This window comes from Nocardia sputorum (assembly GCF_027924405.1).
GTDB lineage: Bacteria > Actinomycetota > Actinomycetes > Mycobacteriales > Mycobacteriaceae > Nocardia > Nocardia sputorum.
Map to the genome: position 1 here is coordinate 5,261,391 of NZ_AP026978.1, position 57,671 is coordinate 5,319,061.

The 57,671-nt window shown below is 70.6% G+C and carries 51 protein-coding genes (2 of these 51 cut by a window edge); 21 read left to right on the top strand and 30 right to left on the bottom strand.

The window, feature by feature from the left end:
• On the bottom strand, window positions 1-746 hold the 5' portion of the coding sequence (locus tag QMG86_RS23850; RefSeq protein ID WP_281874905.1) for a helix-turn-helix transcriptional regulator. The gene continues 67 nt to the left of window position 1, outside the view; only the first 746 of its 813 coding nucleotides appear in the window; it begins with the start codon at window positions 744-746; the stop codon falls past the left edge of the window.
• 376 nt (window positions 747-1,122) lie between these two features.
• On the opposite strand from QMG86_RS23850, the gene QMG86_RS23855 reads away from it, so the two are divergent.
• Window positions 1,123-2,193 carry an aldo/keto reductase gene (locus QMG86_RS23855; RefSeq protein WP_281874906.1) on the top strand — a complete coding sequence of 357 codons (1,071 nt, stop codon included), beginning with the start codon at window positions 1,123-1,125 and terminating at the stop codon, window positions 2,191-2,193.
• A gap of 93 nt (window positions 2,194-2,286) precedes the next feature.
• Window positions 2,287-2,919, top strand: coding sequence for a maleylpyruvate isomerase family mycothiol-dependent enzyme (locus QMG86_RS23860; RefSeq protein WP_281874907.1), 633 nt, complete (start codon window positions 2,287-2,289; stop codon window positions 2,917-2,919).
• Window positions 2,920-3,205: 286 nt separating this feature from the next.
• Here the strand turns inward: QMG86_RS23860 and holA are convergent, their stop codons facing one another.
• The 15 genes from holA to QMG86_RS23935 all read right to left on the bottom strand — a co-directional run bounded on the left by holA (window position 3,206) and on the right by QMG86_RS23935 (window position 21,622).
• Window positions 3,206-4,177 carry a DNA polymerase III subunit delta gene (gene holA / locus QMG86_RS23865; RefSeq protein ID WP_281874908.1) on the bottom strand — a complete coding sequence of 324 codons (972 nt, stop codon included), beginning with the start codon at window positions 4,175-4,177 and terminating at the stop codon, window positions 3,206-3,208.
• Between the two features lie 432 nt (window positions 4,178-4,609).
• Window positions 4,610-7,372 (bottom strand): ComEC/Rec2 family competence protein, encoded by a 2,763-nt coding sequence (locus QMG86_RS23870; RefSeq protein WP_281874909.1) that lies wholly within the window; start codon window positions 7,370-7,372, stop codon window positions 4,610-4,612.
• Window positions 7,369-8,736, bottom strand: coding sequence for a ComEA family DNA-binding protein (locus QMG86_RS33630; RefSeq protein ID WP_350356344.1), 1,368 nt, complete (start codon window positions 8,734-8,736; stop codon window positions 7,369-7,371). The genes QMG86_RS23870 and QMG86_RS33630 overlap by 4 nt, the downstream gene beginning before the upstream one ends.
• Window positions 8,737-9,098: 362 nt before the next feature.
• Window positions 9,099-9,572: a GNAT family N-acetyltransferase gene (locus QMG86_RS23880; RefSeq protein ID WP_281874910.1), complete on the bottom strand. Its 474-nt coding sequence runs from the start codon at window positions 9,570-9,572 to the stop codon at window positions 9,099-9,101.
• A gap of 82 nt (window positions 9,573-9,654) precedes the next feature.
• Window positions 9,655-10,497: a DegV family protein gene (locus tag QMG86_RS23885; RefSeq protein WP_281874911.1), complete on the bottom strand. Its 843-nt coding sequence runs from the start codon at window positions 10,495-10,497 to the stop codon at window positions 9,655-9,657.
• Window positions 10,498-10,500: 3 nt separating this feature from the next.
• A complete protein-coding gene (gene octT / locus QMG86_RS33635; RefSeq protein ID WP_350356416.1) occupies window positions 10,501-11,196 on the bottom strand; it encodes a diglucosylglycerate octanoyltransferase in 696 nt (231 codons plus the stop codon).
• Window positions 11,197-11,806: 610 nt separating this feature from the next.
• Complete coding sequence (locus tag QMG86_RS23895) at window positions 11,807-12,466, bottom strand: histidine phosphatase family protein (RefSeq protein WP_281874913.1); 660 nt, start codon at window positions 12,464-12,466, stop codon at window positions 11,807-11,809.
• Window positions 12,463-12,876 (bottom strand): ribosome silencing factor, encoded by a 414-nt coding sequence (gene rsfS, locus QMG86_RS23900; RefSeq protein ID WP_281874914.1) that lies wholly within the window; start codon window positions 12,874-12,876, stop codon window positions 12,463-12,465. Before rsfS ends, QMG86_RS23895 begins: the two co-directional genes overlap by 4 nt.
• Window positions 12,877-12,976: 100 nt before the next feature.
• Window positions 12,977-13,618 carry a nicotinate-nucleotide adenylyltransferase gene (nadD, locus tag QMG86_RS23905; RefSeq protein WP_084489301.1) on the bottom strand — a complete coding sequence of 214 codons (642 nt, stop codon included), beginning with the start codon at window positions 13,616-13,618 and terminating at the stop codon, window positions 12,977-12,979.
• Window positions 13,619-13,733: 115 nt separating this feature from the next.
• Window positions 13,734-15,695, bottom strand: coding sequence for a hypothetical protein (locus tag QMG86_RS23910; protein ID WP_281874915.1), 1,962 nt, complete (start codon window positions 15,693-15,695; stop codon window positions 13,734-13,736).
• Window positions 15,696-15,697: 2 nt separating this feature from the next.
• Window positions 15,698-17,548: an HSP90 family protein gene (locus QMG86_RS23915; protein ID WP_281874916.1), complete on the bottom strand. Its 1,851-nt coding sequence runs from the start codon at window positions 17,546-17,548 to the stop codon at window positions 15,698-15,700.
• Window positions 17,549-17,602: 54 nt separating this feature from the next.
• Entirely contained in the window at window positions 17,603-17,944 is a 342-nt protein-coding gene (locus QMG86_RS23920; RefSeq protein WP_281874917.1) for an MmcQ/YjbR family DNA-binding protein, read from the bottom strand.
• Between the two features lie 10 nt (window positions 17,945-17,954).
• Window positions 17,955-19,382, bottom strand: coding sequence for a vWA domain-containing protein (locus QMG86_RS23925; protein WP_281874918.1), 1,428 nt, complete (start codon window positions 19,380-19,382; stop codon window positions 17,955-17,957).
• Window positions 19,383-19,385: 3 nt separating this feature from the next.
• Complete coding sequence (locus QMG86_RS23930) at window positions 19,386-20,291, bottom strand: AAA family ATPase (RefSeq protein ID WP_281874919.1); 906 nt, start codon at window positions 20,289-20,291, stop codon at window positions 19,386-19,388.
• 65 nt (window positions 20,292-20,356) lie between these two features.
• On the bottom strand, window positions 20,357-21,622 hold the full coding sequence (locus QMG86_RS23935) for a glutamate-5-semialdehyde dehydrogenase (RefSeq protein ID WP_281874920.1): 1,266 nt from the start codon (window positions 21,620-21,622) through the stop codon (window positions 20,357-20,359).
• A 102-nt stretch (window positions 21,623-21,724) separates the two neighbouring features.
• Here QMG86_RS23935 and QMG86_RS23940 point away from each other — a divergent pair, with 102 nt between their 5' ends.
• The 8 genes from QMG86_RS23940 (at window position 21,725) to QMG86_RS23975 (ending at window position 31,000) form a co-directional block, all read left to right on the top strand.
• Entirely contained in the window at window positions 21,725-22,603 is an 879-nt protein-coding gene (locus QMG86_RS23940; RefSeq protein ID WP_281874921.1) for a ribokinase, read from the top strand.
• Between the two features lie 19 nt (window positions 22,604-22,622).
• The gene (locus QMG86_RS23945; RefSeq protein WP_281874922.1) at window positions 22,623-23,990 is read left to right on the top strand and encodes a type I glutamate--ammonia ligase; all 1,368 of its coding nucleotides are present in this window, start codon (window positions 22,623-22,625) and stop codon (window positions 23,988-23,990) included.
• Between the two features lies 1 nt (window position 23,991).
• Entirely contained in the window at window positions 23,992-25,071 is a 1,080-nt protein-coding gene (locus QMG86_RS23950) for an amidohydrolase family protein (protein ID WP_281874923.1), read from the top strand.
• Between the two features lie 89 nt (window positions 25,072-25,160).
• Window positions 25,161-26,384 carry an RtcB family protein gene (locus QMG86_RS23955; RefSeq protein WP_281874924.1) on the top strand — a complete coding sequence of 408 codons (1,224 nt, stop codon included), beginning with the start codon at window positions 25,161-25,163 and terminating at the stop codon, window positions 26,382-26,384.
• A 242-nt stretch (window positions 26,385-26,626) separates the two neighbouring features.
• Window positions 26,627-27,559 (top strand): alpha/beta fold hydrolase, encoded by a 933-nt coding sequence (locus QMG86_RS23960; RefSeq protein ID WP_281874925.1) that lies wholly within the window; start codon window positions 26,627-26,629, stop codon window positions 27,557-27,559.
• A 132-nt stretch (window positions 27,560-27,691) separates the two neighbouring features.
• Window positions 27,692-28,171 carry a hypothetical protein gene (locus tag QMG86_RS23965; protein WP_281874926.1) on the top strand — a complete coding sequence of 160 codons (480 nt, stop codon included), beginning with the start codon at window positions 27,692-27,694 and terminating at the stop codon, window positions 28,169-28,171.
• Window positions 28,172-28,232: 61 nt separating this feature from the next.
• Complete coding sequence (locus tag QMG86_RS23970) at window positions 28,233-30,356, top strand: RecQ family ATP-dependent DNA helicase (protein ID WP_281874927.1); 2,124 nt, start codon at window positions 28,233-28,235, stop codon at window positions 30,354-30,356.
• Window positions 30,357-30,784: 428 nt separating this feature from the next.
• Complete coding sequence (locus tag QMG86_RS23975) at window positions 30,785-31,000, top strand: hypothetical protein (protein WP_281874928.1); 216 nt, start codon at window positions 30,785-30,787, stop codon at window positions 30,998-31,000.
• Between the two features lie 271 nt (window positions 31,001-31,271).
• On the opposite strand, the gene QMG86_RS23980 is transcribed toward QMG86_RS23975, so the two are convergent.
• Together QMG86_RS23980 and QMG86_RS23985 are read right to left on the bottom strand one after the other, a co-directional pair.
• A complete protein-coding gene (locus tag QMG86_RS23980) occupies window positions 31,272-31,580 on the bottom strand; it encodes a hypothetical protein (protein WP_281874929.1) in 309 nt (102 codons plus the stop codon).
• Window positions 31,577-31,807 carry a hypothetical protein gene (locus QMG86_RS23985; RefSeq protein WP_281874930.1) on the bottom strand — a complete coding sequence of 77 codons (231 nt, stop codon included), beginning with the start codon at window positions 31,805-31,807 and terminating at the stop codon, window positions 31,577-31,579. Before QMG86_RS23985 ends, QMG86_RS23980 begins: the two co-directional genes overlap by 4 nt.
• 112 nt (window positions 31,808-31,919) lie before the next feature.
• Here QMG86_RS23985 and ligD point away from each other — a divergent pair, with 112 nt between their 5' ends.
• Both ligD and QMG86_RS23995 read left to right on the top strand, forming a co-directional pair.
• Window positions 31,920-32,888 carry a non-homologous end-joining DNA ligase gene (ligD, locus tag QMG86_RS23990; RefSeq protein WP_281874931.1) on the top strand — a complete coding sequence of 323 codons (969 nt, stop codon included), beginning with the start codon at window positions 31,920-31,922 and terminating at the stop codon, window positions 32,886-32,888.
• A gap of 110 nt (window positions 32,889-32,998) precedes the next feature.
• Window positions 32,999-33,949, top strand: a complete 951-nt coding sequence (locus tag QMG86_RS23995) for a D-isomer specific 2-hydroxyacid dehydrogenase family protein (protein WP_281874932.1) — start codon at window positions 32,999-33,001, stop codon at window positions 33,947-33,949.
• Window positions 33,950-34,125: 176 nt separating this feature from the next.
• Here QMG86_RS23995 and QMG86_RS24000 read toward each other — a convergent pair whose 3' ends face one another.
• On the bottom strand, window positions 34,126-34,707 hold the full coding sequence (locus QMG86_RS24000) for a GrpB family protein (protein ID WP_281874933.1): 582 nt from the start codon (window positions 34,705-34,707) through the stop codon (window positions 34,126-34,128).
• A gap of 82 nt (window positions 34,708-34,789) precedes the next feature.
• On the opposite strand from QMG86_RS24000, the gene QMG86_RS24005 reads away from it, so the two are divergent.
• The 6 genes from QMG86_RS24005 (at window position 34,790) to QMG86_RS24030 (ending at window position 41,140) form a co-directional block, all read left to right on the top strand.
• Window positions 34,790-35,770, top strand: coding sequence for an alpha/beta hydrolase (locus QMG86_RS24005; protein ID WP_350356345.1), 981 nt, complete (start codon window positions 34,790-34,792; stop codon window positions 35,768-35,770).
• Window positions 35,771-35,776: 6 nt separating this feature from the next.
• Complete coding sequence (locus QMG86_RS24010; protein ID WP_281874934.1) at window positions 35,777-36,679, top strand: SDR family NAD(P)-dependent oxidoreductase; 903 nt, start codon at window positions 35,777-35,779, stop codon at window positions 36,677-36,679.
• A 1-nt stretch (window position 36,680) separates the two neighbouring features.
• Window positions 36,681-37,610 (top strand): ferritin family protein, encoded by a 930-nt coding sequence (locus QMG86_RS24015; RefSeq protein WP_281874935.1) that lies wholly within the window; start codon window positions 36,681-36,683, stop codon window positions 37,608-37,610.
• A gap of 11 nt (window positions 37,611-37,621) precedes the next feature.
• Window positions 37,622-39,127, top strand: a complete 1,506-nt coding sequence (locus tag QMG86_RS24020; RefSeq protein WP_281874936.1) for a flavin-containing monooxygenase — start codon at window positions 37,622-37,624, stop codon at window positions 39,125-39,127.
• 95 nt (window positions 39,128-39,222) lie between these two features.
• Window positions 39,223-40,005, top strand: a complete 783-nt coding sequence (locus QMG86_RS24025) for a MerR family transcriptional regulator (protein ID WP_062977487.1) — start codon at window positions 39,223-39,225, stop codon at window positions 40,003-40,005.
• A gap of 40 nt (window positions 40,006-40,045) precedes the next feature.
• Window positions 40,046-41,140 carry a methyltransferase gene (locus QMG86_RS24030; RefSeq protein WP_281874937.1) on the top strand — a complete coding sequence of 365 codons (1,095 nt, stop codon included), beginning with the start codon at window positions 40,046-40,048 and terminating at the stop codon, window positions 41,138-41,140.
• Between the two features lie 48 nt (window positions 41,141-41,188).
• Here QMG86_RS24030 and QMG86_RS24035 read toward each other — a convergent pair whose 3' ends face one another.
• On the bottom strand, window positions 41,189-41,512 hold the full coding sequence (locus tag QMG86_RS24035) for a hypothetical protein (protein ID WP_281874938.1): 324 nt from the start codon (window positions 41,510-41,512) through the stop codon (window positions 41,189-41,191).
• A 295-nt stretch (window positions 41,513-41,807) separates the two neighbouring features.
• On the opposite strand from QMG86_RS24035, the gene QMG86_RS24040 reads away from it, so the two are divergent.
• The 3 genes from QMG86_RS24040 to QMG86_RS24050 all read left to right on the top strand — a co-directional run bounded on the left by QMG86_RS24040 (window position 41,808) and on the right by QMG86_RS24050 (window position 44,176).
• Window positions 41,808-42,512, top strand: coding sequence for an ESX secretion-associated protein EspG (locus QMG86_RS24040; protein ID WP_281874939.1), 705 nt, complete (start codon window positions 41,808-41,810; stop codon window positions 42,510-42,512).
• 93 nt (window positions 42,513-42,605) lie between these two features.
• Complete coding sequence (locus QMG86_RS24045) at window positions 42,606-42,980, top strand: hypothetical protein (RefSeq protein WP_281874940.1); 375 nt, start codon at window positions 42,606-42,608, stop codon at window positions 42,978-42,980.
• Window positions 42,977-44,176 carry a hypothetical protein gene (locus QMG86_RS24050; RefSeq protein ID WP_281874941.1) on the top strand — a complete coding sequence of 400 codons (1,200 nt, stop codon included), beginning with the start codon at window positions 42,977-42,979 and terminating at the stop codon, window positions 44,174-44,176. The genes QMG86_RS24045 and QMG86_RS24050 overlap by 4 nt, the downstream gene beginning before the upstream one ends.
• A 146-nt stretch (window positions 44,177-44,322) precedes the next feature.
• Here QMG86_RS24050 and proB read toward each other — a convergent pair whose 3' ends face one another.
• The 10 genes from proB to QMG86_RS24100 all read right to left on the bottom strand — a co-directional run.
• Window positions 44,323-45,465 carry a glutamate 5-kinase gene (gene proB / locus QMG86_RS24055; RefSeq protein ID WP_416382571.1) on the bottom strand — a complete coding sequence of 381 codons (1,143 nt, stop codon included), beginning with the start codon at window positions 45,463-45,465 and terminating at the stop codon, window positions 44,323-44,325.
• Between the two features lie 58 nt (window positions 45,466-45,523).
• Window positions 45,524-46,978: a GTPase ObgE gene (obgE, locus tag QMG86_RS24060; RefSeq protein ID WP_281874942.1), complete on the bottom strand. Its 1,455-nt coding sequence runs from the start codon at window positions 46,976-46,978 to the stop codon at window positions 45,524-45,526.
• Window positions 46,979-47,100: 122 nt separating this feature from the next.
• Window positions 47,101-47,367, bottom strand: coding sequence for a 50S ribosomal protein L27 (gene rpmA / locus QMG86_RS24065; RefSeq protein WP_040775807.1), 267 nt, complete (start codon window positions 47,365-47,367; stop codon window positions 47,101-47,103).
• A gap of 22 nt (window positions 47,368-47,389) precedes the next feature.
• Complete coding sequence (rplU, locus tag QMG86_RS24070) at window positions 47,390-47,701, bottom strand: 50S ribosomal protein L21 (RefSeq protein WP_039796660.1); 312 nt, start codon at window positions 47,699-47,701, stop codon at window positions 47,390-47,392.
• Between the two features lie 330 nt (window positions 47,702-48,031).
• The gene (locus QMG86_RS24075; RefSeq protein ID WP_281874943.1) at window positions 48,032-51,184 is read right to left on the bottom strand and encodes a translation initiation factor IF-2 N-terminal domain-containing protein; all 3,153 of its coding nucleotides are present in this window, start codon (window positions 51,182-51,184) and stop codon (window positions 48,032-48,034) included.
• 470 nt (window positions 51,185-51,654) lie between these two features.
• Window positions 51,655-52,071: a nucleoside-diphosphate kinase gene (gene ndk / locus QMG86_RS24080; RefSeq protein ID WP_281874944.1), complete on the bottom strand. Its 417-nt coding sequence runs from the start codon at window positions 52,069-52,071 to the stop codon at window positions 51,655-51,657.
• Between the two features lie 118 nt (window positions 52,072-52,189).
• Complete coding sequence (locus QMG86_RS24085) at window positions 52,190-52,606, bottom strand: DUF4233 domain-containing protein (RefSeq protein ID WP_281881106.1); 417 nt, start codon at window positions 52,604-52,606, stop codon at window positions 52,190-52,192.
• 190 nt (window positions 52,607-52,796) lie between these two features.
• On the bottom strand, window positions 52,797-54,167 hold the full coding sequence (folC, locus tag QMG86_RS24090; RefSeq protein ID WP_281881108.1) for a bifunctional tetrahydrofolate synthase/dihydrofolate synthase: 1,371 nt from the start codon (window positions 54,165-54,167) through the stop codon (window positions 52,797-52,799).
• An 89-nt stretch (window positions 54,168-54,256) separates the two neighbouring features.
• On the bottom strand, window positions 54,257-56,935 hold the full coding sequence (locus tag QMG86_RS24095; protein ID WP_281874945.1) for a valine--tRNA ligase: 2,679 nt from the start codon (window positions 56,933-56,935) through the stop codon (window positions 54,257-54,259).
• Between the two features lie 289 nt (window positions 56,936-57,224).
• A protein-coding gene (locus tag QMG86_RS24100; RefSeq protein WP_281874946.1) for an NAD(P)/FAD-dependent oxidoreductase crosses the window boundary here: on the bottom strand, window positions 57,225-57,671 show its final stretch. Its footprint extends 480 nt past the window's final position; 447 of the gene's 927 nt are visible here — the last part of the coding sequence; its start codon lies off the right edge, out of view; its stop codon occupies window positions 57,225-57,227.

The window sequence follows — 57,671 nt, forward strand, 5'->3', positions numbered from 1 at the left end:
TAGATGATGATCCGCTGGTCGGGATCCTGCACGGGCATCAGCACCTCGTAGCTGACGACCAGCGGACCCACCAGCGGATGCCGCAACGGCTTGTTGCCTCGCCCCTGCACGCGCACGTCGTGGCGGGCCCACGCCTGCTCGAACTCCGCGCTGTACTCGGTGAACTCGGCGATCAAATCGGCCAGCGCCCGGTCGTCCGGGTGCGCGGCCCACGCCGCGCGCAGATCCGCGATGCCCTCCCGGATGATGCGTTCCCGCTCGACATAGAAATCCCGCATGCTCGGGTCGAGCAGGCACAGCCACATGGAGTTGCGCTGCCGCTCCGGCAGCGCGCCGAAATCCGTGATCAAGGCTGCCATCTCCCGGTTCCAGGCCAGGATGTCGTATCGGTGGTTGACCAGCATCGCGGGCAACGGCGACAGGTCACACACCAGCATGGCCAGCGCGGGCGGGGGCACCGTGCTCGGCTTGCCGTGGTCGGGCTGCCGCTGTAGCGCCAGATCGAACAGGTAGGCGCGCTCGTCGTCGTTCAGGCGCAATGCCCGCGCCAGCGCGTTGAGCACCTCCACCGACGGTCGCAGGCCCCGCCCTTGCTCCAGCCGCACGATGTAATCGGTGCTCACGCCCGCCAGCTCGGCGACCTCTTCCCGCCGCAGTCCCGGGGTCCGGCGCGTCTGCCTGCGCTGCGGCAAGCCGAGATCGGCCGGTGTCAGCCGCTCCCTGCGGGCACGGAGGAACGCTGCCATCTCTTGAACACGATCCGCGCCGCTGCCGGACACCCCGTGGGTGCGCGGACTCCCACCACCCGGGCCGCGATCGGGACGCCGCGCCGGGTCCGCACCATCAGCGGGCCCACTGTGGTTCCGTGGGCCTCCGCCGGCCCTGGCATCGTGGCGCTGCGCAGACTCCGCGTCACCTCCGGGCTCACCATGGTTGCGGGAGCTGCCGCGGCCGGGCCTGAGGTCGCGGCGCGGTATGGGGTTCACCGTGCCAGTCATCACCGTCGATCCTACGGTTGCCTAGGACTGGACTTCCCAGGATGAAGCTTCCCTTACTGAGCCGCGCGCGCCGTTGAAAACTGTCTTCGGACCACATGGCATCGCGAAACACAAGGAGCTGGACATGTCCGGAGCCCGCACCCTCGACACCTACCGGCTGCTCGGCCGCTCTGGCCTTCGGGTGTCTCCCCTGTCCCTGGGAACCATGACCTTCGGCGCCGACTGGGGCTGGGGCGCGGACCGGGACGAAGCCCGCAAGATCTTCGACACCTACGTCGAGCGAGGTGGCAACTTCATCGACACGGCCAACCAGTACACCAACGGCACCTCAGAGCAACTGCTCGGCGAATTCACCGCGGACAATCGCGAAAGCCTCGTACTGGCGACCAAATACACCATGCTGCGCCGCCCAGGCGACCCGAATTCCGGCGGCAACCACCGCAAGAGCCTGGTCGGCTCGGTGGAGGCCAGCTTGCGCAGGCTGAACACCGATTACATCGACCTGCTCTACCTGCACGCCTGGGATTTCCTGACCCCCGTCGAGGAAATCCTGCGCGGTATGGACGATTTGGTGCGCTCGGGCAAAGTGCTCTACGTCGGCATCTCCGACGCACCGGCCTGGCAGATCGCGCGGATGCAGACCATCGCCGACCTGCGCGGCTGGTCACCCCTGATCGCGCTGCAGATCGAGTACAGCCTGATCGAGCGGACCGTCGAGCGTGATCTCATCCCGATGGCACGCGAGCTGGGCCTCGGCGTGATCCCGTGGTCGCCGCTGGCCAGCGGCGTGCTCACCGGCAAGTACAGCCGCGCGGATCTGGACCACGAAGTGGACGGTTCGCCCGAGGGCAGCCGCAAGAACGTGGCCGCCGCCAACGGCTCGCTCACCGAACGCGGGCTCGCCATCGCCGACGTGGTGAAGCAGGTCGCGAGCGAGATCGGCAGGACTCCGTCGCAAGTGGCGCTGGCCTGGACGCTGCTCGATCCCGCGGTCACGTCGCCGATCATCGGCGCGCGCACCGCCGCGCAACTCGAGGACAACCTCGGCGCGCTCGACGTGGAGTTCGACGCCACTCAGCTCGCCCGGCTCGAACAAGCCAGCGCGGTGGAACTCGGGTTCCCGCACGAATTCCTGAACCGCCCGATGACCCAGAGCGTCACCTTCGGCGATCTGAAGATCGAAGGGCGCGGCTGATTCATCGCTCCGCGTCCGGCACAGCACACTTCGATCAGTTCGGGACCGCCGCACCGTCCACATCGGTGACAACACCGACCGCGGAGGATGACGATGGACTTGGACATGATCACGATGTGGACGCGCGCCGAACGTCTCGGGCTCGCCGACTTCCTCGACGACCTGGACGACCACGAGTGGACGGCCGAGTCCCTGTGCCCGGGCTGGACCGTGCACGATGTCTTGGCCCACCTGACCCTGTCCAATCGGGTCACCCTCGGTGCGACGATCGCTGGAATCGTCCGCGCGCGTGGTGACTGGAACCGGATGACGGAGCGGATGGCACGCGAGCGCGCCCGTCGGTACTCACCCACCGAACTGATCGGGCAATTGCGGGAAGGCGCCGCGTGGACCCGGCGGGCGCCAGGGGCGGGGGCACTGGATCCGCTGGTGGACACCATGATTCACGGACAGGACATCGCCCGTCCGCTCGGCCGGCGGTACGTCATGCCCGTCGAGCAAGCCGTCGTAGGGCTGGAACACGTGCTGCGCAGCAGGTTCTACGGCAGCCAGAAGCGTCTGCGCGGGATCCGTCTCGTGGCCACCGACGCGGAGTGGTCGTCGGGTACCGGGACAACGGAGATCAGCGGACCGCTGAGCGATCTGCTGCTCGTCGCGACCGGTCGCGCGGCGGGGCTCGCCGGGTTGACGGGCACAGGGGTAGAACGGCTCACCAGCGCGTTATAGGGCCGCCCCGTTGCCCCTCGACTCCCCATCGACGCCCGCCGCGACGTCCCCGATCGGGTCGGATGGCACCGGCTCTGCCGGGTCCAGGTCCGGGTCCGGGTCGGTCCTCTGCCGGCTGCCCGCCACCACGTCTTTCGCGGCCGCGGCGTTGGACGTCGAGGTGTAGGGCTGCGCCTGGGGCAGACCCCAGCCCGACCTGCCAGATCGGAGCGCCTGCGTGGCACTGATCGTGTGAGCTGATCATTCGAACTGGTCGATGTCGGCTGGCTGATCGGATCAGGCGCGATCAGCCCGCCCCGTGCAGATCGAGGATGCGGGTGAGGGCGTGTTCCAGCGCGTAGCCCGTATCGGCGGCACCGCCCTTCACGTCGGCGTTGAGGGTGGCGACGACTTGGAGGGCGGAGCCGATCGTCGCGGGGGTCCAGTTGCGGGCCTGGGCTTGCGCTTTCTTCACCTTCCACGGCGGCATGCCGAGTTGCTGGGCCAGTTTGAACGGATCACCGCGGCCCGCCGAGCCGACACGCGCGATGGTGTGCACCGAGTCGGCGAGCGCGTCGGCGAGCAGGACGTGCGGCACGCCACGGTCGTTCGCCCAGCGCAGCGCCTCCATCGCACCGGGGCGATCGCCTGCCACCGCGAGCTCGGCCACGTCGAATCCGGAGACCTCGGCCTTGCCCGAGTAGTAGCGGCGCACGGCCGCCACATCGATCTTCCCGCCGGTGTCCGCAGCCAACTGCCCGCACGCCGCCGCCAGCTCACGCAGGTCCGAACCCACCGACTCCAGTACCACTTGGACGACTTCGCCGGACACCCGCACGCCGGCGGTGCGGAACTCACCCCGCACGAACTCGACGCGCTCGGCGGCCTTGGTCAGCTTCGCGCAGTCATGAGTAACGGCCCCGGCTTTCTGCAAGGCGGGTGCGAGCGCCTTGGCCCGGCCGCCCCCGGAGTGCAGAACGACGAGCACCACACCCTCGGGCGGACTCTGCGCCGCCTCGGTGATGACCGCGACCGCGTCTTTCCCCGCCTCGGCCGCGGACTCCAGGATGATCACCCGGTCCTCGGCGAACAGCGACGGACTCAGCAGTTCCGCCAGCTCCGCGGTGCTGGCATCCCCCGCGCGCAGACGATCGACGGGCACGGCGTCCGGATCCGGAGCCAACGCCCGGACCTGCGCGGTCACCGTACTCAACGCCCGCTCGATCAGCAGCTCTTCTTCGCCGAGTACCAGGTGCACCGGCGCTGGTCGCTCGCTCACGACAGCGTTTCCCCGAGACCGGAAGGCACCGTGCTCGACGGCATTGCCGGATTGCTCTGTTCGCCGCGCGCGTCCACAGCCCGATCCTACGATCCGTGGCCGACACCTCCCCTCACCCAGCCCACCGGATCTCGGGCCCCGCCATCCGGCAGACCGCGATGCTCGGCTTCCGCCGACCCCATCGGACCGGGCCACGGCTCGCACTGACGCCCGAACTTCGGGCCGCCACGGCTCACAGGGATTCCGCGCGGATCCGGCCCATCGAATGGCATCCGAACCGCATCGCGTCCCTGCGCCCGACGGGCTCGCAGCATCCGGACCCCCTGTACCCCAGGGGGGCAGCATCCGGTCGCTCGGCGGCGCCGCTACATCGGTATAGGCCCGATCGCGTGAGCTTCGAGTCGACCCGGTCATTCCCATGCCCGCTGGTCGTCATCGCGAACTCGTCACGCGAAGGTTCCCGTCGCTGCCGGAGACCACGAGGTCGCCTTGCCGATCGGTGCGGACCACCGTCGCGCCGAGGGCGGACAAATCCGCCAGGACCGCGGGATTGGGATGTCCGAAAGTGTTGTCGGCGCCGACGCTGACCAGCACCAACCGGGGACGCACCGCGTCGAGGAATTCTCGTGTGGTGGTGCGTGATCCATGGTGCGGTAGTTTGAGCACGTCCGCCTGAATGGGTATCCCGGCCTGCATCAGCGCGCGCTGGGCGGACGCCTCGATGTCCCCGGTGAGCAGGATTCGCCCGGCGGGCGTGCGGGCGATGACGACCACCGAGCGGTCGTTGGCATCCTCGGTTTCGTCACCCTGGACCGGTCGCGGGCCGTTTCTGGACGGCGCGAGCACCTCGAGCTCGATCGACCCGAAACTCAGCAGGTGTCCCGCCGATAATTCCAGTAGCGGCACTCCCGCGCCTCTGGCGAGGGTCACGACCTGGGTCAGACCCGAGACAGGGACACCCACGTCACCCGACGGAAGCACCGCATCATTACTCGCGAATTCACCTGGGCTACAAGAAAGTCGCGTGGGCCACTCCGTATGAGCAATGCGATGACGATCGACGGGCGGCAAGCTTCGCGTCCCGCTCCGACCGACGAGACGGCTTCGGTCGTCCTCCCCATCGGCTTTCCCGGATCCGGGACGGCCGTATCCGTCCGCAGCAGGTGTCGGCGGGGAACCGCATCCGAGGCCGCCGTCCGGAGGCACCCGACGGGATCCGCCGGGTGGCGCAGGCGGCGCAAGCCCGTCGAGTTCGTGCATGCCGACGGCTATCGCGTCGACCGCGCGACCGTGCAATGCGCCGGCGAGCCCGTCGATGTGGTCGGCGTGCGGATGGGTGAGGATCAGCAGGGGGATGCGCGAGATGCGCAACCGGTCCAGGCAGGTACGAATCGGGCGCGGGTCCGGCCCCGCGTCGATGACGACCGCGGCGCCGGGGCCCACCGACAGAGCGAGACCGTCTCCTTGTCCGACATCGCAGGCCGCGAGCACCCAGCCGCTCGGCGGCCAGCCCGGGTGCCAGATCCGCACCGGCACCAAGACCACCGCGACACCGAGCGCCATCGCGGCGGCGACTCGACGCACGGCTCGGGCGCGCGAGGCCGCGACCACGACCGCCACCACGACGCCCGCGATCAGTCCCCCCGCCGCTCCACCCGGCACCGCGACGGATGCGCCGGGCAACGCGGCGGCGTGGCGGGCCACCCACAGCAACCACCACAGCGGCGGCGCCGCGCAGCGCAGGACCAGGTCGGCGAGGGGTGACCACAGGCTCGCCAGCACCGCTCCACCCGCCCCGGCGACGGTGACCGGTGCGATGACCGGGGTGACCAGCACATTGGCCAGCACCGCGACCAGGCTGAGCCGCCCGGTGAGCGCGATCAGAATCGGCGTCGTCACCACGAACGCCGCGGCGGACACGGCGACCGTTTCGGCAGCCACCCGCCACCATCCCCGGGCGCGCAGCCAGTCGGCCCAGCTCGGCGCCAGCAGGATCAGGCCGCCCGTCGCGACGACCGACAGCGCGAACCCCGCGTTGACGGCGAGCGCAGGCCACAGGGCGAGCAGCGCGATGAGCGCGGCGCACAGCGCGGGCAGCGCCTGCTTGCGGCGACCGGTGAGCACGGCCAGCAGGGTGATCGCGCCCATCGCACCGGCGCGCAGCACGCTCGGGTCCGGCCGCACGACGACCACGAACATGAGCAGGGCCGAGGCGGCGACGGCCGCCGCGGCGCGCGGGCCGAGGGTCAGCAGGCGCACGACGAACAACACGACGGAAAGCAAGATGGTGAAATTCGCCCCGCTCACCACCGTCAGGTGCTGCAGCCCGGCGATCTCGAAGTCCTCGCGCACCTGCTCGGACAACCCCGAGGTGTCCCCGACGACCAGCGCGGGCAGCAGCCCCGCCGAGTCGGACGGCAGTGCGCGCACGGCCGATGCGGCGAAGGCGGCGCGCACGGCATCGGCGCCGCGCTGCCACCAGGGCAGCGGCCCGGCGGCGGGTGATCCTTGCACGTGAAGGGTCACGACGGTGAGGTCGGCCCGGCGCGGCTGTTCCACCCGGGCGCGGAACTCGACCGGCCCGCCCGGCGACAAGCCGGCCCACTCCGGGCCGGAGGCCAGGACGACCACCGCGCCGCCGGCATGGACGGTCACACCGCCGCGCCGGTACTCTCGCAGATCCGCGCGGAGCACCCATTGCCGATCCGCACCGGAGACTTTGCCACGCACCGGCTTCGGGTCGTCCGTCGGTGTGACCACCACATGCACGGACTGTCCCACCGCCGCCCGCAGCGGGTGGGTCGCCACGCGATGTTCCCGCCATGCCGCCGCGGCCGCGAACCCCGCCCCTAGCAGAACCGCCGCGAGCGCCACCACCGCTACCGCCCGCCGACGTTCGCCGCGGTGCGCGAGGGCCCACAGCAGCAGCACCCACAATCCGATGGCCGCGACCGCCAGCGCGACCGCCAGCGCAACCCCCGCCCGCCACCCCGCCGTCACCGCGACAATGGTCGCGCCCCAACAGCACAACGCGGCGGGTACCAGACGAGCGTCCAGCACCTGTACGGCGCCGGACTCCTTCGCCGAAGCGTCCTCCTGCTGGTCTCGGATGCCTTCGGCGCTCGGACCGGCCGGCGACTCCAGGCGAGAGCCGAGCCGTCGGCGAACCGATTCCGTCGAGCCCCCGGCGGTCATACCCGCACCAGATCGCGCAATCGGGCCAGGCGGGCCGGGCCGATGCCGTCCACTTCGCCGAGTTGCTCGACCGACGTGAAGCGGCCGTTGGTCGTCCGCCAGCCGACGATGGCGCGAGCGGTGACCGGCCCGACGCCGGGAAGCGCGTCGAGCTCGGATTCGGAGGCCGTATTCAGGTCGATCCGGCCCGCCGGGCTCGACGGACGGCTCGGTGCGGCGGCGGACCCGGAGGACGGACGCCCGCCCGCGCCGATCGTGCTGCTGCCCTGCTGCGCCGCGCCGGAGCTCGGCGCGACCGGCCCCACCAGCACCTGATCGCCATCCGACAACCGCTGCGCCAGATTCAGGCCGGTGGTGTCCGCACCCGCGCTCGGACCGCCCGCCGCGGCCAGCGCATCCGCGACACGGGACCCTTCGGGCAGGCGGACCAAACCGGTGCGCTGGACCAAACCGACGACACTGACGACCAGTTCGGCCGTCGGCGGGCTGGGCTCGGCACGCCTTGGTGATTCCCTGACGGCGCTCACCGGTACGGGAGCGCCGGGTGTTGCCGAGGCGGCGGCTTGCCCGAACGCAAGCGGCGGCACCGGGCGGGCGATCGGGCGCTCGCGGAAAACGATCACCCCGGCGACGACCATCGCCGCGATCCCGACCAGCGCGAGTGCGCGCACCCCGCGAGTGCCCGGATCCAGCCGGAGGCCCCGGAACCGTTCGGGCACAAGGCGACGCCGCCAGTGCGGTCCGCCCGTCGGCTCCTCCAGCCAGCCGGGAGACCGAATGCGACCGACATCGTCTTCGGTTTCCCGATCGGGCGCCGGAGCGCCGGACAGCCGCAGCAGATCCCACTTCCCGGCATCGCCCGAACTCTCGTCCGGCTGTAGGTCGCGGTCGCGCGCAGCGCCATCGGCGACGCCACTGTCGTGTGCCGAGCCGAGCTCGTCTTCGCCCTGCTGGGACCCGGTCGCGCGGGAAGCCACCACCGCACCGACGTCGCGGGCTACCGGCCGTCCCTTTACGGCCACCGGACCGGAGCCGTCGACCCGCGCCGCGCGACTCGTCTTCGATCCGTGATCCGCAGCAGGCGAGGGACTTTCGGTAGCGAGTGGTGGTAGCACCGCCATGCCCGATCGTCCCCCGCGGTGGGTGGCGGCCGCTGCGCGGGCAGGATTCGCGCTGCCCGACTGCCCGGTGTTTCGCGAGGGCTCTGCGCGCGGGGATCGCGCCGTCTCCCAGCCGGACGGTCCGCGCTCGGCGTCCGGCCCGGCCGTACCGGTACCCGCACCGGCCGTTCTGCTCGCGCCGACCCGGGCGGTCAGCTCTCCCAATCGCCGTCGTACCCGCTCGCGTTCGTCCTGTCGTGACATGGCGGTGACGGTAATGCCGCCGACCGGCGAGAAAATCGGTCCGACCAGCTGATTCGACGCACCTGTTGATAACCCCCGGACTGTGCACAACTCGCCGTCGACCGGTCGGAGTCTTCATCCCCACACGCCGTGGACTACGCATACGAGCCTTCCCCTCGAGGCCCGCCCGAACGGTCCGCCCCCGACCGAACCGCAATGACCGGAACCGATTTCCGACCGGCCACGACGACCCGACGAAACATCTGGACAGCGAGACCCCTCCGCGCCCCAGCGGCGGCACGGCAACGCTCATCCCCTGGCCGCGTAAGTAACCCGAACGACGATGCCGCGACCGAACAGCAGGCCGAAGGAAGAAATGCGGTTCAGCCCAGATGCTTGGCGAAGCAATTCGACAAAGGGAGCACCTCGTACGGCGAGAAAATCGGGATCCGATGGTAGCCACTACGTTCGTAGAAGCGTACGGCTTCCGGTTGCAGGTGACCGGTCTGCAGGATCAACCGGGGGCGCCCGGCCGCCCGGGCGGCGTCCTCGGCCGCGGTGAGCAACAACGTCGCGGCGCCGGAACCGCGATGCGCCGGGCGGACGAACATCCGCTTGACCTCGAGATCCTCCGCATTCCATCGCAAGGCGGCGTGGCCGACCGGACCGTCGGAGTACGCCACGAAGGTACTGTGCACGGTGGCCGGGTCGACCGTATTCGGGTTCGTGGGCAACTCCCTCGCCAGATGGGCGTAGCGCGGCCCGACCTCGGCGGCCATCTCGTCGCGCAACGTCACCGCGTCCGGATGCGCCCAGTCCACCGTGGTCACGGTGAGTGGCGGCCGCACAGAACTCATGCCCCGACGCTAGCCGCACCGCGGGTGACGCACGAGCAATCGGATCACCGAGATTGTTGTCTGACCCGGAGCCCGCAAACGCTCAGTGGCACCCGCCCGGGACGACCAGCACGCCCAGCGCTCCCACCCCGAGGTGCACCGCCAGCGCGGGCCCGAACTCGGCGACGATGAGTTCTCGGATGCCAGGAACGAGTTCGCGCAGCCGGCCCGCGATGGTGTGTGCGGCGTCCTCGGCGCCGAGGTGTTGCACCGCCACCGCGGCGCCGTCCTCGCCCGCCGCCTCGACCGCCGCGGCGACGAGTTTCGCGTACGCCTTGGAGCGCGTCCTGACCTTCTCGCGCAGTTCCAGCCGTCCCTCCACGATGTGCAGCAGCGGCTTGGTGACCAGCTCGCTGCCGAAGAACGTCGCCGCCGAGGACAGCCTCCCGCCGCGGCGCAGCTGCTCGGTGCGGTTGACCAGGATGAACGTGCGAGCTCGCGCGGCAGCGGCGACCGCCGCGTCGTAGACCACGTCCAGCGGCGCCCCGGCCTTGGCCCGGCGCGCCGCGGCCAGCGTGGGCAGCCCGGTGGCCAGCCCGGCGCCCAGCGAGTCGACCAGGCGGACCCGGTCGGCGGCGTCCATGTCGCGCACGGCCTGCCGACCGGCCTCCCACGTCCCGGACAGCCGGCGGGAAAGGTGCACCGCGACAACGCCGTCGCCGCCGCTGCGTTCCCAAGCCCGCTCGTACACTTCGCGCAGCTCGCCGGGGGAGGCGGCCGAGGTGGTCACGGTGTCGGACGCATAGTCGATCTCGACCGGGTCGACGCCTTCCCGCATCGCCCGGTCACCGACCAGGACGTGCAGCGGGACGACGGCGATATCCAGCGAGTCGAGGTGTTCGGCAGGGAGGCTGGCGGACGAATCGGTGACGACCACGACTGCCACGGACTACCGAACCTCCTGCAGGGTCTTGACCATCGCGTTGGCCACCGCCGTGTGACCGTCCCAGCCCCAGTGGATGCCGTCCGGGTTCGCCTCGCCGGAGAAGATGTTGTCGCGCACCGCTTCGCCCAGGTCGACCAGCGGCACCGAGGTCCGGCCCGACCAGGCGCGCAGCGCCTCGACCGCCCGTGGCCGCCCGGAGTGCACGCGACCGTAGGCCGCGCAGTCGTGCACCGAGGGCAGCACCGCGACGACCGGCAGGTCGGGGCGCAACTGCGCCAGCGCGGTGCGGCACTGTTCCAGGTAGTCGACGCTCACTTTCGGTGGAAGCGCAACGGGTCTGCCGAGTTTCGACAACTTGGGCTGCAGCCAGTTGTAGGTGGCGCGGACGACGCGGCGCAGCGCGGGCGGGCGCACATAGCGGATGAGTTCGCGCAGCGCGGTCGGCAGCGGGGAGGGCAGCGTGTCCATGCCGCCGACGGCGAAGACCACCGCACCGGCGCGCGGCACCGCCGCCCACACCCGGGGGTCGCCGATCAGCGCCCAATAGGCATCGCGGCAGGTCCAGCCGATCCGGGCGACCAATTCGACGTCCCAATCCAACTCGGCCGCAACAAGATTCGGCCAGATGCGCGGATGGTCGGCGGGCAGCCCGCCCTTGGGTCCGAAGTAGGACAGGGAGTCGGCGATCACCAGCAGCACCGGGCGCGCGGCTTCCCGCGTTTCGGCGGGCTCGTCGGCGGTCGCGGATTCCGAAACAGTAGTGGCGGACTCGGCCGGAGCAGGTTCGGGTTCCCCGGACCCGGCGGGCTCGGTCGTCGCTGCGCTGGACTCGGTCGCGGCGGCGGCCGGTGCGGGCGCTGCGAAGATCGCGGCGCCCCCGGACCCGTCCACCGCCGGTTCATCGAGCACCGGCGCGAACTCTTCCGCCGCTGTAGCAACCGATTCGGCGATCACGTCGACCGCAGACTCGTCCACTGCTGAGGCAACCGATGCACCGAACGCTTCCGCCGAGTCGGCGATCGGTGCGGAGGCGTCGTTACCGGTGCCGCGGGACGAGGTGTCGCCGCCGACGTTCGCCTGTGGCTGCGCCCCGGTGACGATGTCGCCGGATCCGTCGCCCTCCGCGTCGGATTCGTCGGCGGACTCGGACCCGCCGCCGTTTTCCACGGCCGTGCCCGAAGCCCCGTCGGACGTAGCCTCGGGTTCGCGGGGAGCCGGTGGCGGGCCGAACAACGCGTCCGGCAACTGCCGTTCGGGCTTCGCCGACACCTTACGGAACAATTCGTCCGGGACCGATCTGATCGGCTCTTCAGAGGACATCCGGTGCTACCTTCGCCGCTGCGTTCCACACATCCAGACGCCAGCCGGGCTGTTCGATGCTCGGGCCGTGACTGCTCAGCTGCACCCAGCTGGTGTTGGCCAGTCCTCCGAGGATGGGCCAGTTCTGTGGCGGCAGGTCGAGCAGCGCGGCCGTGAGGGCGGCGATCAGCCCGCCGTGCGCCACCAGGATGATAGTCCGGCCCGGCCAGTCCTGTCGCTCGACCAGCAACTCCCGCACCACCGGCAGTGACCGCGCCCCGACCTCGAGTTTGCTCTCGCCGTTGGGCGGGGTGTAGCGCGCGTCCAGCCGCCACGCCATGCGCGCGCCCGGATAGTCGGCGTCGACTTCCAGATGGGTCAATCCCTCCCAGTCACCGAGATTGGTCTCCCGCAACCGGACGTCGGGCACGACGGTGAGCCCGGTGTGCTCGGCCAGCGCCGTCGCGGTGTCGAAGGCCCGCCGCAGGTCCGAGGAATGGATCGCGATGGCATTGCGCGAAACCAGTTCCCGCGCCGCCTCTTTGGCCTGCCGGCGACCGAGTTCGGTGAGATCGGTGTCGATCTGGCCTTGCATCCGGTCGGCGGCGTTCCATTCGGTTTGCCCGTGGCGCAACAGGATCAGGGTGCGCACGCCGGCATGTCTGCTCACGATCGCGCCTCGTCCTCCGTCGCCGCGGCGCGCGTCTCCGGCGCGGCCCCGGTGAGGCCGGCGACCGGCACGACGGGGCAGTCCTTCCACAACCGTTCCAGCGCATAGAAATTGCGCTCGTCGCTGTGCTGGATGTGCACGACCACGTCGACGTAGTCCAGCAGCGCCCAGCGGCCTTCGCGGGTGCCTTCCCGCCGGACCGGCTTGTGCCCGGCAGCGCGGAGCTTCTCCTCCACGTTGTCGACGATGGCGTTGACCTGACGCTCGTTGGGTGCCGACGCGATCACGAAGCAGTCGGTGATCACCAGTTGCTCGGACACGTCGAGCACCACCACGTCGGACGCCAGCTTCTCGTCCGCGGCCAGCGCGGCGACCTGCGCGATCTCCACCGACTCCGTCGACGCGGTCATGCCCGCACCCCCGTGGCGCTCGACTCCGGCTGGACCGCACTCGCGGCCTTGTCGAGGGTTCGCTCGCTCATCCCCGCACCTTCGCTGCGCTCGCTCACGCTCAGCTACCTTCCGCTGCTCCGGGCACATACAGGTGCCGCTTCGATATGTACTGCACCACGCCGTCGGGGACGAGGTACCACACCGGCCGGTTCTCGGCGGCGCGGCGACGGCATTCGCTCGACGAGATCGCCAGCGCGGGGACCTCGACCATGGTCACGGCATCCGCCGGGAGATCCCGTAGATGCTCCTCGAGATGGTCGATGTTCAGCTCGTACCCCGGACGGCTCACCCCGACGAACTTCGCCAAGTCGAACAGTTCCGCCCAATCCTGCCATGTCAGGATGCTGGCCAGCGCGTCCGCACCGGTGATGAAGTACAGCTCGGCGTCGGGATACGTCGATTGCATCTCGCGCAGGGTGTCGACGGTGTAGGTCACCTTGCCGCGGTCGATGTCCGCGCGGCTCACCGAGAACCGGGGATTGGACGCGGTCGCGATGACGGTCATCAGGTACCGGTCCTCGGCCGGGCTGACCCGCTTGTGCGATTTCTGCCACGGCTGCCCGGTCGGGACGAAGATCACTTCGTCCAGGTCGAACCGGTGCGCGACCTCGCTGGCGGCGACCAGATGCCCGTGGTGGATGGGGTCGAACGTGCCGCCCATCACTCCGAGCTTGCGGCCGCGCCGACCTGTCTCGTGCATGACTGCCGAGCTTAACGGGTCGCGCGCGGCCCGCACGGGCCGGTCAGCGGGGGCGGGCACTCAACTGGAGACACCCGCCCGCACTCCGGCCCGCCGCGGATCCGGCGGTGGCGCCTCAGGCGCTGGTTTCGGTGACCTGGCCGATCCTCAGCATCCGGGCCAGTTGCTCACGGGTGTGCGCGAGCTCCTCCGCCGCCTCGTCCGACTGCCCGGTCAGCGCGGCCAGGTCGGCGGTCAGCGTCCGCATCGAAGTGAGCCAGGGTTCGGGATCGCCTCCGGGAGATACCTGGAGCCAGGCCGCCGCGCGCACGCAACGCGCCCGCGCCGCCACCGCGCCCAGCGCGGCCCACAGTTCGGCGGCGCGGTGGTAGGCCGACACCGCCTCGTCGTCCTGCCCGCAGCGCTCGAGCGCGCCTGCGGCCGACCACGCCAGCTCGGCGTGCAGCCGCGTCCGCTCCGGGTCGCGCTCGACCAGCCGTGCCGCCTCGAGGAACTGCCGGGCGGCCTCGCGGTGCCGGTCCAGGGCGTTCAAGGACCGGCCGAACTGCGCGCGCACCACCGCCAGCTCGCCGGGCGGATACGGTATGGCCCCGCTGACCAGCGCCTGTTCGAACAGGGCGACGGCCTCGCCGTGGCGCTCGGCGCGGTGGAACGCGCGCGCGGCCACCACGGTGTGATGCAGCACGTCCGATTCGGACAACCCTTCCCAGCGTGCGGCGGCGCGCACCGCGGCGTCGGCCAGATCGAGGGCGCGGTCCGGCTGGCTCGCGATGGCGATGACCAGCTGCGCACCCAATCGGGCAGCCTCCTCCCGATCCAGCACCGGTGTACCGAGCGCCAGCGCTTCCCGCAGACGCGCTTCCGCCTCCTCCGGCGCATCGGCGAGCCGGGCGGCGCCGAGTTCGGCGAGTCTGCGTACCTCCGCGGCCCGGTCGCCGGAGAAGTCGTCGGCGACCGGAGCGTCGTCCGGCACCGTCCCGGCGCGGGGCAGCGTGCTACGCACACCGAGGGGTAGCCGGTCGAGCAGCGGTTCGGCGGCGAGCCGGGCAGCCGTGCGCAGGCTGACCGCGCTGTTGCCGTTGCGGGCGTCGTAGCGGGCGCACAGCGCGCCGATCTCGGTTTCCAGTTCCGCGCGTACCGATTCCACCGTGCCGTCCGCCAGCGGAAGATCGCCCAGGCGCAGCGCGACCAGCCGGCGCAGCAGCACGCACACGCCGGTCGCGAACGCCAGGCGCGCACCGGCGTCGGCGCCGGAATCGGCCAGCCAGCTCGCGTGCTCGGCGAGGATCTCCAGCCCGCGCGCCTCGTTGCCGGTCAGCGCGCAGAACTCCACGTGCAACGCCACCGACGGGCGCAGGTCCTCGGTATGCCGGACCAGCGGATACCCGGTCAGGTGCGCGCCGCGCGCCGCCGCGACGCGACCGGTGCGCACCAGCGGCAGCAATGCCTCGGCCAGCACGCGGTGCGGTTCCTCGGCGCAGGTCCGGTCGCCGTCGAGCACGGGTTTCCAGTGTGCGAGCGCGGCCTCGTCATCGCCGAGATACGCGCTGGTCACGCCCCATTCGCTGCGCTCACAGGCGTCGCAGTCGGACATACTGTCACGCGCGGCGGCCCGCGCCTGCTCCAGCCATGCGGCGGCCGCCGCGGTGTCGCCGATCTCGCGAGCGAGTTCGGCGCGCAGGGCCAGCACCGGCCGGAGACTGTAGCCGCGCTGCCGGTACCGCTTGTCCAGTTCGCCGAACCAGCGGTCGATCGTGGACAACGGTATCGCCGGATTGTCGATCATTCCCCACGTCACCCATTTCAGGTACCAGTGCACCGAATGCGTCATCGATCCCAGTTCGGCCGGGTGGTCGTCGTAGATGCGCAGCAATCGGCCGTAGGCCACGGGCACCAGGTCGCGTTCCCCGGCGTAGGTGTACGACTGCGCCAGCTCCAGCAGCACCCGGCCTTCGAGCACGCGATCCGATCCGCTTCTCGCGGCCGCGGCCAAGGTCTCCAGTCGCTCGGTCCGCGTCCGGCCGTGTGGCAGGGCGTAGACCTGCGCCAGTGCCGTGGTGATCTCGGCGGCGTCCATGCTCACTCCGTCTCTTCGCCGCGCCCGGCGGCGCGTTGGGTGGCCCAGCCCAGGAATTCGCCGAAGGCGCGGTTGAGCAATGCGGTGTCGGCCGCGCTCAGCGGCCGGTGGGTCATCAGCAGGGCCTGGCCGTAGAGCGATTCCACCGCCGTCTTCAGGAAGGCCGGGTCGCCGATGCGGGTCAGCCTGCGCACGATCGGGCTGTGGTGGTTGAGCACGAGCTGCGCTCGCGGCGTCGCGACCGCCAGTGCGCCCAGGATCTCGCTCCACAGTTCGTCGGCGTCCTCGGCGGTCTGCGCCCGCGCGCGTTCGTTGCGCGCGGCACGGCCGTCGAGGTAGAGCGCGGGCACGGTGACCGGGTGGAAGGCGCGCACGATCACATCGCATGCGAGCGGATCGAGCACGGTCCGCGCCAGCGCGAGCACCGGAGCCAGTGCCAGTTCCTCGCCCGGGTCGACCGGGTCGAGCGCCGCGGTGATCGCGTCGGTGTCCAGGTCCACCACCTCGACGCCGGGCAGCAGCCGAGGCAGCAGCGCGACGAGCTCGCGGTCGTAGGCGTAGCCGCCGTTGACGACGCCGATCCCCTGCGCGGCGGCGGTGGCCGCCACCTGGCGGAACTCCTCGACCGTCGCGGTCACCCGCACGGTGCGGTGGTTGCGGGCGAACTCGGTGAGCGGCACGCGCCCGTCGGTGGTCTCGAAATGCAGATGCGGCAGCATGATCCGCAGCAGGTCGGTCGAATGCCTGGCCAGGGCCTTCACCCCGAGCGCGTGCACGGACAGGAACGCCGCCAGCCGCTGCGGCTGCGCGGCGGCGATCTCGGTGAGCCAGTCCCGGATCCGATCGCCGAGCACCTCACGGACGACGGCGAGCCGCTCGTCCTCGTAGAGCCCCTCGCGCGACGCCGTGGGCCGCAGCGTGTCGGTGTCGATCACACAGCGCACGAAGAACGCCCAGTCCGGCAGCACGCCACGGACGGTGTCCCCGAGCAGCATCCCCTTCAAATACACCCGATGCGCACTGCTGTCGGACGGGTTCCCCGGTTGGGACAGCACATAGGCCACCCCGCTGACCCCCGCCGCACCGGCATCGAGGTCTATCACGTCGAGCGGGGCGAAGCCCAGCGTCCGGTGACCGTACTCGAGCAGGGCGACCCTGCGCTGTTCCACCGACGGGTACGCACGCCGCCAGACCGGCACGCCCTCGGTGATCGTCGTCACGGCACCGCCGGACGCCACCGTCACCTCGTAGGGCAGCAGCGACCCGAACTCGCGGGCCAGATCGGTCACCCGCTCCGGCCCGAACCACTCCCGCGCTCCCCCGCGCGGGCTGAGCCACACCGTCGTGCCAAGCTCGGCGTGGTCGCCCGGATCCAGCGAGCGCACCGCGTACGTGCCGTCGGCGCGGGCCAGCCACTCGACGGGCGGCGCGGCCGGATCGGTGGCCGAGCGGGTGACCACCCGGATGCTCTCGGCCACCGTGAAACAGGCCAGGAGCCCGATCCCGAACTGTCCGAGGAACTCTCGTCGCGCGTCTTCGATGTCGTCCCGCTTCGACGAGCGGCCGATGGTGGCGAGGAACCGGTGGACGTCACTCTCGGTCAGGCCGATGCCGGGATCGCTGATCCGCAGGCCCGCCTCGTCCACGGTGAGGCGAATGGCGGTGGGAGCCCGGGAATCGAGCCGGGTGCGCGCGGTGACCGCGTCGACGGCGTTCTGCAACAGCTCGCGCAGGTAGACCCGAGGACTCGAATAGAGATGATGAGAAAGCAGATCGACTATTCCGCGAAGGTCGACCTGGAACGAATAATTGTCGTGCACCGCCGCCCGACCCTGGGGCGTTGTGTTCACCATGGCCGCCGATCTTGTCGGCGCGCGCCAAAGATTCGCTTAACGAACCCTTTTCGATCACACGGTCGGACGTTTGCTCTTCGGTAGCTTGCGCACGACGGCCTCGTACGAGAGGTCGACCAGCTCGCGGACTTCGTCGTCCGGGACGGCGCCGCCGAGCTGCACGACGTTCCAGCCGTACCGCCCGATGTAGGCCGAGGCCGCCACGTCGTCCGGATACACCCGGACCAGTTCGTCGGCCTCCTCGCGGGTGCGTCCGCACTTCAGGCCGACCGACGTCGCGCCGAGGAAGGCGAAGATCTTGTCCCCCACCTTGGCGACGACGTCACCTTCCCACGGCTCGTCCTGCCAGGCGCCCGGCTTGGACAGGCAATAGTTCAGCAACGCGGCGTCGTCCATGCTCGTCTTCCTACACCGGCAACAGCCGGGACACGACGGCGGTGAGCTGTTTGGCCGAGCGGCATTCGTGCATCTCGATCACGTCGCGATATCTCTCCGCGGCGGAATCGCCGGAACCCCATTGGTTGCGTGGTTCCGGGTTGAGCCAGTGCGCGTGTTTGGCGACCTCGACCAGCGACCGCAACGTGTTCAGTTCGGGATCGCGGTAGTTCGTGCGGGCGTCGCCGAGGATCAGCAGCGAGCTGCGGCTGGTGACGGCGTCCGGATAGTTCCGCGCGAATCCGGCCAGCGCGTTGCCGTAGTCGGAGTGCCCGTCCAGGCCGACGACGCTCGCCTCGCCGAAGATCCGGGCCATCGCCCGGTCCAGCTGGGTGTGCGGATCGAAGAACCTGGTCACCTCGTCGATCTGGTCGACGAACGCGAAGATGCGCACCCGGGAGAACTGCTCGCGCAGCGCGCTCACCAGCAACAGCGTGAAGTTGCTGAAGCCGGCCACCGACCCGGAGACGTCGCACAGCAGCACCAACTCGGGTCGCCCCGGCCGCGGCTTGCGGTGCACCAGATCGATGGGCACCCCGCCGGTGGACATGGACGCGCGCAAGGTGCGGCGCAGGTCGATGGCGCCGCGGCGGGCGTGCCTGCGGCGCGCCGCCAAGCGCGCGGCGAGGATCCGGGCCAACCGTTGCGTACTGCGCTTGAGTTCGGCGAGTTCGGCTTCGGAGGCGCGCAGGAAGTCGACCTCCTCGGCTTGGCGGGCTACGCCGTAGCTCGCGACGCGTTCCCGGCCGATCCGCTCGGCGACCCGCCGCCTGGTCTCGGCCTCGACGGTCGCGCGGAAACCGGTGATGCGCTGCCGCGCGGCGCGGCGGGCGATCTCGGCGTCGAACTCGCTCGCGTCCGGTCCGAGGGCCATACCCGCGAGGATGCGCGCCAGCAGCGTCTGCGGCTGGACCTCCTTCAGCGCCTGATAGGACGAGAAGGACGGGCCCCGGGCGGACTGGTACTGGCCGAGCTGTTCGACCAGCTGCGCGGCCAGCGCCTCCAGCTGTGGCGTCGCCGACTCCTGCGCCAGCAGTTGCGCGAGCAGTTCGCGCAGCGCCGGGATGTCCACGTCGCCCGACGGCGTGTGCGGAATCTCGATCTCGTCCTGGGCGGCGGCGCGTTCCCCGACGGCGACCGGGAACCACAGGTCGAACAGCCCGTCGAAAGTGGCGCGATGGGTGGTGCGCCGCAGCAGCGCGCAGGCCAGCCCTTCGCGCAGGACCTCACGGTCCATCAGGTCGAGCACGGTCATCACGCGGCCCGCGTCCACCGTCTCCGACGGCCCTACCGGTATGCCGCGCGCCCGCAGCGCTTCGACGAATCCGACCAGATGCCCGGGGATACCGTGCGGCGCGCTCAGGGACGCGATCTCCGCGGGGACCGACCCGGTCGCCATGGCTCAGGCCAGCTTCAGTTCGGCCAGCGCGCGCTGGTGGTCGCTCTGGTGTTTGAGGACGACGCCGAGGGTGGCGCGCACGGTCGTGTCGTCCAGATCCCGCAGGCCCAGCGCCAGCAGGGTGCGACCCCAGTCGATCGATTCCGCGACCGAGGGCAGCTTCTTCAGCTGCATGCCGCGCAGCACGTGCACGATCCGCACCAGCTGCGCGGCGACCGCCGCCGACAGCTCGGGCACCCGGCTGGCCAGGATGCGCCGCTCCAGCTCCTCGTCCGGGAAGTCCAGGTGCAGGTACAGGCAGCGGCGCTTGAGCGCCTCGGACAGCTCGCGGGTGGCGTTCGAGGTGAGCACCACGAACGGTTTGCGGCTGGCGGTGATCGTGCCCAGCTCCGGCACCGTCACCGCGAAATCGCTGAGCACCTCGAGCAGCAGGCCCTCGATCTCGACGTCGGCCTTGTCGGTCTCATCGATCAGCAGCACCGTGGGATCGGCGCGCCGGATCGCGGTCAGCAGCGGGCGCGACAGCAGGAACTCCTCGGTGAAGACGTCGGCCTTCGTCTCCTCCCAGTCGTTCTCGCTGGAGGCCTGGATGCGCAGGATCTGTTTGGCGTGGTTCCACTCGTACAGCGCGCGGGCCTCGTCGACGCCCTCGTAGCACTGCAACCGCACCAGTTCCGCACCCGAGGTCTGCGCGACCGCGCGGGCGAGTTCGGTCTTGCCCACCCCCGCCGGCCCCTCGATCAGCAGCGGCTTGCCGAGGCGATCGGCGAGGAACACCGAGGTGGCGGTGCCCTTGTCCGCCAGGTAGCCCGTGCTCGCCAACCGTTCGATCACGTCGTCCACCGACGCGAAGATCGGCTCCTGTACTGCGCTCTCCGACACCACCCGGCACCTTCCCTTCCGAACCATCCCCCACGCTACGGCAGCGCGGCCCCGACGCCGACCCGGCGTCGGCCGCGGCCGCGGAGCACCGGTCAGACCGGCCGGATCTGTCCTTCGCCCCAGACGATCCACTTCGTGGAGGTCAGCTCCGGCAGCGCCATCGGGCCGCGCGCATGCAGCTTCTGGGTGGAGATGCCGATCTCGGCGCCAAAGCCGAACTGCTCGCCGTCGGTGAACGCGGTGGAGGCGTTCACCATCACGGCGGCGGCGTCGACCCGGCCGGTGAACTCGCGCGCGGCGGCGAGGTCGCCGGTGACGATGGCCTCGGTGTGGCCGGTGCCCCAGGTGTTGATGTGCTCCACCGCCGCGTCCAGGTCGTCGACCACCTTGAGCGCGATGTCCAGGGTGAGGTACTCCTCGCCCCAGTCGGCATCGGTGGCCGGAACCTGGCCGGGCAGGTCACCGTGGATGGTGACGCCGGAACGCTCCAGCGCCGCGGTGAGCCGGGGCAGCGCGGTCTCGGCGATCGCGGCGTCGATCAGGACGGTCTCGGCGGCATTGCACACGCTCGGACGACGGGTCTTGGCGTTGATCAGGATCCGCTCGGCCATCTCCAGATCGGCGGCGGCGTGCACGTAGACGTGGCAGTTGCCGGTGCCGGTCTCGATGGTGGGGACCTGCGCGTCGCGTACGACCGCGTTGATCAACCCGGCGCCACCGCGCGGAATGACCACGTCGACCAGGCCGCGGGCCTGGATCAGATGGGTGACGCTGGAACGGTCCTCGCTCGGCAGCAGCTGCACGGCGTCGGCCGGGATGTCCTGCGCGGCAAGCGCTTCGCGCAGCACCGCGACCAGCGCGGCGTTCGACCGGGCCGCCGAGGACGAGCCGCGCAGCAGGGCGGCGTTACCGGACTTGAGCGCCAGCCCGAACGCGTCGACGGTGACGTTCGGCCGAGCCTCGTACACCATGCCGACCACGCCGAGCGGCACGCGCACCTGCCGGATCTCCAGCCCGTTGGGCAAGGTGGAGCCGCGCACCACGACACCGACCGGGTCGGGCAGCCCGGCCACCTGACGCAGCCCCGAGGCGATGCCGTCGATGCGCGGCTTGGTCAGCCGCAGCCGGTCCAGCAGCGACTCCTCGATGCCCGCGGCCTGCGCCGCGGCGATGTCCTCGGCATTGGCGGCCAGCACCCGGTCGGCGGCGGCCAGCAGCGCGTCGGCGGCGGCGTGCAGGGCGTCGTTCTTCTGCGCGGTCGTCAGCTGGGCGAGTGCCCGCGACGCGACCCTGGCCTTGCGGGCGGCCTCGTGCACCACCTCGCGAACATCCGGCTGGGTGGTCGTTCCTACCGTCATGGGTACAGCCTACGCACCGGGCCCGACGCCGATTCCACCCGCTGTGACGCGGACTCACCGGATGCGTGCGCGTCTCCGGCCGGGCGACTACCGTCCGGCGATATGACGGTCGAACCGGACGCTCCCGCGATCGTGGTGCTCGGCAGCATCAACATGGACTTGGTGACCACGACCGCGCGCAGGCCCGTCCCCGGCGAGACGGTCCTCGGCAGCGGCTTCGCCATGGTGCCGGGCGGGAAAGGCGCCAATCAGGCCATCGCGGCGCAGCGGGCGGGCGGCGCGGTCCGCTTTCTCGGGGCGGTCGGCGACGACGTCTTCGCCACCGAACTGCGCGGCGCGCTCACGGACGCCGCGGTGTCGGCCGACCGGCTGCGCACCGTCACCGGACCGAGCGGCATCGCCACGATCGTGGTGGACGACGGCGGCGAGAACAGCATCATCGTGGTCGGGGGCGCCAACTCGCGGATGACCGAGCTGACCGAGGACGACCTCGCGGCCATCGCGGCGGCCGATATCTTGCTGTGCCAATTGGAGATTCCGGTCGAAACGGTCGCCGCCGCGGCGCGCCACGCGCACGCGCACGACACGACGGTGCTGTTGAATCCCTCACCGGCCCGCCGCTTGCCCGCCGACCTGTGGGCCGATGTCGATGTGGCCGTAGTCAATTCGGGTGAGGCGGAGCAGCTGGGCGCTGACCTCGACGCCGTCGCGCACTTGGTCGTCACTCGCGGGGCGGCGGGCGCGGACTATCGCGGGCCGGACGGCGCCCGCCTGTCCCGGCCGAGCCCGCGGGTGGAGGTCGTCGACACCACCGGCGCGGGCGACGCCTTCACCGGCGCGCTGGCCGCGGCCTGGCATCGCGGCCCCGAGTGGGCGCTGACCTGGGCTTGCGCGGCCGGGGCACTGGCGACGACCCGGTTGGGCGCGAGCAGTTCGATCCCGGCTCGCGAGGAGATCACCGCCGCTCTGGTCGCGGAGTAGCGGCGATATCGTGAGGGGCATGGCCACGCCGGACCGCATTCCCGCCGATAGCGACACCGCGCATATCCAAGGGCTGGACGCGTCCATGGTCGCGCTGAGTTTCGTGGACAACGCGGGTATCACGCGCGTGAAAGCCGTTCCGAAGCAGCGGCTGGGCTCGGCGGCCAGGTACGGCGTCGGGGTGTCGCCGTGCTTCGAGACCTTCGCCTTCGACGACCTGATGGCGGTCGGGCGCTATCTCGGCGGGCCCGACGGCGATCTGCGGCTCATTCCGGATCTGTCCAGGCTGACCGAACTGGCCTGCCAGCCCGGCTGGGCGTGGGCGCCAACGGACAAGTACACCCAGGACGGAACCCGTTTCGTCGCCTGCCAGCGCCACTTCGCGGCCCGCCAGACCGCGGCGGCGCGGGCGGCGGGGCTGCGGTTGGCCATGGCCTTCGAGACCGAGTGGGCGGTGGGGCGCGCCGACGACGCCGACGGCTTCACACCGGCGATCGACGGCCCCGCCTACGGACTGGTGCGACTGGGGCAGGTCGCCGATTACGCCGCCGACCTGGTCGCGGCGCTGGAGCGACAGGGAATCGCCGTCGCGCAGTTCCACCCGGAATACGCGCTCGGGCAACTGGAGCTGTCGGTCGAACCGTCCGAACCGGTCACCGCCGCGGACGAGGCCGTGCTGGTCCGGCACACGATCCGTCAGGTGAGCGCGCGGCACGGCATGCGGGCGTCGCTGGCTCCGTGCATCAAGCCGGACGGCGCCGGTTCCGGCGCGCACCTGCACCTGTCGGTGACCGACGACGAGGGCCCGCTGTTCGCGGGCGGCGACGGTCCGCACGGCATACGACCGATCGGTGCGGCGTTCCTGGCGGGGGTGCTGCGGGAACTGCCCGCGCTGGTCGCGGTGGGCGCGGGCAATCCGGCGAGCTTCCTGCGGTTGGCGCCGTCGCGCTGGGCCGGGGTCTGGCAGTGCTGGGGACGCGAGACCAGGGAGGCCGCGTTGCGCTTCGTCACCGGGGTGCGCGGCACCGAGGGGTGGGCGGCCAACGCCGAGATCAAGTGCTTCGACGCGACCGGCAACCCGTACCTGATCGTGGGGTCGGTCATCGCCGCCGGGCTCGCCGGTGTCGCCGAGCGGTTACGTCTTCCGGCCGAGATCACCGGGGACCCCGCGACTTTCGACGCCGAAGCACGCATGATGTCGGATGTGCGCCGCCTCCCCACCACACCGGCCGAAGCCGCCGACCACTTCGCCGCGTCCGAGGTGCTCGCCGACGCCATGGGCGTCGAACTGCACGACGCGCTGCTCACGGTGCGCCGCGCGGAAGCGCAGCGGTACGCCGGCGCGAGCGCCGAAGCGCTCGTCGCCCTGACACGCCGGCGGTTCTGACATGCTCACCGACGGTGTCCGGCTCACCGACCACCACTGTCACGGCGTGCACACCGCGAACCTGGACCGGCCGGGTTTCGAGCGCATGCTCGGTGAGGGCGCCCACGGGAGCTTCGACTCCGCGATCGGGCTCGCCGTGCGCCGCTGGTGCGCGCCCGCGCTCGACCTGCCCGCCCACGTCAGCCCGGATGTCTACCTCCGGCATCGGGCGAGGCTCGGCGGGCGCGAGGTCGCGGCGCGGCTGCTGCGTGCGACCGGGGTGACCCGGTGGTGCCTGGATACCGGGATCGGCGGCGGCACAGCCGATTTCGCCGCCCTGGTGGACGGCGAGGTACGCGAGGTGGTCCGGCTCGAAGCGGTCGCTGAGCGCGTCATCGCGCAGGTCGGCGCGGTCTCCGGGGTGTACGAGCACATCGAGGCGGAGTTGCGGGCGCGGGCCGCGGGCGCCGTCGGGCTGAAGACGATCGTCGCCTACCGGTGCGGTTTGGACTTCCCGCTGCGGGATCACCCGCCGACGAGTTTCGCGCCCGAACACCGGCTCACCGATCCGCAGTTCCTCGGCTGGCTGGTGGGCCTCGGCGCGCGGATCGGCGCCGAGCTCGGTCTTCCCCTGCAATTCCACACCGGATTCGGCGATCCGGATCTGCGCCTCCGCCACGGCGACCCGCTGCTGCTCACCGACTTCCTGCGCCGGACCGCGGGCACCGGTCTGTCGGTGATGCTGCTGCACTGCTGGCCCTTCCACCGCCACGCCGCCTACCTCGCGCACGTCTTCGACCACGTCCACCTCGATCTCGGCCTGACCATCCCTTACGTGGGACAGCGGGCCGGGGCCGTGCTCGCCGAGACGCTGGAACTCGCCCCGTTCCGTGCGCTGTGCTATTCGTCGGACGGCTACGGGCTGCCGGAACTGCACCACCTCGGCGCGCTGCTCTGGCGGCGCGGCCTCGGCAAGCTGATCGACGAGTGGATCGCCGACGACGCGATCACCACTGCCGACGCCGAAACGCTGATCGGCGCCATCGCCCATGGAAACGCCGAGCGCGCCTACCGGGCGCGGTTCGAGACCGCCGTCGGCTGATCCACCATCCCGGTCGGTCGGATATTCGAATGCGCCGGGTGCCGCCGGTCCCTACCGTTGATGTGGAAGACAACGGAAGGATCGAAACCATGTTTCCCGTCGAGCTGCGCGGCACCAAGGCGCAGACGCTCATGTGGGCCCACGAGCACGAGGTCGAGCAGGCCGCGCTCCAGCAGCTGCGCAATATCGCCGCGCTGAAATGGGTCCACGGCGTCCGCGTGATGCCGGACGTGCACCTCGGCAAGGGGGCCACGGTCGGCTCGGTGATCGCGATGCGGGACGCGGTGTCGCCCGCCGCGGTGGGCGTGGACATCGGCTGCGGCATGGAGAGCGTGCGCACCGACCTCACCGCGGCGGATCTGCCCGACAACCTGCGTTCGCTGCGGTCGCGCATCGAGGCGGCGGTGCCGGTGGGCTTCCAGGCGCACCGCGACGCCGTCGACGTCATCCGGCTCGGCCACCAGGTCGCCGGGCTCGGTGCGAGCACCGCGACGTTGCGGGCGGGCTGGGACCGTTTCTGGGGGTCGTTCGGGGCGTTGGACGACCGGGTGCAGTCCCGGGAGTCCAAGGCGCACAAGCAGATGGGCACGCTCGGCGGCGGAAACCACTTCATCGAGGTCTGCCTCGACCAGGACGACCACGTGTGGATTCTGCTGCACTCCGGCAGCCGCAACATCGGCAAGGAGCTCGCCGAGCGGCACATGGCGATCGCGCGCGGGCTGCCGCACAACGTCGATCTGCCCGACCGCGACCTGGCGGTCTTCGTCTCCGGCACGCCGGAAATGGAAGCCTACCGGCGCGACCTCACCTGGGCGCAGGAGTACGCGGCGCGCAACCGCGCGGTGATGCTCGCCCTGGTCTGCCGCGCGGTCGCCGCCGAGTTCGCCGAGCGCGGTGTGCGTTTCGAGCAGCCCATCAGCTGCCACCACAACTACGTGGCGGAGGAAGTCATCGACGGCGTGCCGATGCTGGTGACCCGGAAGGGCGCCGTGCGCGCGGGCGAAGGCGATCTCGCGCTGATCCCGGGCTCCATGGGTACCCGCTCCTATGTGGTGCGCGGCAAGGGCAATCCGGCCTCGTTCCAGTCGGCGTCGCACGGTGCGGGACGGCGGATGAGCCGCAACGCGGCCAAGAAGCAGTTCACCGTCGCCGATCTCATCGCCCAGACCGAGGGCGTCGAGTCCCGCAAGGACGCGGGCGTGGTGGACGAGATCCCGGCCGCGTACAAGGACATCGACGAGGTCATCGACGCACAGCGGGACCTGGTCGACGTGGTCGCGACGCTGCGCCAGGTGCTCTGCGTCAAGGGCTGATCGGCGCATCCGACCGCGCGCCGGGCGATCCGCTCGCCCGGCGCGATGTCGCGGTCGGCGCGGCTGCGATGTGGCGCCGAACCGCTCCCACGGACACCGGTGCCTGCCCTCGAACACTCGGTCCTGACGGGGCCTGCTCGGTTCCCGTGACGGTGACGGCGCCCGCTCGGTCGAGCGCCGGATTGGACGCACCCGTTCCCGAGGGTCTGGCTCTCCCGGCGGTTTCCTCGATACGATCGGATATGCCCTGGCGGCCCTCCTTCTTCGCGCCCGCTCCGGATTCCGACCCGGCGGCGGACCCACCGGAGATTCCCGGCGTGCGACGGTCGGAGGTGCCCGCCCGCGGTGTGCGTTTCCACGTCACCGAGGCGGGTCCGGCGGACGGACGCCCGGTGCTCGTACTGCACGGCTGGCCCGAGCATCACTACGCCTACCGTCATCTGCTCGCCGACCCGCCGGACGGGTTGCGGATCATCGCCCCCGACCTGCCCGGCTACGGCTGGTCCGGCCCCGCTCCGCACCGATGGGCCAAGGACGACGTCGCCTCCGACGTGCTCGCGTTGCTGGACGCGCTCGGACTGGACCATGTCCTGCTGGTCGGCCACGACTGGGGCGGCTATATCGCGCACCTGCTGGTATTGCGGGAGCCGGAACGTTTCGACGCCCTGCTGGCGCTAAACATCGCGCACCCGTGGCAGACGCCGCGCCGGTTCCTCCCGCACGCGTGGCGGTTCCTGCTCTACCAGCCTGCCGTCGCCGCCTTCGGCGGGTACCTGCACCGGCGTACTCGCTTCCTGGAGCAACTCGTCTTCACCCGCGGTGTGCACGATCGCGCGGCATTCGGCCCCGAGGTGACCCGGGCCTACGCGGACCGTTTCCGCGACCCGGTCTGCGCCCGCACGGCGACCGACACCTACCGCACCTTCTTGCTGCGCGAAGTCCCCCGGTCGGCCGGGCGCGGCGAACGACGCCGAGCGCGGGTACCGATCCTGGCCCTGTTCGGCGTCGAGGACGCGGCGATCCATCCGTCGCTCGCGTCCGCCGAGACCGCCCGCGCCGACGACTACCGTCTGGAACTCGTCCCGGACTGCGGCCACTTCATCATCGAGGAACGACCGGACCTGGTCCGCGCCCGTCTGGTCGAGCTGGCGGCGGCGACCGCGCGACCCGCCTGAGTACGTTTGCCGTCGAGGCGACGGCTCAGCCGCGGCGACCGCGGGGGAAAGCCCGCCGGTGTGTGTGAAACTCGGGATCGAGCTGTGAGGTCGCATACGACCGCCGGTGACGACGGCAAAGGAGAAATCTGCATGGTGCGCATCGGGGTCACCGGGCACACGAACGTCACGCCGACCACCGAGCCCCTGGTCTACACCGCGATCGGTGCAGTGCTCGCCCCGTACGCCGCCGCTGAGCTGGTCGGCGTCAGCTGCCTCGCCCGTGGCGCCGACTCGGTGTTCGCCAAGGCGGTCCTGGCGGCGGGTGGGCGACTCGAAGTGGTGTTGCCCTCGCGGAACTACCGGGCGGCGCAAGTGCGGCCCGACCACGCCGGGCTGTTCGACGAACTCGTCGAGCGCGCGACGGCGGTGCGGGTGATGGACTTCGACGAGGCGGGAAGCGAAGCCTACGAGGCGGCGAACGAGGCGATGCTGGCCTCGTGTGACCGGCTGATCGCGGTATGGGACGGCGCGGCCGGGCAACGCGGCGGCACCGGATCGGTGGTCGCCCTCGCCCGGCAGCGGAACGTGCCGGTCGAGATCGTGTGGCCGGACGGCGCGGCGCGCGGCTGACGCGGTCGGCGACGGTCGGCCGCGACGCCACCTGTCGGTGTCGTCGGGCACGATGGAGCGCATGACCACGGCCACCGGCGCGTCTCCGATCGACCTCACGGCCCCCGACCTGCGCGAGCACGCCGAACAGCTGCTGCGCGAACTGGCCGGGGCGAACGCTCGGCTGCGCGAGGACCAGTGGACCGCGATCGAGGCGCTGGTCGTACGGCGGCGCCGTGCACTGGTCGTGCAGCGCACCGGCTGGGGCAAGTCGGCGGTGTACTTCATCGCCGCCAAGCTGCTGCGCCGGGCCGGGCGCGGGCCCACCGTGATCGTGTCGCCGCTGCTGGCGCTGATGCGCAACCAGGTGGCCGCGGCGCAGCGCGCGGGGGTGGTCGCGGCCACCATCAACTCGGGCAACGTCACCGAGTGGGACGAGATCCACGCCGGCGTCGCCGCGGGCGCGGTCGACGTGCTGCTGGTCAGCCCGGAGCGGTTGAACAACCCGGACTTCCGCGATCAGGTGCTGCCCCGGCTCGCCGCCGACGCCGGGCTGGTGGTGATCGACGAAGCGCACTGCGTCTCGGACTGGGGCCACGACTTCCGGCCCGATTACCGGCGCATCCGCACGCTGATCGCCGACCTCGGCTCGGACGTCCCGGTGCTCGCCACCACCGCGACCGCCAACGACCGGGTGGTCACCGACGTCGCCACGCAGATCGGCACCGACACCTTGGTGCTGCGCGGCACGCTGGATCGCGAGTCGCTGCACTTGTCGGTGGTCCGCTTCGACGACGCCGTGGAACGCACCGCCTGGCTCAGCGGTCACCTGCACCGGCTGCCCGGCTCCGGCATCGTCTACACGCTCACCGTCGCCGCCGCGCACGACCTGGCCGACGTGCTGACCTCGCACGGCCACACCGTCGCCGCCTACACCGGGCAGACCGACCCGGCCGAGCGCGAGGCGCTGGAGGCGGCGTTGCTGGACAACGAGGTCAAGGCGCTCATCGCCACCTCCGCGCTGGGCATGGGCTTCGACAAACCCGATCTGGGATTCGTGGTGCACGTCGGTGCGCCGTCCTCCCCCATCGCCTACTACCAGCAGGTGGGACGGGCCGGGCGCGGTACCGATCGCGCCGAGGTGATCCTGCTTCCCGGCCAGGAGGACGCGCGGATCTGGAGCTACTTCGCCTCCGTCGCCTTCCCGCGCGAGCACATCGTGCGCGCGGTGCTCGACGCGCTGGACTCCGAGCGGGCGCTGTCCACCGCGGCGTTGGAGCCGTTGGTGGAGCTGAATCGCTCGCGGCTGGAGATGGTGCTCAAGGTGCTCGACGTGGACGGTGCGGTGCGCCGGGTGCGCGGCGGCTGGATCGCCACCGGCCGGCCGTGGACCTACGACACCGAGCGCTACGAGCGGCTGTCCATCGCCCGCGAGGCCGAACAGCAGGCCATGATCGATTACCAATCGACCGCCGATTGCCGCATGGAATTCCTCCGCCGCCAGCTCGACGACCCGGGGCTGTCCGCGGACGCCGCGGAGCCGTCCGGCTGCGGCCGCTGCGACAACTGCACCGGTAGCCGCCCGGACCGCACCGTCGCCGCCGAGGCGGTCGCCGCGACCAAGGCCCGGCTCGACCGTCCCGGCATCGATCTCGCGCCGCGTAAGCAGTGGCCCACCGGCATGGCCAAACTCGGTCTGCCGTTGTCGGGCAGGATCACCGGCGGCGCCGAGACCGGCCGCGTCCTGGGCAGGCTGACCGACCTCGGCTGGGGGCAGCGCCTGCGGACGCTGCTCGACGGCCCGGACGACCCGGTGCCCGACGCGGTCTTCGACGCCTGCCTCGCCGTCCTGCGCGAATGGGATTGGGCCGCCCGCCCCACGTCGGTGCTCGCGCTGGAATCCCCGCGCCACCCCGTGCTCACCGCCACCCTCGCCGCCCGGCTCGCCGAGGTCGGTCGCCTGCACGACCTCGGCACCCTTCGCACCCGCTCCGGCCGCCCGCCCGTCTCGGCGGCCAACTCCGCCCATCGCGTAGCCGGACTGTTCGACTCCTGGGAGATCCCCGACCTCACCCGGGTACAGGGCCCGATCCTGCTGGTGGACGCCATCACGGACACCGGCTGGACCTTCACCGTCGCCGCCCACGCCCTCCGAGCAGCCGGTGCCGACGCAATCCTGCCCTTCGCGCTGGCGACGCCGACTTAGCGACGAGGCCCGGCGGCCCCGAGCCGGTCGACCACCTGCTCCAGCAGTCGATGACGCTCGAAGGACCCGGGCCGGTTCCTCGACGCGGGGATAGCCCGGCTGCCCCAACCGTCCCGTACCGCGTATCGAGCTCGTGCGGGCCCGAGAAGTCAGCCGCTCCGATCCGCGAACCGTGCCCACAACTCGACGACAACGCACCAAGCCCGCCTGAACCCCCGGTTCGAGCGAAGCGAGTCCGACCGTCCGACGCCGGCCTACCCCGACTGAACTGACACCGAACGCCACGACGGCGCAACCAGCCACGACCGATCCAGCTTGACCTGAACCATAGGGACACCACCCGATTCGAGGGCAACACAATTCGGGTCATGCGTGGTGAGGGCTTGCCGATTAGGTTCGGCCGTCTAGCCGATACGCGAGGAGTTCGAATGTTCGCAGCACGTGGATTTGCCGCCGCCCTGGTCGGTGCCGCAACCCTGACCGGTGCCGGGGCAGCCGCCGCGGCGCCGTTGCCGCTCGAACCGCAGTCGCCCGCACCGGCCGTGTCGGTCGCAGGGAGCTGTGGTGGTATCACCGATCCGTTCGTGGCGCTGGTCTGCGCGATCAGCAGCCTGTCCGGCGGAGGCGGCACGGCCGTTCGATGAGCAGCCGTGAAGTCGGCTCAGCCGCGCAGGAACGGCGCCGAGTTCGGCAGTGACGCGTTCTCTGCCGAACCAGCCGAGCGGAAGCTGAGCACGCACCAACGAATCGCATCCTCGAGCCACCGGACGAATCCGACTCGTCGAAGCGTTCACCGAAGTTCGTTCCGCCAGGCCCCGGGCGCGGCCGCCGCGTCCGGGGACGAAGGAGCAAGCGGTGGCCGCGCACACGCGAGCCACAAGGGGGCCGCGAGCACGCAGCGCCACAGGCGCTGCACTAAAGACTGAGCGTCGCCCGCAGGCGCGCGTCGAGGGATTCCGTCTCGGCCGGGGTGAGCACGCCGAGGTGTTCGGTGAGCCAGGGGCGGTAGGCGCGGTGCAGTTTCATGGTGTCGGCCCAGCCGTGCTCGGTGTGGGTGGCCAGCACGTGGCCGGGGTCCGCGTCGCGCAGCGGGACGACCTGCAGCCAGCGGGAGCGCGACGTGATCACCGCCGAATCGGATACCAGCACGACCGTCATGCGCCGTGGGAAGGGAGTGCCGTCACTGAGCGTCGGGGCGTAGCGCCAGACCTCGCCGCGTCTCATGCGGCGTCGTCTTCGGCGGCCTGGCCGAGCCGGAGGTCGTCGTAGGCGGCGGCCAGTTCGGCTTCCTCGTCGATGGTCAGCGCGATCAGGCTCTCGTGCACGAGCGTGGTGCGCAGCGCGGCGTTGATCACCGACGACAGGCTGCGGTTCTGGCGATCGGCGGCCTCCCTGGCCCACTCGGCCACCTGCGGATCCAACGTGACGGTCACGCGCGTCGCCCTGCTCATATTCGTATGCATACCAGAGCGGTGCGATACCGGGAACTCGTCCGGGGCATCCGAACCGGCGGACTGGAGATCGTGGCCGGAATTTCGTCGGCTCGCCCACTACAGTCGACCCGTGGCCAGCAAATCCACCGGGTCGGCGATCGAGCTCGAGGTCGGCGACCGCACGATCCGCGTCTCCAACCCGGACCGCGTCTACTTCCCCGAGTCCGGCGCGACCAAGCTCGATCTGGTGCAGTACTACCTGAGCGTCGGGGACGGCATCGTCAACGCGCTGCGCGACCGGCCCTGCATGCTGCACCGGTTCCCCAAAGGACTCGCGGGCGACAAGGTACATCAGAAGCGGCTTCCCGCGGGCGCGCCGGACTGGATTCCGACTGTGCGCGTGTACTTCCCACGCTACGGCAGGCACGCCGACGAGTTGTGCGTCGAGAAACTCGCCGACGTCATCTGGGCGGTGCAGATGTCGACGGTCGAGTTCCATCCGTGGAATTCGCGCGCCGCCGACACCGAACGCCCCGACGAGTGGCGCATCGACCTCGACCCGATGCCCGACTGCCCGTGGTCGCGCGTGCAGCGGGTCGCGGCGGTGGTGCGCGAAGTCCTCGACGAACTCGGCGCCGTCGGGTGGCCGAAGACCTCCGGCGGCAATGGCCTGCACGTGTACGTGCGGATCGCGCCGCAGTGGGGTTTCCAGGAGGTGCGCCGGGCGGCGCTCGCGTTCGCCCGCGAGGTGGAGCGCCGGGCGCCCGATGACGTGACCACCACCTGGTGGCGCCGCGACCGGGACCCGAAGCTGCTGTTCGTCGACTACAACCAGAACGCTCGCGATCACACCATCGCCGCCGCCTACTCGGTGCGCGGCGTCCCCGCCGCCACGGTCTCCACACCGGTACGCTGGGACGAGATTCCCGACATCGATCCGCGCGACTTCACCATGGCCTCCGTGCCCGCTCGCTTCGCCGAACTCGGCGATCTGCACGCGGGCATGGACGACGCGGTGTTCCACCTGGATCCTCTCCTGGAGTGGGCCGAGCGGGACAAGGTGGACGTGGAGCTCGACGAGGAGCAGAGCGAAGCCTAGCGCCGCGACGCACGGCCACCGGCGACCGATCCGCGCACGCCCGGCGGTGCTACGGTCGCAACGTCCACCCGCTCGCGACCACGCCCTACTGCTCCGAAGGAGGTCCATCCATGAACCGACCGGCAGTGACGATCGCGATCGGCCCCACCGAGCCTCCGCCCACGCTGGTGGAGAAGGCCGTGGTGGAGGCGGGCGCTACCGTCTCCGATCTCGACGAGGCTCGCGGGCTGATCTGGGTGGGCGGGGTCGGCGAGTTCCCGGACGAATTGCCGGCCGGGGTGGAGTGGGTACAGCTTTCGGCCGCCGGTATCGAGGATTGGTTCACCTCGGGTGTCATCGCCAGGCATCCTGCCGTGCGATTCACCTCCGCCGCAGGCGCTTTCGCGGCCAGCGTCGCCGAGCACGCGCTCATGCTGCTGCTCGCGGGCGTCCGGTATCTGCCCGAGCATCTGCGCGCGTCGGACTGGCGGCAACAGGACTTCTTTCCGCACATCCGCTCGCTGCGCGGCAAGACGGTGACGATCGTCGGCGCGGGCGGCATCGGCCGCGCGCTGATCCCGATGCTGGTCCCGCTCGGCGCGCACATCATCGCGGTGAACCGCAGCGGGCGGCCGGTCACCGGCCCGGGTATTCCGTCGTCGGTCGAGACGGTTCCCGCCGAGCATCTCGGCCGGATCTGGGCGCACACCGATCACGTGGTGGTCGCGGCGCCCGCGACGCCCGCCACCAGGCATCTCATCGGCGCGGACGAACTGGCGCGACTGAAGCCGTCCTCGTGGATCGTCAACGTCGCGCGCGGCAGCCTCATCGATACCGACGCCCTGGTGGCCGCGCTGAGTTCCGGCGCGATCGGCGGCGCCGGCCTCGACGTCACCGATCCCGAGCCGCTCCCGGCCGGCCACCCGCTCTGGTCGCTGCCGAATGCCATTGTCACTCCGCATGATTCGAATCCACCGCAACTGCGGTTGGCGGCATTCGCCGACCACGTCGAAGCGAACGTCGAGCGCTTCATCGCGGGCCGCCCGCTGCTCGCTCCGATCGATCCCGCTCTCGGGTACTGAACCTGTCAGGCACACCGAATTCGAGGCCCCTCCGCGGGATTCACCAGCGCGGTGGATGCAGCGAGCATGATCTGCGATCCCGTCCTGCCGCTGCGCGAGCGTTGGCCGCCACTACGCACAAGCACTCCGCAGTGCAGTGTGGCGGCGGCGAATCCGGTGTCCCTACCTCGCCGACATCAGCCGGGTAGCGCTCGTCCGAGGATTTCCTCGATGACCGCGCTCTTGGCGTTGGCATAGTGCTGCACGAATTTCCATTCACGCTGCGCCAGTTCGCGTTTGGTCCGCTCGTAATACACCCGGTCCTCATCGTGCGTGCGCAGCCAGTCGCGGAACGCCAGGATCCGCTCGATCTCCGGCGTGCCCGACTCCGGCGAGAGCACGTGCAGATTCACATCCCGCGGCGCACCGTCATCCACGCGGCGAACCAGACAGCGATGCTGATACCAGCCCGGTTGCCGGATACGCAGGGCATACCCGGCCGCCTCGAGAGCCGGTAGATAGGCAGCCTCATCGGCGGCCTCCGGAACCAGCAGCAGGATGTCGATCAGCGCCTTGGCCGCGAGGCCGGGAACCGACGTGGAGCCCGTGTGCTCGATCCGCAGGGCCACGTCGCCGAGCGCTGCGCGTATGGCGGCCTCTTCCTCGGCGTACCAGTCCGGCCACGCCCGGTTGTACTCCTCGAGAACCACCTCGACCCCATAGGGGCGCAGTTCGCCGACTGTCGCCGCCGCGATCTCCTCGTCGTCCACCGTCGCCATACGGCACAATAACCTGTTCGAATAACAGCCTTCTCAGAATGTGCCATTGACAACTGGCACATTAATGACTGATTCTTAGCGCATGACAAGGTCAACGAGGACCTCGGTCCCTCGCGTTCCGGCCGCGCCGTCCACACGCGCCACCGTGGCCGCGGCGGCCACCAGGCTCACCCTGCGTCCGCTGAACTGCGCGGTGCCGATGAACACGCCGGGCGTGTGGTTCGCGCGCAAGCTCATCGCGACGCTGATGGCCGTCGGTGGTCCGGTTCCGCCCGGCACTTCGGTCACCCAGGTCCGATCGGGCGCGGTGCGCGGCGAATGGGTGCGGGCGGCGGGCGTGCCGTTCGGGCCGCGGGCCGTCTACTACATCCACGGCAGCGGGTACGTCATCTGCTCGGCTCGCACGCATCGCGCTCTCGCGGCCCGGCTGTCGGCGAAAACCGGGCTCCCCGTCTTCCTCACCGACTATCGCCTCGCGCCCGAGCACCGGTTCCCGGCCGCGGCCGACGACGTCGAGGCGGGCTACCGCTGGCTGCTCGGCCGTGGCATCGCCGCGGCCGACCTGGTGATCGCCTGCGACTCCGCGGGCGGGCATCTCGCCCTCGATCTGCTCGTCGAGAACGGACGGCACCGACGCCCGCAACCCGCGGCCGTGGCGATGTTCTCCCCGCTGCTGGACCTGACCCTGGGCTTGGCGGCCGAGCGGGAACGCGTCCGGACCGATCCCCTGATCTCGGCCGCCGCCGCGCGCAGGCTGCCCGCGGCCTACACCAGCGGCCACCCGGCCGACGCGGCGCGCCTGCGGCTGGCCGTCCCGCAGGGTCTTCCGCTGCCGCCGATCCTGGTGCAGGTCGGCGGCACCGAGATGCTCGGCGCCGACGCGCAGGCACTGTGCGAGATGGTCCGGCGTGCGGGCGGCAGTTGCGAGCTCGAGATCTGGCCGGGGCAATTGCACGTCTTCCAAGCCCTTCCCTGGTGGTGCCCGAGGCCGATCAGGCCCTCGCCCGCGCCGCCGACTTCCTGCGCGCGGCGCTGGTCGCTACCTCCGGCACGGAAAAGGTGAGCTGAGATGTTCGGATTGGACAAGCTGGTGGCCCTGGGCCGCCCCCGGCGCACGCACGGCGCGCGAGCCGTGGTCACCGGCGCGGGCAGCGGCATCGGCCGCGCGTTCGCGCTGGAGATCGCGGCCCGTGGCGGCCGGGTGATCTGCGCCGACATCGATGAGGCGCGCGCCGACGAGACGGTCGCCCTGATCGAACGCGACCACCCAGGGGCCGCGCACGCCTTCCGCTGCGACGTGGCGCAGCGCGAGGACGTGGAACTGCTCGCCCGCTTCGCCGAGACGCTGTTCGACCGCCCGGTCAGCCTGGTGATCAACAACGCCGGTGTCGGCATCGGCGGAAAGCCGGTGGGGCGCATCGGTTTCGACGACTGGCAGTGGGCGCTGGGCATCAACCTGTGGGGCGTGGTGCACGGCTGTGAAGTCTTCGCCCCGCGCCTGCGCGCCGCGGGCAGCGGCGGCATCATCAACGTCGCCTCGGCCGCGGGATTCGCCGCCGCGCCGTCGATGGCCGCCTACAACGTGTCCAAGGCGGGCGTGCTGTCGCTGTCGGAGACGATGGCCGCCGAACTGAGCGGCACCGGCGTCGCGGTCACCGTGCTGTGCCCGACGTTCGTCCGTACGAACGTCGCCCGCGACGGCCGGATCACCGAGGGATCGGCGCAGCTGGCCGACTTCCTCATGCGCTGGACCGGCTTCTCCCCCGAGCGCGTCGCGCGCACCGCCCTCGACGCGCACGACCGCGGGCAGCTCTACGTGCTCCCCCAACTGGACGCGCACGCCGTCTGGCTGCTCAAGCGGTGCTTCCCGGCGCAGTACACCTTCGTCCTCGGGCTCCTGGAGCGACTGCTGCCCCAGGACCACTCGACCGCCACCGACCGCACGCCGGTCACCGACAAGACAGGAGTCTGACATGGCTGCCAGCGCGATGGACTTCGACGACATGCTCCGCAAGATCAAGGACCGCCAGTGGGCGCTGGCCGATATCGACTGGGACGCGCCCGGCGCGGAGACGATCACGCCCGAACTGCACGCCAAGCTCAAGCCGTTCATGGCCGATCTGATGTGGATCGAGAACGTCGGCGCGCGCGGCTTCGCGGCGATGGCGAAGAAGGCGCCGAACGAGACGTTGCGCGAGATCTACCGCTACTTCCACGCCGAGGAGCAGAAGCACGCCAACGCCGAGCTGGCGCTGATGCGCCGGTGGGGCATGCTCGAGGGTGACGAGATCCCGCAGCCGAACGTGAACGTCAAGCTGGTGATCGACTTCCTGGACAAGTACTCCGACGACATGTCGCTGTCGTTCCTCGGCACCGTCATCCCGATGCTGGAGGTCGCGCTGGACGGCGCGCTGATCAAGTTCATCATGGACGAGATCGAGGACCCGGTCTGCCAGGAGGCATTCAAGAAGATCAACTCCGACGAATCGCGGCACCTGGCGGTCGATTTCGCCGTGATGGATCTGCTCGGACACGCGGAGATGCGCAAGCTGCTCATCGACCTGGTCGGCGGCTGGGCCAAGCCGTCGCTGATCATCGGCGTGCTGAGCTATGTGCCGCTGCTGAACAAGATGCGCGACAACATCGTGGCGATGGGCGTGGACGAGGAGAAGCTCTACGGCGCGCTGAAGCGGTACGCGAACGTCGGCGAGCGCAGCGACTTCGCCCGCAGGCTGCCGATGTACCAGATCGTCAAGATGCACGGCAGCTGGGTGATCGACCGCGGCCACCCCTACCACCTGGTGGCCGACGCGCTGGTGAAGATCACCGGGCTGGTGCCGAGGGCGCTGCTGCGCAACAACCCGACCTGGTCGAAGGAACTGACCTACGAGCCCGCGGCATGACAGGGAGCCCGATGAGCACGCACACCCTCGACGTCGCCGTCATCGGCGGCGGGTTCGCCGGTATCGGCACGGCCATCCGGCTGAAGCAACGCGGGATCCGCGATTTTGCGATACTCGAGCGCGGCACCGCGATCGGCGGGACTTGGCGCGACAACACCTATCCCGGTGCGGCGTGCGACATTCCGTCGCGGCTGTACTCCTACAGTTTCGCGCCGAACCCGAACTGGTCGCGCACCTATTCCGGCAGCAACGAGATCCTCGGTTACATCGAGGCGATGGCCGCGGAGTTCCGGCTCGGTCCGCATATCCGGTTCGGGCACAACGTTTCCGGCATCGTGTTCGACGAGCAGGCCGGGGTCTGGGAGATTTCGGTCGAGGGTCACGCGGAGCCGATCCGCGCCCGGGCCGTCGTGCTGGCGTCCGGACCGCTGGCCAACGCCGGTTTCCCGGATATCCGCGGCATCGAGACCTACCGTGGTCACAAGATCCACAGCGCCCGCTGGGATCACGAATACGACTTCACCGGCAAGCGCGTGGCGGTCGTCGGCACCGGAGCCAGCGCGGTCCAGATCATTCCGGAACTGGTCGACAAGGCCGCCTCGGTGAAGGTGTTCCAGCGCACGCCCGGCTGGGTGCTGCCACGGGTCGACCGGCGGACCAACGGCCTGACCAAGGAGCTCTACCGCCGGGTGCCCGCCGCCGAACAGCTGGCCCGGCGCGCCTGGTTCTACGGCCACGAGTCGGTGGCGCTGGGCGTGGTCTGGAATACGCCGCTGACCAGGGTCGTCGAACTGGTCGGCAAGGCACAGCTGCGCAGGCAGGTCAAGGATCCGTGGCTGCGCCGCCAGCTCACCCCGGACTTCCGCGCCGGCTGCAAACGCCTGCTGATGACCGACGACTACTACCCCGCCCTGCAACGGGACAACTGCAAGCTGATCACCTGGCCGATCGCCCGGATCTCCGAGCACGGCATCCGCACCGCCGAAGGCATCGAGCACCAAGCGGATTGCATCGTGTTCGCGACCGGATTCGACGTCTCCAAGACCGGGACGCCCGTTCCGGTGGTCGGGCGCGACGGCCGGAATCTGGCGGAGGAATGGTCGCGCGGGGCTTACGCGTACAAGAGCGTCGCGGTCTCCGGATATCCCAACCTGTTCCTCACCTTCGGACCCAACTCCGGCCCGGGGCACAACTCGGCGCTGGTCTACATGGAAGCCCAGATCGATTACCTCGTCGGCGCGATCGGCATCATCCTGGACCGGGACCTGCGCATGCTGGACGTGCGACGGGATCGGCAGGACCGCTACAACGCCGCCATCCAGCGCAAGCTCTCCGCCACCACCTGGAACTCGGGGTGCCGCAGCTGGTATCTCACCGAGGACGGCTTCAACGCGACCATGTACCCGGGTTTCGCCACGCAGTACGTCCATCAGCTGCGCGCGGTCGATCTCGACGACTACCTGGTCGTCGAACAGACCGCCGACCAGCGGCGACAGCGGGTGGCACCGGTTTCCTAGGTGCCGAGGCGCCAGCGGCGCGGACGATAGACTCGGTCCGCAGGGAGTTCTATCAGCGTGCCGCCGGTCCATCGGCGCCCTGCTCAGCGAGGGAGGTGAGGTCGACGCCGGAGTACCGGATCGATGACCTCGCGCGCGCCGCGGGCACCACCACCCGCAACGTGCGCGCCTACCAGGAACGCGGGCTGCTGCCGCCGCCGGTCGGCAAGGACGGCCGGGCCAGCATCTACGACGACGCGCACCTCGAGCGGCTGCGCCTGATCGACGCGCTGCTACAGCGGGGCTTCACCACCGCGCACATCGCCGACTTCATCACCAGCTGGGAGACCGGCAAGGACCTCACCGAGGTGCTCGGTCTGCAACACGCCGTGACGGCGTCCTGGGCCAAGGACGAGACCTTCGAGGTGCCCCGCGAGTTGATCGGCACAATCCTCGGCGCCGACGCCGACGAACTGGTCGACCGGCTGCGCGAGATGAAGCTGGTCCGCTTGGAGGGCGACACGGTGGTCTTCACCGAGACCCAGCTGCTCACCTCGTTCGCCGAGTTGCACGAGTACGGCCTCGAACTGCGCACGCTCATCGAGATCTACGCCAAGGTGGCCGACCGGATCGATGACATCACGCACATCATGATCACCGCCGCCAAGCAGCACATCATCGACGAGCACGGCCCCGGCTGGATGCCCGACACCAGCGGCGAAATCGCCGAGACCACAACGATGCTCAACAAGATGCGGGAGCTGGCGGTGGCCTCGGTGCACGCCACGCTGGCCCGCTCGCTGGACGTCACGCTGCGCCGCGAACTCGGCGACTACCTCGCCACGGCGGCCGAGCGCGAGAAACAGCGCAGCGAATCCGGTCGCGACGTACCCTCCTAGACAAAGCGCAGAGTGCCGACCTTCGACGGATGGAGTCGCTGTGGCGTCCGACCGACCGAGAATCCCTCCGCTGCCGCTGATCCGGGCCGTCGAGTCGATTCGCGGCGCGTTGGCCGTCGCGTTCCGGAAACTGGTGCCGGGGCACGTCGCGCTGATGGAGCTGATCGCGGCCGGATGGATCTCGCAAGCCATCCACGCAGCCGCGGCGCTCGGCGTGGCCGACGAACTCGCGACGGGGCCGCGTTCCGGTGCGGACCTCGCGGCGGCGGTCGGCGCCGACGAGGGCGCGCTGCGGCGATTGCTGCGGCTGCTGATCAGTTACGGCATCTTCACCCAACGGCGCGACGGACGCTACGCGCTGACGCCGATGGCGCGGGCGCTGCGCCGCGACGCGGATGTGTCGCTGCGCGACGCGGTGCTGTTCTTCGGGTCGCCCGGACACCGCAACCACTGGACGCATCTGGTCGACGCCGTGCGCACCGGCGAACCGGTCGGCGAGAAACTCGAGGGGATGTCGTTCTTCGACTACGTCCGGCACGACCGCGAATTCGGCGACCTGTTCGACCGCGCGATGACCAGCATCGGCACCCTGGCGATGGAACCGTTGTTCGCGGCCTACGATTTCGGCCGCTACTCGACCCTGGTCGACGTGGGCGGAGGTGAAGGAACGTTGCTGACCGAAATCCTGCGCCGCGCGCCACGATCGCGCGGCATCCTGTTCGACCTGCCCGAGGTGGTGGCCTCGGCGCCCGCTCGGCTCGCCGAACTGGGTCTCGCCGATCGCTGCGCGGTGGAGAGCGGGTCGTTCTTCGACCGCGTCCCCGGCGGAGGCGACGCCTACATCCTCAAGCACATCCTGCACGACTGGGCCGAGCCCGACGCAGGGCGCATTCTGCGCACGCTGCGTGCGGCCATGGCTCCCGAGGCCCGGCTGCTGATCGTCGAACTCGTCGTCCCCGAACACACCGCACCGCACCCGAGCAAGTTCATCGACCTGGAGATGCTGGTCAACGCGGGCGGCCGGGAACGCACCGAGGCCGAGTACCGCGAATTCCTCGCCCGGCACGGATTCACGCTGACGAAGATCGTGCCGACAGCTTCCCCGGACAACGTGCTGGAGGCTCGGCCGAGCTGACCGCCACGGATCCCCGAGCGGCCGAACGTGTTTCGCAGACGGGCGTCGTTACGAAGCCGCCGCGGGGACGAGGAACGCGAGAGTGGCGATCCCCACCGCACCGTCGGCCACACAGGTGACGCGCATCGGCGTGCCGACCGGCGTCTGCCGCGATTCGAAGCCGCTGTAGTAGCCGAACACCGGCCCGGAGCGCTCCGACGGCAGGAAGAAGCCCAGACATTCCGCCTCCAGCACCGACGCCCCTTCACCGCTGTGGCACAGGGCGGCCGCGTCGGTGACACCGCGATCGACGTAGCAACCGGCCGGATCCGCACCCGCGGGCGCGGTCGCCCAGACCAAACCGCTTGCCAGGACCAGCAGAACGGTTCCCACGCCTACTCGCCGCGCCGTGATGTGCACCGCAATCCCTCCTCGGCAGATCTCAGCCATACCCGGTTGTTGCCGTGCGGGTTCTTCCGCCCTCGCATCCCGAACCCTTTCGAATATTTCAGCAGAACCGGCGGGGAGGGTCGAGCGCGACACCGTCACGAAACCGCGTTTTCCAGGCTCGACGCGGGATATCCGCGCGCTGGCCGGAGCGTCCCCGTGCGGTACATCCGGCCTCCCCGCGCCGGGACCGCTAGGCTACGAGCAGCATTGGCGGGTTCGGTGAGGATGTGATTCGGCCGTGGAATGGACCTTCACTCCGGACGAGTTCGCCCATATCTGGCGCGAGACCGATCTGGATCGGCACCCGTTCCCGCTGCGCATCCTGGAGACGCCCCGTACCGAGGACGAGGCCGAGAAGTTGCGCATCGCCCTGGCCGAACGGCTGCCGCTCCGCTCCGACCCCGACCTCTCGGCCTGCCTGCGTATCCTGGCCAAGCCGCACACCAGGATCGTGGCGATCGGCGGCACGCACGGGCCGGGCGGCGAACTGCGTCTGCTGGCCGCGGCCATCTACGACCGTGCCGTGCTCGCGGTGCAGGAACCCGGCACGATCCCGGATTTCGGTGGAAGCGTGCGTATTTCGATCGGGCACAGTGCCAAATTGGGGCGGCGGATCGCGGCGCTGCTGCCGAAGACTCCGCCGGGCCGCGAACCGGCCCGCGTCGCCCCGGGTGACGCGGTACGCGACCAGGAGACCGTGCCCGCGCGGCAACAGGCGGCGCCGCGAATCCGCAAGCTGCTGCTCGAACCGCACACCGCCGAGGGACACATCAGAATCGAACCGCGGCTGGATCGTCCGACGCCGCCCCCGCCGATCCACTACACCTGGATCGATGTCCGCGACGACGGGCGATATCTGATCAAAGCGGGTGACGAAGTGCGCATCGCACCTGCCTCCGTCGAGCAGATCGCCACCCAATTGCAGAAGCGCATACCGATATAGCCGCCTTTCCTGACCGCGGCCGCCGCCTATTGCTGACCCGGCACCGGGCTTCCGGTTAGTCTGGGGCGGACCGACCGATCTCAGGGGTGAGCGATGACGATCGAGACCAGCCGAGCCGATATCGCCCGATTCAAGCAGGCCGCGCAGGCCGGGACCGTCCAGTTCGATCCCGCGGCGGCTCGGCAGTGCGCCGAGATGTACGACCGGCAGGCCGATCGGCTGCTCCACCTACAGCAGAACCTCGAATCCGCCGCGGAACTCGGCGGATTCGGCGGATTCATCTCCGCGCAGCAGTTACAGGCCGGTTTCGGCCACAAAGCGCGGGACGCGGCGGCGCTGCTAGACCACTACATCGAAGCGGCATACCGCATGAAGGAAGCGTTCTTGATCAGCGGAGGACTGTTCGAAGAGGCCGATGCCGCGGGCGCTGCCGCCCTGCGCGCCGTCCGGACGAGGTTGCCCCGATGACCGGCACCGATCCCACCTACATCAGCTCGATGGAGCATTTCGAGTCCCTGCGGCACGAGGAGATCTACGCGAAGGCGCAGCAGATCGACGCCGCGCAGGTGCTGCGCGCCTCGACGATCTGGCTCGAGGCGGCAGGGGCGCTCACCACGTCGTTCCCGCTCACCCACGCCGGGGTGAACCGCGTGATGGACACGGCCGAATGGAAGGGCGCCGCCGCCGACGCCGCTCAGGCTTGCGCACGCAGTTTCGCGGCGTCGGCCGACGAACTGGCCGCGGTGCTCGGCCAGGTCGGCGCCCGGCTCGGAGGCGTCGCCGCGGCCGCCGAGGCGGTGAAACTCGCGGTGGTGCCGCCGGGTGCGTCCGGACCGGTGGGCGCGATCGCGCAACTGCTGGAGGCGGCGCACGTCATCGACGCGCAGATGGCGCAGGAGGCCCTGCGCCAAGAGGCCCTGCTCGCGATGAACATGGTCTACAAGCCCGCCTATTCCGCCGCGGGAAGCGCCGTGCCCGCGCTGCCCGAACCACCCGCGGTCGCCGCACCGGCCACGCCGCCGTCGGTCTCCCCCGGCACGCCGCGATACTCCGCGCCGGAACAGACGCCGCCGAACGGGCAATGGTCGCCGGACACAACGCAGCCCGCGCCTGCCGCACCGGAATCGTCCGCCCCGTCCCACAATCCGGCACCGCAAGTCCAGCCGAAACCGGATCCGCGAACTCCTGCGGAGCCACCCGTCCAGCAGGCTCCGCCACCGCAGCAGGCTCCGTCCACCCAGGCGCCGCAGCCCACGCCGACGACTCCGTCACCTGAGCCGGCTCCGCCGACACAGCAGGCACCGTCCACGACCGCGCCGCCTCCACCACCGAGCCCGTCATCCGCCCCGCCCGCGCCGCAGATCCCGGAACCCACGCAACCACCGAGTTCCTCCGCGCCGCCACCACCGAGCCCATCGCCCGAACCCCCCGCGCCCCAGACCCCGGAACCGACGCAACCACCGAGTTCCTCCGCGCCGCCTCCACCACCGAGCCCACCGCCGGCCCCGGCGCAACCGCCGAGCCCGCCGCCCGCACCGTCTCCTGCTCCCGGCCCAGCCGTGCCGATGCCCGACCCGAATGGCCAACCCGGCGTCACCGGGCCGGTGGATGGCAGCCAGCAGCAGGTTCCGACGACCAACCAACCCGGCGTCGTGCCCTCCTGACAGCTCGCTGGGACACCGGTCCTAACGCCGTGGGGCCGGAGCCGAGTCCGGCCCCCAGCACTTCACCACGCGTGGCGAACTCCGGATCGCAGGTCGATATCCGCTGTGCGCCGGTGCCCGGCCGCGGAGTTCAGCACCAGGTGCGATCAGACCTTCACCAGGTCGTCGGCGTGGATGACGGGACGTTGCATGGTGTCGGGGAGTTCGGCGGTAGAACGGCCGAGCATGCCAGCCAGTTCGGTGCTGTCGTATTCGACGACACCCCGGGCGACCACGCGGCCGTCGGGGGCCACCAGGTCGACCACGTCGCCTCCGTAGAAGCGGCCGCGGACGCCCACGATCCCGGCCGCGAGCAGCGACCGGCGCCGGTGCGCCACCGCTTGGACGGCGCCGTCGTCGATGAGCAGCGCGCCGCGGCTGTCGGCGGCGTGCCGGACCCAGAACTTGCGGGCGGACAACCGCACCGGACGCGCGGCGAACGCGGTGCCCACGGTGCCGGTGGTCAGTGCGGTAGCGGCCGACGAGGCGGCGGCCAGCAGGACCGGTACGCCGGCGTCCGCGGCCAGCCGCGCCGCCGACAGCTTGGACGCCATGCCGCCGGTGCCGAGCGCACCGCCGCTGCCCGCGATCACGCCGTCCAGATCGGCGCTGCTGCGCACTTCGGGGATCAGCGTGGCCGCTCCTTTGCGCGGGTCGCCGTCGTAGAGGCCCGCCACGTCCGACAGCAGCACGAGCGCGTCGGCGCCGACCAGGTGGGCGACCAGCGCGGCGAGCCGGTCGTTGTCGCCGAAGCGGATCTCCTCCGTCGCGACCGTGTCGTTCTCGTTCACCACGGCCACCGCGCCGAGCGAGCGCAGGCGATCGAGGGTGCGCTGCGCGTTGCGGTGGTGCTCGCGGCGCGCGAAGTCGTCGGCGCTCAGCAGCACCTGCCCGACCGTGCGGTGGTAGCGGGCGAACGACGTGCCCCACGCGTGCGCGAGGGCGAGCTGCCCGACGCTCGCCGCGGCCTGCTTGGTGGCCAGATCACGCGGACGGCTGGTCAGGCCGAGTGGCGCGATGCCCGCGCCGATCGCGCCCGAGGACACGACGACGACGTCGGATCCGGCGCGCATCCGCGCCTCCACCGCGTCCGCGAGCCGATCCAGCCGTGCGGTATCCAGGCCGCCCTTCAGACTGGTCAACGCCGACGAACCGATCTTCACCACGACCCGGCGCGCCGCCGCGATCGCCAGCCGCGCCTCGCTCAGGCCCGAGGAATCCGCCTCGGCGCTGATAGACCTCACCTGCATCGCCACCGAACTCCCTGCACCACAATCGAATCCACGGTAGCCGGGACGAATGCCCCGCCTATTCCTCGTCTTCCCGCACCAGACCGCGTCGCACCCGGGACGCGTGCTTGCGCTCGGCCGCGCTGACCCGGTCGGTCTGCTCCAGCCGGATGTCGGTGCCGCGCCCGGTGGGCACCATGTCGATGCCCGCGGAGATCTGCGGCTCCCAGTCGAACGTCACGTCGCCGATGGTCACCGGCGCGCCCGGTTCCGCGCCCTGCCGCACCAGTTCGTCTTCCACGCCCAGGCGGGCCAGCCGATCGGCCAGGTAGCCGACGGCCTCGTCGTTGTCGAATTGGGTCTGCCGCACCCAGCGCTCCGGCCGAGTGCCGCGCACGATGAAGCCGCCCGGCTCCTCCGGGTCGGCGATGACGCTGAATCCGGTCTCGTCCACCGCGATCGGGCGGATGACCGGGCGCTTCGGCGCGGCCTGCGGATGCTCCTCGCGGTACCGGCGCACCAGGTCGGCGAGAGCGAACGTCAGCGGGCGCAGACCCGCCCGGCTCACCGCGGAGATCTCGAACACCGGCCAGCCGCGCTCGGTGAACTCCGGAGTCACCATCTCGGCCAATTCGGCCGCGTCGGGCACGTCGATCTTGTTCAAGATCACCACCCGGGGGCGGTCGGCCAGGTCGCCGAGCCCGGCGTCCGCGCTCAGCGCGGGCTGGTAGGCGGCGAGTTCGGCCTCGAGCGCGTCGACGTCGGAGACCGGGTCGCGGCCCGGCTCCAGTGTCGCGCAGTCCACCACGTGGGCGAGCACCGCGCAGCGCTCGAGATGCCGCAGGAAGTCCAGGCCAAGTCCGCGGCCCTCGCTGGCGCCGGGAATCAGCCCGGGCACATCGGCGACCGTGAACGTGGTGTCGCCGCTGGCGACGACGCCGAGATTCGGCACCAGCGTGGTGAACGGGTAGTCGGCGATCTTCGGCTTGGCCGCCGACAGCACAGAGACCAGCGAGGACTTGCCCGCCGAAGGGAAGCCGACGAGCCCGACGTCGGCGACCGACTTCAGCTCCAAGACCAGGTCGAGCTCTTCGCCGTCCTCGCCGAGCAGCGCGAAACCCGGCGCCTTACGGGCCTTCGACGCCAGCGCGGCATTGCCGAGCCCGCCTCGGCCGCCACGCGCGACGATGAAACGGTTGCCGGCACCGACCAGGTCGACGAGCACTTTGCCGTCGTCGTCGAGTACCACGGTGCCGTCGGGCACCTTCAACACCAGGTCGCCGCCCTGTTTGCCGTCCCGGTTACCACCCTCGCCCGGTTTGCCGTTGCCTGCCTTCGCGTGCGGGTGGAAGTGGAAGTCCAGCAGGGTGTGCACGTTGGAGTCGACCTCGAGGATGACGTCGCCGCCGTTGCCGCCGTTGCCGCCGTCCGGCCCGCCGAGCGGCTTGAACTTCTCGCGGTGCACCGAGGCGCAACCGTGGCCGCCTTTACCCGCACGCACATGCAGTACGACGCGGTCGATGAACTTGGACATACGCCGAATCATCCTCCTTCGGGACTGGTCGTACTGGACGCTGGTCGTTCGAGAACACGAAAAACGGGCCAGGGTTCCGAGACCCTGACCCGCTCGCTGTTAATCCGGAAGTGGTTCGGCGGTCAGGCCTGAACCGGCTCCGGGACCACGATGTTGACGGTCTTGCGTCCACGCTTGGTGCCGAACTCCACCGCGCCCGCCGCCAGGGCGAACAGGGTGTCGTCACCGCCACGGCCGACGTTCACGCCGGGGTGGAAGTGGGTGCCGCGCTGACGCACCAGGATCTCGCCCGCCTTGACCGACTGGCCGCCGAAGCGCTTGACGCCGAGTCGCTGGGCGTTGGAATCACGTCCGTTCCGGGAGCTGGACGCGCCCTTCTTGTGTGCCATAGCTGGTTCTCCTCGGGATGTCTTACTTGATGCCGGTGACCTTGAGGACCGTCAGCGGCTGACGGTGACCCTGGCGCTTGTGGTAGCCGGTCTTGTTCTTGAACTTGTGGATGCGGATCTTCGGACCCTTGGTCTGCTCGACCACCTCGGCGGCCACGGAGACCTTGGCCAGCTTGTCGGCATCGGTGGTCAGCTCCGCGCCATCGACGACGAGGACGGGATCCAGCGCCACGGCGGTGCCCGGCGCACCCTCGATCTTCTCGACCTTCACCAGGTCACCGACCGCGACCTTGTACTGCTTTCCGCCGGTCTTGACGATCGCGTACGTTGCCATCGGTCGGCTGCCCTTCTTCCTATAGTGCTCGGCACTTGCTCACGCGGCGACTCCTCCGGTCTGAAACCACCGGAAACCGCCACACGACTGGTCTGGTAATCGCCACCGCCTCGGCATCTGGTGGCTCTCGGTATCGAACTGTCGAGAACCGGGCCACGAAGACAAAATATGTTGTCACCGGGCAGCGACTGTCCAAGATTACAGGACGGCTACCGCGACGACCAAACCGGCGTCCACGCCCGCGCCGCGGTCATGCCACCGGTTCGCTGCCCGGACGCACGTGGCCCCCACCGGAACGACCGGCGGGGGCCACGGCACGTGGGCGAGGACTCAGTTCGGCGCTTCCGGCGCACCGGCCGGGCGGCCGACCGCCCGCCTGCGCGGCCGGTTGCGCTGCGGCAATTCGGCCGCTTCCGGCTGGGAGTAGTCGATCGCGGGGGCGGGCGCCTGATCACCGGTGGGCAGCACGAACACCGCTCCCGAGCTGTCCGCCGCCGGTGCGGCGGCCGAACGGGCAACCCTTCGGCGACGAGCCGGACGGGCCGCCGGTGCGGCGACACCGTTGGCGGCCGCACCGGTCTCCGATGCCGGAACGGGCTCGGCAGCCGAGACGGGTTCGGCGACAGGCTCGGGCTCGGCGGCCGGAGCGGACTCCGCGACGGAGACCGGCTCCTCCGCCGGTACCGGCTCGACCTTCTCGACTTCCTCGATGACCTCCACCACTTCGGCGGGCTCGGTCTCGGGCTCCTCGGCGGGCACCGCCACCGCGGCTTCGACGGTCTCCGTGACCACCCGCTCCGCGGCGGATTCGTCGGCGACCGCGACCCGCGGCTCGACGGCGTCCTCGGCTTGTTCGGGCTCGTCGGACTGGTGCGCCGCCATCGCCAGCGCCACTGGATGCGCCCGCTTGACCGCCGCCTCTTCCTCGGGGTGCTCGGGCGCGGGACCGGATCCGTTGGCCGGCTGGGCGGGCGCGGCCGCACCCTTGTCGCGGCCCCGCCGCCTGCGCGAACCGCTCTCGCGGGTGCGCCCCGCGGTCTCTTCGCCGGAACCGGGCTCCACCGGGTAGGTGTGCACGAGGATGCCGCGGCCGTGGCAGTGCTCGCAGGTGGTGGAGAACGCCTCGACCAGGCCGGTGCCGAGCTTCTTGCGGGTCATCTGGACCAGCCCCAGCGAGGTGACCTCGGAGACCTGATGGCGGGTACGGTCGCGGCCCAGCGCCTCGGTCAGGCGGCGCAGCACCAGATCGCGGTTGGACTCGAGCACCATGTCGATGAAGTCGACGACGATCATGCCGCCGATGTCGCGCAGCCGCATCTGGCGCACGATCTCCTCGGCGGCCTCCAGGTTGTTCCTGGTGACCGTCTCCTCCAGATTGCTGCCGCCGGAACCGGTGAACTTGCCGGTGTTCACGTCGATCACCGTCATGGCCTCGGTGCGGTCGATCACCAGGGTGCCGCCCGACGGCAGCCACACCTTACGATCCAGCGCCTTGGCCAGCTGTTCGTCGATCCGGTAGGTCTCGAACACGTCGACGCCGTTGTTCTCGTGCCGGTTGACCCGGGCGAGCAGGTCCGGCGCGACGGTGCCGATGTACTTCTCGACCGTGCTCCAGGCCCGGTCGCCTTCGATGACCAGCTTGGAGAAGTCCTCGTTGAACAGGTCGCGGATGACCTTGACCAGCAGGTCGGGCTCTTCGTAGAGCGTCTTGGGCGCGTTGTTGTCCTTGCCGGTCTGCTGCTGGATCGTGCGCCACGTGGCCTGCAGCCGCTCCACGTCGCGGGCCAGCTCGGTCTCGCTGACGCCTTCGGAGGCGGTGCGGATGATCACACCGGCGTCGGCGGGCACGATGTCGCGCAGGATCTCCTTCAGCCGCTTGCGCTCGGTGTCGGGCAGCTTGCGGCTGATGCCGGTGGAGGTGCCGCCGGGCACGTACACCAGGAAACGACCGGCCAGGCTGATCTGCGTGGTCAACCGCGCGCCCTTGTGGCCGACCGGGTCCTTGCTCACCTGGACCAGCACCTGGTCGCCGGGCTTGAGCGCCTGCTCGATCTTGCGCTCCTTGCCGCCGAGACCGGCGGCTTCCCAGTTGACCTCACCGGCGTAGAGCACGCCGTTGCGGCCGCGGCCGATGTCGACGAACGCGGCTTCCATGCTGGGCAGCACGTTCTGCACCTTGCCCAGGTAGACGTTGCCCACCATGGACGCCGAACCGGTGCTGGTCACGAAGTGCTCGACCAGGACGTTGTCCTCGAGCACGGCCACCTGCGTCGCGGTCGGGTGGTCCGGGAAGGACTTCTCGCGCACGACCATCACGCGGTCCACCGCTTCGCGCCGGGCCAGGAACTCCGACTCGGTCAGGATCGGCGGACGGCGGCGGCCCGCCTCACGGCCGTCCCGCCTGCGCTGCCGCTTGGCCTCCAGCCGGGTGGAGCCGGTGATGCCCTGGACCTCGTCGGACGCGGCGCGGCTGCGGGTCTTGTTGCGCGGCTCGCGCTCGTGCACGACCGTGTTCGGCGGATCGTCGTCGGAGGCCTCGTTCTCGCCGGACTCACCGGCCACCTTGCGGCGACGACGGCGACGGCGGCGGCGGCTCGAGCCTTCCGGCACGCCGTCCTCGTCCTCGCCATCGCCGGTCTCCGCGGACTCCGCCTCGGCGGGCTCGGAAGCCGCAGGGGCCGACTCGTCCACGGTCTCGGTCTCGGTCTCGTCGTCGTTGTCCTCGCCGTCGCCGTCGGCTTCGGACTGCTGCTCACCCCTGCCACGACCCCGGCCGCGGCGGCCACGGCGCCTGCGCCGGGGCTGGCCGTCGGCTTCGCCCTGCTGGTCGGACTCGCGCTCGTCCTCGACCTCGGTCTCGTCCTCGGCGGGCTCGGGCGCCTGCTGCTCGGTGTGCCGGGTTTCCCGCTCGGCGCGCCGCTGTCTGCGCGCCTGCTCGGCGGCCGCGGCGTCCGGCGACAGGAACAGCGGCGCCTGCACGACGGCGGCGGACTCGAACACCGCCGGGGTCACCGGCTCGGCCTCGGGTCGCACCGAGTGCGTGAACAGCTGCGTGTGGTGCGCCGCCGCGCCGGTGGACGGTTGCGTGGCGCTCGGCACGTCCGGCGCGGAGAAGATGACGCCCGTACCGGTGAAGGACGCGTCGGCCTCGGCCGCGCGCGGTGGTTCCGGAGGTTCGGCCGGTGTGGCCGCGTCCGCCGCGGGCTCGGCGGCCTGCGGCGGTGCGGGGGGCTCGGCCTGCCCCACGGCGGGCTGCTCGGCGGCATCGGCCTCGACCGTCACCAAGGCGTCGCGCACCGACTCGGCGACCGCGCGGTCGACGTTCGACTGCGCGCTGCGCGCGTCCGCCCCCATCTCGGTCAGCTTGGCCAGGATGCGCTTGCTCGTTACCCCCAGCAGCTTGGCGAGTGCGTGAACTCGGATTCGCTCCGGCAATTGTTCGGCATCCTGTGATGTTGTATCCAGCGGCTCTTGATCGGCCACGAAGTCTCCTCGGGCCCCCGGGCGCGTCCCTCCCGGCGGGAGTGACGCGGCCGACGCGGGGGCGCTGTCCGTTCGACTCGCACCCGGTGGGCGCGAGATCAAGTGGTCTCGCCCCGCGTGCCCGGTTATCTCCTCGGTCGTTCGTCGTTCGGGCTAACTGGTCACGCGGCGCCTGGCTGTATGGCTGAACTCCGCGGTTCGAGCGCTCATCCAGCGTGCCTACACGGATATCCGACCCGGTGACCAGGCCATTTACCCGTGGCAGCGATGATCGGCATCGAGCCGTGGTGTCATCCGGCTGCGCTCGTCACGTCTCGTTCGCGCACCTGCACGAACAGTCGGCGTCGAATGCAGCCGATGCCAGTATCCCACACCCCGCGCCGGGCGTTCGCCATCGGCGCTCGACTCGGTCCGGCCCGCGGCGCGAACACCGGTGTCGCGGCGGCGCGGGCACGACGATCGAGACGTGGTCAGGCGGGCCGCTCGGGGAACCAGAGCGCGATCTCCCGCTTGGCCGATTCGGGGGAATCCGAGCCGTGGACCAGGTTCTCCTGGGTCTCCAGAGCGAAGTCTCCGCGAATGCTGCCGGGCACGGCCTTGTCCACCGGATCGGTGCCGCCGGCGATCTGGCGGAACGCGGCGATCGCGCGGGGACCCTCCAGGATGGCCGCGACGACCGGGCCCGAGGTGATGAACTCGATCAGGGACCCGAAGAACGGCTTCTCGGCGTGCTCGGCGTAGTGGCCCTGGGCCAGTTCCTCCGACACGTGCTTCAGTTCGAGGGCGACGATCTTCAGGCCCTTGCGCTCGATCCGTGCCAGCACCTCGCCGACAAGGCCACGGGCCACACCGTCCGGCTTGATGAGTACCAACGTCTGCTCAGTCACGGCGAACAGCCTATCCGGCACACTTGCGGGCAGCGCACCAGCGGTCCGGCTGATCGGCGCCCCGGCGCCGCCGCCCCCTCGGCAACAGACCGGCAGCGTCCTCTCCTGAGCCCTCCGGCTACGACCGCTGGATGCGCTGGCTGGGCAGCAGGCCCTTCTCCATCCGGCCGCGCACGTCGGCTCGCAGCACCAGGATGAAGCCCCAGACCACGCCGAACACCACGCCGATCACGCCGATGGACAGGTGGATGAACGCGCCGAGCAGGACAAGCACTTGCAGGCCGAGATTGAACGGCAATGCCCAGGACCGCCGCTGCAACCCGGCCCCCAGGAACATCACCACCGCGAGGACCACGAGATAGGTGCCCGAAAACCAGGTCACCCCGCCGCCGACGTCCGCCACCACCGGCAGGGCCAGCAGCACCACGATCGCCTCCAGCACCAGCGTCCCCGCCATCACCCCGCGGAACCCCTTCCACGGGTCGGTCGCGGGGGCGGGCACCGCCTGCTCGTCTCGGTCGGCCGGTTCGCTCATGCTGGATTTGTTGTCGGCATGAGCGGGGCCCTGCGTGGTCACGCTGCGCTTCCGCCTCCAGGCCTGACCGCTCATGCTGTGCCCTCCTCGGCGTCGGCCGGGCTCACGAAGTGTCCGGCGTTCCTGCGGTGCTTCTCGGCGTCCACGGGCCCGCCGTGGCCGGATAGGCTGCCGTCCGCGCACCCGGCGCTCACGCCGGGTCCTTCCCGAACAGCGCGCGGGCCGCGCCCGCCGTGACCACCGACCCTGTCACGATCACTCCGGCTCCGGAGACCATCTCGCCCGCCTCGCCCACCTCTTCGGCGATCGCGATCGCGGTCTCCAGCGCGTCGGGCAGCGTGGCGGCGGAGACCACGCGCTCGTCACCGAACCGCTGGACCGCGAGGTCGGCGAGCGTCTCCACGTCCAGCGCGCGGGGCGAACCGTTGCTGGTGACGACGATCTCGTCCAGCACCGGCTCCAGCGCGGTGAGGATGCCGGCGGCGTCCTTGTCACCGAGCACCGCGACCACTCCGACCAGTTTGCGGAAGTCGAACTCGTCGGTCAGCGTCGCGGCCAGCGCCTGCGCACCGGCCGGATTGTGCGCGGCGTCGATGAAGATGGTGGGCGCGCTGCGCATGCGCTCCAGCCGCCCAGGGCTGGTGACGCTCGCGAAACCGGCGCGCACGGCGTCCATGTCGAGCTTGCGTTGCGCGCCCGCGCCGAAGAACGCCTCCACCGCCGCGAGCGCGAGCACCGCGTTGCGCGCTTGGTGCTCGCCGTGCAACGGCAGGAAGATCTCGTCGTACACCCCGCCGAGGCCCTGCAACTCGAGTTGCTGCCCGCCCACCGCGATCTGCCGGGCGAGCACGCGGAACTCCGAGCCCTCGCGCGCGACCGCGGCGTCCATCTCGACGGCGCGGCGCAGCAGCACCTCCATCGCCTCCGGTTCCTGCTGCGCGATCACCGCGACGTTGTCGCGCGGCACCAGGCCCGCCGGGGCGCGTTTGATGATCCCGGCCTTCTCGCCCGCGATCGAGGTGAGGTCCGGGCCGAGGTACTCGGTGTGGTCCAAGCCGATCGGCGTGATCACCGCGACCTGCCCGTCGACCACGTTCGTGGCGTCCCAGGTGCCGCCCAATCCCGTCTCGACGACCGCCACGTCGACCGGCGCCTCGGCGAAGGCGGCGAACGCCATGCCGGTGAGCACCTCGAACTTGCTCATCGCGGGACCTCCCGCGGCCGCCGACTGCTTGTCGATCATCTCGACGTACGGCAGCAGCTCGCGGTAGATCTCCACGTACCGCGCGGGCGTGATCGGCGCGTTGTCGATGCTGATCCGCTCGGTGGCCAGTTGCAGATGCGGACTGGTGATCCGGCCGGTACGCCGATGCAGCGCGGTGAGCAGCGCGTCGATCATCCTGGTCACCGAGGTCTTGCCGTTGGTGCCCGCGATGTGGATCGCCGGGTAGCTCTGCTGCGGCGAGCCGAGCAGATCCATCAGCGTGGCGATCCGGGTGAGCGAGGGCTCGATCTTGGTCTCCGGCCAGCGCCGGTCGAGTTCCGCCTCGACCAGCGCCATCTCCGCCAGCTCCACCGGCGAGGGGCCGGAGCCGAGCCGCGCGCCGCCACGGCGCTCGTCGTCGCCGTATTGCGGTTCCGGCTCGTGGTTCACTTGCCGCTCAACTCCGCCAGCCGCGCCCCGATCCGCGCCACCTCGTCGGAGGCGATCTGCTGCCTGCCGCGGATCTTGTCCACCACGTGCTCGGGCGCCTTGGCCAGGAACGCCTCGTTGCCGAGCTTGGCGGCGGTGCCCTGGAGCTCCTTCTGCGCGGCGGCCAGGTCCTTCTCCAGCCTGCGGCGTTCGGCGTCCAGGTCGACCGCGCCCGAGGTGTCCAGCTCCACGGTGACCGTTCCGGTGCTCAGGCGGACCTCCACCGACGCGGTGGCGGCGAACTCGGCCCCCGGCTCGGTGAGCCGCGCCAGGTTCGCCACCGACGCCGCCTGCTCGCCGAGTCCGGCCGCGTCCAGGCCGATCAGCTTGGCCGCGACCTTCTGCTTGTCCGCCAGGCCCTGGTCGCTGCGGAACCGCCGGATCTCCGTGATCAACCGCTGCGTATCGGAAATACGTTGCGCGCCTTCCTGATCCGCGGGCACACCGGATGCCTGCGGCCACGGCGCGACCACCACCGACTCGCCGCCGGTCAGCGCCTGCCACAACGCCTCGGTGACGAACGGGATGACCGGATGCAGCAGGCGCAGCACGGCATCGAGCACGGAGCCGAGCACGAGCTGGGTCGCCTCGGCGCGGGCGCCGTCGGCGGCGAACTGCACCTTGGCCAGTTCCAGGTACCAGTCGCACAGCTCGTCCCAGGCGAAGTGGTAGAGCGCCTCGCAGGCCTTGCCGAACTCGTAGGCGTCGAACGCGGCGTCGGCTTCGGCGCGCACCGCGTCCAGCCGGTCCAGGATCCAGCGGTCGGCGTCGGTGAGCTGCGCGCGGTCGGGCAGGTCGCCCACCCGCGCGCCGTTCATCAGCGCGAATTTGGTCGCGTTGAACAGCTTGGTCACGAAGCTGCGCGAGGCGAGCACGTGCGGCTCGCCGACCGAGAGGTCACCGCCGGGCTGCGCGCCGCGCGCGAGGGTGAACCGGGTCGCGTCGGCGCCGAAGGCGTTGATCCAATCCAGCGGGTCGATGCCGTTGCCGCGCGACTTGGACATCTTCTTGCCGAACTGGTCGCGGATCAGGCCGTGCAGGAAGACGTCCTTGAACGGCACCTGGCGCTCGCCGCCCTTGCCCGCGGTCAGCGCGGCGTCCTCGGCCACGTAGGTGCCGAACATCATCATCCGCGCCACCCAGAAGAACAGGATGTCGTAGCCGGTGACGAGCACGCTGGTGGGATAGAACTTCTCGAGTTCGGCGGTGGCGTGCGGCCAGCCCATCGTGGAGAACGGCCACAGGCCGGAGGAGAACCAGGTGTCCAGCACATCCGGGTCCTGCACCCAGCCTTCGGGCGCCTGCTCGTCGGGCCCGACGCACACCACTTCGCCCTCGGGGCCGTACCAGATGGGGATGCGGTGGCCCCACCACAGCTGGCGCGAGATGCACCAGTCGTGCATGTCGTCGACCCAGCCGAACCAGCGCGGTTCCTGACTCTTGGGGTGGATCACGGTGTCGCCGTTGCGGACGGCGTCACCGGCGGCCTTGGCCAGCGACTCGACCTTCACCCACCACTGCATGGACAGCCGCGGCTCGATCGGCTCGCCGGTGCGCTCGGAGTGGCCGACGCTGTGCAGGTACGGGCGCTTCTCGGCGACCACCCTGCCCTCCCGCGCGAGCCGTTCGCGCACCTTGACGCGCGCCTCGAAACGGTCCATGCCGTCGAATTCGGTTCCGGTGCCGGTGATCCGGCCACGCTCGTCCATGATGGTCGGCATCGGGAGCCCGTGCCGCAGACCCATCTCGAAGTCGTTCGGGTCGTGCGCCGGGGTGATCTTCACCGCGCCCGAGCCGAATTCGGGATCGACGTAGTCGTCGGCGATGATCGGGATCTGCCGCCCGGTGATCGGATGCTCCAAGGTGGTGCCGATCAAGGCCCGGTAACGCGGGTCCTCCGGATGCACGGCCACGGCCGTGTCGCCGAGCATGGTCTCCACCCGGGTGGTGGCCACCACGACGTGCGGTTCGTCGTCGGCGAGCGAGCCGTAGCGCAGCGAGACCAGCTCGCCTTCCACGTCCTCGTACTTCACCTCGATGTCGGAGATCGCGGTGCGCAGCTCCGGCGACCAGTTCACCAGCCGCTCGGCGCGGTAGATCAGGCCCGCGTCGTAGAGCCGCTTGAACATGGTCTGCACGGCGCGCGACAGGCCCTCGTCCATCGTGAAGCGGTCCCGGCTCCAGTCGACGCCGTCGCCGAGCGCGCGCATCTGCCATTGGATGGCGCCGCCGGATTCCCGCTTCCAGTCCCACACCTTCTGCACGAACAGTTCGCGGCCGAAATCTTCCTTCGTCTTGCCGTCCACCGCCAGCTGCTTCTCCACCACGGTCTGGGTGGCGATGCCCGCGTGGTCCATGCCGGGCAGCCAGAGCACCTCGTAGCCCTGCATGCGCTTGCGGCGCGAGAGCGTGTCCATCAAGGTGTGGTCGAGCGCGTGGCCCATGTGCAGCGTGCCGGTGACGTTCGGCGGCGGCAGCACGATCGAATAGGCCGGCTTGCCACTGCCCGGATCGGCGGTGAAATAGCCCGCGGCTACCCAGCGCTCGTACATCTCGGCCTCCACCTCGCCGGGAGTCCAGCTCTTGGGGAGGGCATCGGCACGATTACGCGTGTTGTCAGGGGCTGCGCTGGTCACCCCGCGATTCTAGAGCCCGCCGATCCGCCGACCTCGGGTCGGTCGACCCCGGTCGCCGGTGTCCGGCGGATCCGCCGGTCGACGCCGCGCGGAATGGCGAGGAAAATCCGCCCGCCGGGCGCCGAAGCGGAGGGTATTCCGCGATGAAGACAAAAAGAGGCGGAGTCTTCGGTGGATGAGGGACACCGAACACTCCGCCCATGTCAGTAGCTTACCGGCGATCCGGGACCGGGCTCGGAATCCATAAGCAATTCTCAGCTTCCGGCATTTCGGACCCCGGATATTCCGCTCAACGGGCGAGCACGGCGACCTCGGCCGCCACCAAGTCGCCGTTGATCGCGATCGCCGCGGCGGAGCCCGCTCCCGCGGCGGAAATGACCTGAGCTGCCGGATTGCTGACGTTGCCCGCGGCCCACACACCCGGCACGCTGGTGCGTCCGGTGGCGTCCGTCGCCACCCAGCCGCCTGCGTCGAACGCGCAGCCGAGCGCGACCAGCACTTCGTCGTTGGCACGGAAAGTCGGCGCGACGAACATGGCGGTCCTCGGCACGGCCCGCCCGTCGGCCAGTTCCACACCGCGCAGCCGGTCGTCCACCACGAACCGGGCGACCTCGCCCTCGACCACCCGGACGCCGCGCGCGTCCAAGTGGGCCCGGTCGTCGTCGGACAGGGTCATCGTGTTCGAGAAGAAGACGACGTCGTCCGACCACTGGGGCAGCAACAGCGCCAGGTGCAC

Excerpts from the sequence above, each read along its gene's own strand:
- QMG86_RS23855 (WP_281874906.1), top strand. The coding sequence starts at position 1,123 with ATGTCCGGAGCCCGCACCCTCGACACCTACCGGCTGCTCGGCCGCTCT.
- QMG86_RS23860 (WP_281874907.1), top strand. The coding sequence starts at position 2,287 with ATGGACTTGGACATGATCACGATGTGGACGCGCGCCGAACGTCTCGGG.
- QMG86_RS23870 (WP_281874909.1), bottom strand. The coding sequence starts at position 7,372 with ATGACCGCCGGGGGCTCGACGGAATCGGTTCGCCGACGGCTCGGCTCT.
- QMG86_RS33630 (WP_350356344.1), bottom strand. The coding sequence starts at position 8,736 with ATGTCACGACAGGACGAACGCGAGCGGGTACGACGGCGATTGGGAGAG.
- QMG86_RS23880 (WP_281874910.1), bottom strand. The coding sequence starts at position 9,572 with ATGAGTTCTGTGCGGCCGCCACTCACCGTGACCACGGTGGACTGGGCG.
- rsfS (WP_281874914.1), bottom strand. The coding sequence starts at position 12,876 with ATGACCGCGTCGACGGAGTCGGTGGAGATCGCGCAGGTCGCCGCGCTG.
- nadD (WP_084489301.1), bottom strand. The coding sequence starts at position 13,618 with ATGCACGAGACAGGTCGGCGCGGCCGCAAGCTCGGAGTGATGGGCGGC.
- QMG86_RS23910 (WP_281874915.1), bottom strand. The coding sequence starts at position 15,695 with ATGGACGCCGCCGAGATCACCACGGCACTGGCGCAGGTCTACGCCCTG.
- QMG86_RS23915 (WP_281874916.1), bottom strand. The coding sequence starts at position 17,548 with ATGGTGAACACAACGCCCCAGGGTCGGGCGGCGGTGCACGACAATTAT.
- QMG86_RS23920 (WP_281874917.1), bottom strand. The coding sequence starts at position 17,944 with ATGGACGACGCCGCGTTGCTGAACTATTGCCTGTCCAAGCCGGGCGCC.
- QMG86_RS23925 (WP_281874918.1), bottom strand. The coding sequence starts at position 19,382 with ATGGCGACCGGGTCGGTCCCCGCGGAGATCGCGTCCCTGAGCGCGCCG.
- QMG86_RS23930 (WP_281874919.1), bottom strand. The coding sequence starts at position 20,291 with ATGGTTCGGAAGGGAAGGTGCCGGGTGGTGTCGGAGAGCGCAGTACAG.
- QMG86_RS23935 (WP_281874920.1), bottom strand. The coding sequence starts at position 21,622 with ATGACGGTAGGAACGACCACCCAGCCGGATGTTCGCGAGGTGGTGCAC.
- QMG86_RS23940 (WP_281874921.1), top strand. The coding sequence starts at position 21,725 with ATGACGGTCGAACCGGACGCTCCCGCGATCGTGGTGCTCGGCAGCATC.
- QMG86_RS23945 (WP_281874922.1), top strand. The coding sequence starts at position 22,623 with ATGGCCACGCCGGACCGCATTCCCGCCGATAGCGACACCGCGCATATC.
- QMG86_RS23950 (WP_281874923.1), top strand. The coding sequence starts at position 23,992 with ATGCTCACCGACGGTGTCCGGCTCACCGACCACCACTGTCACGGCGTG.
- QMG86_RS23955 (WP_281874924.1), top strand. The coding sequence starts at position 25,161 with ATGTTTCCCGTCGAGCTGCGCGGCACCAAGGCGCAGACGCTCATGTGG.
- QMG86_RS23960 (WP_281874925.1), top strand. The coding sequence starts at position 26,627 with ATGCCCTGGCGGCCCTCCTTCTTCGCGCCCGCTCCGGATTCCGACCCG.
- QMG86_RS23965 (WP_281874926.1), top strand. The coding sequence starts at position 27,692 with ATGGTGCGCATCGGGGTCACCGGGCACACGAACGTCACGCCGACCACC.
- QMG86_RS23970 (WP_281874927.1), top strand. The coding sequence starts at position 28,233 with ATGACCACGGCCACCGGCGCGTCTCCGATCGACCTCACGGCCCCCGAC.
- QMG86_RS23975 (WP_281874928.1), top strand. The coding sequence starts at position 30,785 with ATGTTCGCAGCACGTGGATTTGCCGCCGCCCTGGTCGGTGCCGCAACC.
- QMG86_RS23980 (WP_281874929.1), bottom strand. The coding sequence starts at position 31,580 with ATGAGACGCGGCGAGGTCTGGCGCTACGCCCCGACGCTCAGTGACGGC.
- QMG86_RS23985 (WP_281874930.1), bottom strand. The coding sequence starts at position 31,807 with ATGAGCAGGGCGACGCGCGTGACCGTCACGTTGGATCCGCAGGTGGCC.
- QMG86_RS23995 (WP_281874932.1), top strand. The coding sequence starts at position 32,999 with ATGAACCGACCGGCAGTGACGATCGCGATCGGCCCCACCGAGCCTCCG.
- QMG86_RS24000 (WP_281874933.1), bottom strand. The coding sequence starts at position 34,707 with ATGGCGACGGTGGACGACGAGGAGATCGCGGCGGCGACAGTCGGCGAA.
- QMG86_RS24005 (WP_350356345.1), top strand. The coding sequence starts at position 34,790 with ATGACAAGGTCAACGAGGACCTCGGTCCCTCGCGTTCCGGCCGCGCCG.
- QMG86_RS24010 (WP_281874934.1), top strand. The coding sequence starts at position 35,777 with ATGTTCGGATTGGACAAGCTGGTGGCCCTGGGCCGCCCCCGGCGCACG.
- QMG86_RS24015 (WP_281874935.1), top strand. The coding sequence starts at position 36,681 with ATGGCTGCCAGCGCGATGGACTTCGACGACATGCTCCGCAAGATCAAG.
- QMG86_RS24020 (WP_281874936.1), top strand. The coding sequence starts at position 37,622 with ATGAGCACGCACACCCTCGACGTCGCCGTCATCGGCGGCGGGTTCGCC.
- QMG86_RS24045 (WP_281874940.1), top strand. The coding sequence starts at position 42,606 with ATGACGATCGAGACCAGCCGAGCCGATATCGCCCGATTCAAGCAGGCC.
- QMG86_RS24050 (WP_281874941.1), top strand. The coding sequence starts at position 42,977 with ATGACCGGCACCGATCCCACCTACATCAGCTCGATGGAGCATTTCGAG.
- proB (WP_416382571.1), bottom strand. The coding sequence starts at position 45,465 with ATGCAGGTGAGGTCTATCAGCGCCGAGGCGGATTCCTCGGGCCTGAGC.
- obgE (WP_281874942.1), bottom strand. The coding sequence starts at position 46,978 with ATGTCCAAGTTCATCGACCGCGTCGTACTGCATGTGCGTGCGGGTAAA.
- rpmA (WP_040775807.1), bottom strand. The coding sequence starts at position 47,367 with ATGGCACACAAGAAGGGCGCGTCCAGCTCCCGGAACGGACGTGATTCC.
- rplU (WP_039796660.1), bottom strand. The coding sequence starts at position 47,701 with ATGGCAACGTACGCGATCGTCAAGACCGGCGGAAAGCAGTACAAGGTC.
- QMG86_RS24085 (WP_281881106.1), bottom strand. The coding sequence starts at position 52,606 with ATGAGCGAACCGGCCGACCGAGACGAGCAGGCGGTGCCCGCCCCCGCG.
- folC (WP_281881108.1), bottom strand. The coding sequence starts at position 54,167 with ATGGCGCTGGTCGAGGCGGAACTCGACCGGCGCTGGCCGGAGACCAAG.